This is a genomic window from Promicromonospora sp. AC04 (assembly GCF_003058225.1).
Classification (GTDB): Bacteria; Actinomycetota; Actinomycetes; order Actinomycetales; family Cellulomonadaceae; genus Promicromonospora.
The window spans coordinates 169388-227058 of record NZ_QBUG01000010.1; the positions used below are offsets into that span (position 1 = coordinate 169388).

Here is a 57671-nt window from a genome sequence, read left to right on the forward strand (position 1 = left end):
GCGCTTTCGCCGTCGGGCGACGTTGCGCTCGACGTGCGTGACCTACGGATGCGGTACGGGACGAAGGACGTGCTCACGGGGGTGTCGTTCGCGGCGCTCCGGGGTGAGGTTCTCGCCCTGCTCGGCCCCAACGGCGCGGGCAAGACCACCACCATCGAGATCCTCGAGGGCTTCCGCATGCGGTCGGCAGGTGAGGTCTCGGTGCTCGGGGAAGACCCGGCGCACGGCGGTGAGGCATGGCGCGCGCGGCTGGGCGTCGTGCTCCAGTCCTGGCGGGACCACGGCCGGTGGCGGGTGCGGGACCTGCTCGGGTACCTCGCGCGGTTCTACCGCCCGTACGCGACCGCGGAGGTCTCGCGGCCGTGGGACGTGGACGAGCTGATCAAGGTCGTGGGCCTAGCGGAGCTCGCGAACGCCAAGGTGATGACGCTGTCGGGCGGTCAGCGGCGGCGCCTGGACGTGGCGATCGGCATCGTCGGGCGGCCGGAGCTCGTGTTCCTCGACGAGCCGACGGCGGGTTTCGACCCGCATGCCCGGCGGGAGTTCCACGACCTGGTGCACCGCCTGGCGGACTTCGAGAACACGACGGTCCTGCTCACGACGCACGACCTGGACGAGGCCGAGAAGCTGGCCGACCGGATCCTGGTGCTCGACGAGGGCACGATCATCGCCAACGGTTCCGCGGACCAGCTGGCGCGCGAGCTGACCACCCAGGCGGAGGTGCGCTGGACGTCCGAGGGGCGCCGGCACGTGCACGCCGTGACGGAGGGTGACCCCACCGGGTTCGTCCGTCAGCTGCTGACCGGCGACCTCGGCGTCACCGAGCTGGAGGTCAAGCGGGCCAGCCTCGAGGACACCTACATGTCGCTCGTCCACCGGGCCGAGACGGACCAAGCACAGCAGACCGATCGGACCGAGCAGACAGAGGAGGTGCAGTCATGACCACGACCACGCAGCCGGAGGCACGCTGGGCGGCCGTGCGGGCCGGGCTCACCCGGGGCTGGCTCGAGACCAAGTACTCGATCAAGGAGCCGGGCGACCTCGTCTGGATCCTGGCGTTCCCCGTCATCTACGCCGTGGTTCTGCTGTTCATGCGGGGCAGCACGGTGCCGGGCACCGACTTCGCGCTGGGGGCCATGGTGCTGCCGAGCCTCGTCGGCATGGGGATCGCGTTCGGCGGGCTGACCGGGCCCGCCAGCACGATCGCCGTGGACCGGGAGGACGGGACACTGCTCCGGGCGAAGGCGACGCCCAACGGGATGATCGGCTACCTGGTCGGCAAGATCCTGATGTTCGCGCTGACCACGCTGGTGAGCCTGATCGTGATGGTCATCCCCGGGGTCATGGTCGCCGGCGACCTGCGGCTGGACGCCCGTACCTGGCTCCTGCTGACACTGATCTTCCTGGTCGGCATGGTTGCCACCGTCCCGATCAGCGTCGCGCTCGGGTCGCTGCTCAAGACCTCTTCGCAGACGGGGCTGCTGTTCCTGGGGTCGATGCTCCTGATCGTCCCGTCCGGCATCTTCTACCCGATCACCGCACTTCCCGAGTGGCTCCAGTGGGTGGGTCAGGCGTTCCCGTACTACTGGCTCGGGCTCGGCGCCCGGTCGGCGATGCTCCCGGAGAGCATGGCCGCCGCGGAGATCGGCGGGTCGTGGCGCACTCTCGAGATGTTCGGGGTGCTCGGCGTCTGGGCAGTCGTGGGTATGGTGCTCGCGCCGATCGTGCTTCGCAGGATGGCCCGCAGGGAGTCGGGTTCCACAGTGGCGGCGGCGCGGGAGCGCTACATGACCAAGGGGTACTGAGTTGGTGGGGGAGCAGCCCGACGTCGTCCACAACCGCATTGCGATGCTGCGTGCCGAACGGGGCATCTCGCGGCGTGAGCTGTCGGAGGCACTCGGGGTGCACTACCAGACCGTCGGGTACCTCGAGCGCGGCGAGTACAGCCCGTCGCTGTACCTCGCGCTGCGGATAGCGGAGTACTTCGGCGTCGCCGTCGAGGTCGTGTTCTCGACGAGCCCGTTCAAACGCCTGGGCGAGTAGATCTCGGTTGTGGGCGCGACCGTTGCGACTGTATGTCCGACTTAGGCGCCATGGTCGCGCCCACAACCAAGACCTAGCCGCGCGCTCCGCCGTCGGGCGTGCCCTGGGGGACGTGGGACAGCACCGCGTCCAGGAGCCGTACGGCCGCGGCCTTGTCGAGCGGCGCGTTGTACGAGCCGCACTTCGGGGACTGCACGCATGCCGGGCACCCGTCGGCACAGGGGCAGGCCTCGATCGCGTCTCGGGTGGCCCGGAGCCACGTCGCGCCCAGGTCGTAGGCCCGCTCCGCGAAGCCCGCTCCGCCGGGGTAGGCGTCGTAGACGAACACCGTGGCCTCGCCGGTGTCGGGGTGCAGCTCGGTCGACACCCCGCCGAGGTCCCAGCGGTCGCACGTCGCCAGCAGGGGCAGCAGCCCGATCGACGCGTGCTCCGCGGCGTGCAGCGCACCCGGCGCCTGCTCGGGGGAGATGTCCGCGGCGCGCAGCACGAACTCCGGTACCGACCACCACACCGCGACGGTGCCGAGCGTGTGCTCGGGCAGCTCGAGCTGCTCCGTCCCCAGCACCTGCATGTCCGGCACACGACGCCGCTGGAAGCTCACCACCTGCGACGTCACCTCGACCGACCCGAGGCCCCACGTCACGGGCCCCCACTCCCGGGTGACCAGGTCGTGGCCCGGGCCGTCCTCGCCCCCGTCGGGCCCTTCGGAGTCGTCCCAGCCCTCGATCGCCACCGACATGACCGAGCGAGACCACGTCCCGTAGTCGAGCTTTCGCCGCTGCACGACGGCGGTGTGGTCGGTCAGGTCGAGATACGTCACCACGTAGGTGGTGCCCTGGTGTACGTAGACGGCACCGTCGTGCACCTGGCCGTCCGCGGACGCCGCGTCGACCGTCCCGAGCATCCGGCCCGTCCCCTGCTCCACGACGCGCACCGGCGACCCACCCGCGCCGCGCAGGTCCGTGAGGCCAGCGGCGGCCTGGTGGTGGGTCCAGTACCACCCGGATGTCCGACGCCGGAGCGCACCCCGGGCGACCAGCACGTCCAGGATCCCGCGCACGTGGACAGGATCGCCGAACGCCGCGAGGTCCTCGGTCCGCAGCGGCGCCTCCTGGGCCGCCGCGCACAGGTGCGGCGCCAGCACGTGGGGGTTCGCGGGGTCGAACACCGTGGCCTCGAGCGGGGCGTCGAACACCGCCTCGGGGTGGGTCACGAGGTAGGTGTCGAGCGGGTCCTCGCGCGCGACGAACGCGACCAGGCCGTCCGCGCCCGCGCGCCCGGCGCGGCCTGCCTGCTGCCACAGCGACATGCGCGTGCCCGGCCACCCGGCGATGAGCACCGCGTCCAGGCCGGAGATGTCCACACCGAGCTCGAGCGCGTTGGTCGTCGCCAGGCCGAGCAGGCCGCCCGTGCGGAGGGCCTGCTCCAGCTCGCGGCGCTCCTCCGGGAGATAGCCGCCGCGGTAGGCCGCGATCCGGCGGGCGGCGTCGGGGGCGTGGCGCAGATGGTCGCGGGCCTGCTGCGCCACGGACTCCGCGCCTCGGCGGGACCGGGTGAACGCGAGGCTGCGGGCGCCGGCCGCGGCGAGGTCGGCGAGCAGGTCGGCGACCTCGGCGGTCGCCGACCTGCGGGGGTGCTCCGGCGGGGCCTCGGTGGCGACGGCCTCGGTCTCCGGCTCCGGCTCGGCAGCGGCTAGGGCCCAGGGATCCGGTCCGGCGAGATCGGCTCGTTGCATCGAGTTCGGCTCATCGCTGGACCGATCTCGATGCGAACTGCCGACCTCGGCGGAGTCACCGTCAGCACGCGGTCGCCAGCCCATGATCTCGGGCGGCTGCCACAGCACCACGGTGCGGCGTCCGGAGGGGGAGGCGTCCTCCGTGACGGCGGCGACGTCGTCGGGCGGGATGCCGATGAGGCGGGCCGCGCTGACGGCGGGCTCGGCCGTCGTCGCCGAGGCGACGACGAAGGTGGGCGAACCCTCCCCGTACCGCGCCGCGAGGCGCGCCAGCCGGCGCAGCACCAGGGAGACGTGCGCGCCGAAGACGCCGCGGTAGGCGTGCCCCTCGTCGACGACGACGTACCGCAGCCCCTTCAGCAGCCGTGACCAGCGGCGATGGTTCGGCAGCAGGGCGTAGTGGAGAAAGTCGGGGTTGGTGAGGACGACGTCGGCGTGGTCCTGCACCCAGGAGCGTTCCTCGCGGGAGGTGTCGCCGTCGCACGTGGCGACGCGGACATCCCGCGTGCCGGCCGCGTCGAGAAGGCGTTCGAGCCCGCTGAGCTGGTCCGCGGCCAGGGCCTTGGTGGGGCTGAGATAGATGGTCGTGGGGCGGACATGCGCCGACTGGATGTTCCCCGGGTCGAGCGTGGCGGCGGCAGCGGCGGTCCGGACCGCGGACAGCGCGGGCAGCCAGAACGCGAGCGACTTGCCCGAACCCGTCGACGTGGCCAGGGCGGTGTGCCGGCCCTGGTGGACGAGGTCGGCGGCCACTGCCTGGTGGGTCCAAGGCCGCTCGACGCCGAGCTTCCGGTACCCCTGCACCACCGTCGCGTCGGCCCAGGCGGGCCAGTCCGCGTGCTCGGCCTTGCGCTCCGGGAAGACGCGCGACGCCGTCAGCCGCTCGGCGCGCGCGCCACCGGCGAGGAGCACGTCGAGGAGGGGGTGGGTGGAGACGTCGGGCACGCAGGACAGTGTCGCACTCGGGGTGTCTCTCAAGGCGTGGTCAGGCTGCTCAGGGTGATCGGTATCGACTTGCTCAAGTCCGGAGAGTTCACCCGCGAAATGGCTGAGTGGCGCGCCACGGCGCAGGTAGGTTCACGCCGTCACACCAGTTCAAGCGGTTGCCGCAGGAGGACTTGATGAAACGCTCCCTGATTGCCGGAGCCACAGTGGCAGGGATGTTGTTCGGGGCGTTTGTCGCGCCTGCCACGGTGGCGGCGTCCGCGGAGACGACGCCATCGCCCGAGGTCGACTGCGGCATCACGGTCTGGGGCGAGGCGGAGGCGGTGTCGCTCGCCGAGGCGTGCGACAAGGACGTCGAGGTGATGGGCGCCACCGGGGACGGTGCGCGGCTCTTCGCCGAGCCCGACGGGGAGATGCGGATCGAGGCCTCTGGCCTTGACCCCTACGTCACGACAGGGGCAGCGGCGCGCACCGCTCTCAACCGAGCATCCGGGGGCGACTACGGCTGGACGGGCACCCGGTGGGTCGGCTACTGCGACCCCGCCGAGTACGCCGAGGGGTGCGACGCCGCAGGCGTCCAACGGCTTGCCTGGCAGTTCGACGGCATCGGGATCCTCGAAGATCTTGCGCCGGGGGACATCACGTCGGCCGAGCTCATCCTGAACTCCAACGTGGCATGGCTCGACAACGTGGACTGCACGCCGAGCACCCTTGACCTCTATGACATCCCGCGGATCTCGGCCAGCACGGGCTGGTCGAGCACGTCGGCCTGGACGGCGGACCGTCGTGCCGGCGACATCACGTTCTACGCACCGGCGTGCGAGCAGTCCCCCGGCTACACCGGCTACTTCGACTTCGACGCGACGCAGCTCGCGGTCAATGCGGTGCGGGACGACCGGTCATCGGTGACGGTCGGCGTCCGGGCAGCGGACGAGACGTGCATGGCGTGCGGCTGGACCTCCTTCAAGCCGAGCGCGACCCTGATCATCCGTTTCAACAGGGCGCCGCTGACGCCGACCGACCTGATGATCGGCAGTGCCGACCTGGGCTGGGGGCAGGCATGTTCTGCCGAGCGAGTCATGCGTACCACGACGCCTCGTCTGTCGGCAGACATCACTGACCCTGATCCGGCAAGTAATCCTGACGAGAGCGCTCCAGTCACCGCCACATTCCGGGTTGCTCGAGCGGATGCGCCCGACGACGTGCTCTGGGAGGGGTCGGAGTCGTCCTCGCACGCGGACCGACACAGTCTTTCGGTGTCGTCGGGGATTCTGGAGAACGGCGCTCGCTACGTGTGGTCTGTGTTCGGAACGGACGACGGCGGCCTGGCTGGCCCGATCGCATCGTGCACGTTCGCCGTCGACATCAGCGCTCCCGCCGCCCCGATCATCATGCCCTTGGTGGGTGGCCAGGCGGTTTACCTCGAAAGAACCGTGCGGGGCGGCCTCGGAGTGCCAGGTTCGTTCCTGTTGACGAGCTCGTCGGACGACGTCACGAGGTACCGGTACGGCGTCAATACACAGATCCCGTCGAACGAGATCGTTGCGACCGAGAACACGGTCCTGAACATCGCGCCCACCAGAACGGGCCTGAACTACCTGTCGATCGACGCGATCGACAAGGCGGGCAATGTCAGCGCGCAGGTCATCTTCGAGTTCTACGTCTCGTTCAATGCCCCAGTTCCGCCGCCCCCGGCGATCACCGTGACCGGTCCGACGTCGTACACGTTCGGGGACGTCGTCACCGCCTCGGTGACGCTCAGCGATGACGCGGCCACCCCGTACGGGACCGTGACGGTCAGGTCCGGCTCCACCGTGGTCGGCAGTGCGGCTTTTGACGAACGCACGGAGGAGCTGGAGCTCGACGGTCAGGCGCTGGGCGCGGGAACCAAGGCGCTGACATTCACGTACCAGGCGTTCTCGAATGCCCCGGCATGGAGCACGCAGCGGACCGTGACGGTCACGCCGCTGGTGTTCTCCATCTCGCGGCTCCCGTCGATCTCCGGCACCGCCCAGGTCGGTCAGACCCTCACCGCGATGCGGTGGACCTGGACCCCGACGCCCACGACGGTCAAGTACCAGTGGCGCCTCGACGGCCAAGCTGTTTCGGGTGCGACGTCGCGGACCTGGACGGTCCCGGCGTCGGCCAAGGGCAAGCGGGTCACGGTCGCGATCACCGGTTCGAAGACCGGGTACACGACCAAGACCGCAGTGAGCCCGTCGACGACAACGGTGAAGGCTGGGGCGTTCGTCGCGCCGCGCCCGACGATCACGGGGACCGCGAAGGTGGGTTCTACGCTCAAGGCGGTGCGCGGCACGTGGACGCCGCAGCCGTCCACGGTGAAGTACCAGTGGAAGGTCGGCGGCGTCGCAGTCACGGGCGCGACGGACTACTGGTTCAAGGTGCCGGCTTCCGCGAAGGGCAAGCGGATCGCCGTCGTGGTCACCGGTTCAAAGCCGGGCTACGTGACCAAGACCGTTACCAGCCCGCTGACCAGCGTGATCCGCTGAACGAACCTGGGGCAGCTCACAGGTCCGACGACCGTGAGCTGCCCCAGACAGATCGAGCGTCCGGCGCGCCATCGGCGCACCGAACGCTCGATCAGGTCAATGCCCCGTCATCGGGATCAGGTCACTCTCCCGTAGGCCACACCACGCGGGCCGACCCGCCGCCGAGCCGAGTCGGCTCCGCTACGGCGGTGAGCAGGCCACCGGGACCGATCTCGATGGCGGTAGCCGCCCCGAGCGCCGCGCTGTACGGCCTGAACGCCTGCCCGTACCCGGCAAGCGCCGTGCCGTACCTGTCGACGAAGGCCTGCTCCGCCAGCGTGCTCGTCGAGGTCTGCGGCGTCGCCCGCGGTGCGGCGATCGCCTCCTCGATGGTCATGCCCAGGTCGATCCGGTGGATCAGCATCTGCAGGACCGTCGTGATGATGAACGACCCGCCCGGCGACCCGAGCGCGAGCACCGGACGCCCGTCCTCCAGCACGATCGTCGGCGACATGGACGAGCGCGGGCGCTTGCCCGCCTCGATCCGGTTCGGGTCGGCGGCGTCGTACACGAGGCTGAAGTCCGTGAGCTCGTTGTTCAGCAGGAATCCGCGTCCGGGCACCACGATCCCCGACCCGCCGATCTGCTCGATCGTCAGCGTGTACTCGACTACGTTGCCCCACCGGTCCACCGCCGTGAGGTTCGTGGTCGACGTGCTCTCCGTGTCCTCGGGCTCGGTGCCGGGCGCGGCGGGTTCGCCGCACACGCCGTCGTACGACCTGGCGTCACCTGCCGCCACCGGCCTGGGGGCCGCTGCCGACGGGTTGATCAGGCACGCCCGCTCCTTTGCGTAGGTGTCGTCCAGGAGCCCGGCCAGCGGCACGTCCACGAAGTCGCTGTCGCCCAGGTAGGCGGCCCGGTCCGCATACGCCAGGGCACTCGCCTCGATGTAGTGGTGCATCACGGCCGGCTCGTCCAGAGACTCCAGGTCGAACTGCTCCAGGATGTTCAGCGCCTCGCCCACGGTGGCCCCGCCCGACGCCGGCGGCGCCATCCCGTAGACGTCGTACCCGCGGTACGAGACGACCGCCGGATCCCGGTCCACGACCTCGTACGACGCGAGGTCCTCGGTGGTCATCGAGCCGACCGGCACCGGGAGCTCCGTGCCGGTCGCGACCGGCGGCGCCTGCACCACGTCCGCGATCTCCTGGGCGAGCGCCCCCTCGTAGAACGCGTCCATGCCCCCGTCAGCGAGCATCCGGTACGTCGCCGCGAGCTCAGGGTTGCGGAACACCGACCCGACCGCCGGCGCCTCGCCACCGGGCAGGAACAGCTCGCTCGTGGAGGTGATCGCCTCGAAGCGCTCCTGGTTGATCACGGTCTGGTCGTGGAAGAGCTGGTCGACGACGAAGCCCTCCTCCGCGACGGTCGTCGCCGGGCGCAGCGCCTGGCTCAGCGACGTCGTGCCCCACAGCTCCAGCGCGCGCTCCCACGTGGCAGGCGTTCCCGGGACGCCGACGCTGACGCCGCCGGTGACCAGGTCCGGGGTGAACGGGTACGGCTTTCCGGTCGCCGGGTCGATGAACGCGTCGTGCTCCATCGCCGCGGGCGCCGTCTCGCGCCCGTCGATGGTCTCGACCTCGCCGGTCGCGGCGTCGTAGTGCACGAAGAACCCGCCGCCGCCGATTCCTGCGCTGTACGGGTCGGTCACCCCGATCGCCGCCGCCATCGCGACCGCGGCGTCGGTGGCGTTGCCACCCTTCTTCAGCACGTTCAGGCCCACCTCGGAGACGACCGGGTCGAGCGAGCTGACCGCGCCGCCGTACCCGACTGACGTCGGCACCTTCGGCGGAACCTGCTTCGAGTCCGGGGTCGAGGCGTCGGCCGGGCTTGCCGCGATGGCACCGGCCAGCGCCAGGGCCAGTGCGCCCGTGACCGCTGACGAACGAACGACGAATCTCCTGCGCATGCTGATATTTGCTCCTCAGATGTGTTCGACCCGCTATGGGTCGGCAAGTCATAGACGCGCGGGATCACCATAAAGTTGTGGATGGGATGAAATTCGCCGCGCCGCGCCGGTCGTGCACGGTCCGCTGACCAGCGCGATCCGTTGAGCGGTCCGCGAGGGCTCAGAGGTCGAAGAGCGTGGGCTGCTCCAGGTAGACGCCCTCTGTCTCCAGCATGCGGAGCTTGGTGCGCGGGCCCCCGCGAGCGGAGAATCCGCCGATGCGGCGGCCCGCGGCCAGCACCCGGTGGCATGGCACGATCGGCGGGAACGGGTTGCGGCCCATCGCCTGACCCACGGCCTGCGCCGCTCCGGGCGTACCCAGCTCGGCAGCGACCTCGCCGTAGGTGCGGGTCTCGCCGGGCGGGATGGCGCGAACCACCTCGTACACGCGGCGGTCGAAGTCGGGGAGGGCGCTCATGTTCAAGGGAATCTCCCCGAGGTCCCCGACGCCGTCGGCGAGCAGCCGCGTCAGCGCGGCGACCGCCGGCGCCACCGGGGCGGGCGAGGCCTCGACGGCGCCCGGGTACCAGCCGCGCACCGCGCCCCGCACCTGGTCGGCGCTGCCGTGGGGGAGTGCGGATCCGACGATCTCCGCGTCCTCGTTCCAGACGAGCGCGCACTCGCCGATCGCCGTGGGGATCACCGCGAACTGAAGGCTGTTCTGGGCCATGCGCCACACGATAGGCGGCACCACCGACAGTCGATCCAGCGCCGCTCGCTCAGCGCCAGATGGTGGCGATCGTGGCGCCCGTCCGAGTCTCTGAGACGGAAGACGTCTATACGGGGATGGCTCAGGCGGCCAGTGCGCCGAGCGCGCGGCGCACTCGTGCCGGCGTCGTGCCGAGCGTCGCCTGGACGGCACGGGTCAGGTGCGCCTGGTCGGCGAAACCCAGGTCTCCGGCGATCGCGGCCAGATCGGCGTCGCCCGCCTCGAGCCTGGCCAGTACCCGGCTCAGCCTTACCCGGTTGCGGAACCGGGTCAGGCTGCTGCCGGTCTCCGCATGGAACACCCGGCTGAGGTGGGCGGGCGAGACCCCCAGGGCGCGGGCCAGGCTCACCAGGTCGCGTGACGAGGGGACGTCGTCCAGGACCGCCTCGCGCGCGTGCGCGGCCAGTCGCGCCCGTGCAGCGCGGGCGGACGGCGTCCGGGCTGTCGCGCGGGGGACGTCCGACGCCGAGGTATGGGCAGCGGTCGCCACCGTACGGACCAGGCGTTCGGCGGGGTCCGCCGCGTCGAGCGCCGTCCGGAGCAGGAGCCGGTGGGCCAGCTCCGTGGCGCCGTCGACCCGCACGGTGGTGGGCGCGGGCCGGTCTCCGACTATCTCCCGCCAGAGCGTGGCACCCACCGAGACGAACGTGCACACGTCGCCGCCGGACGGATGCGCGAAGCGCTGGTCCAGGCCGGGAATCTGGGCGTAGCCCTGCGTCACGTCCACGGACTGCTCGACGCCGCCGTTCACCAGCCGAAAGTGCCCTCGGCGGGGCAGGACGAGCCCGAACGTGTCGGGCGGCTCGGCCGCGGACCACCCCCGGTGGTCGTCCGAGCACGCCACCACCCGCACCGAGTACTCGGGCGTAGTGAGGACGGGTGTTGAGCGGCGCACGACCCCACCGTAGGCCGGGTCACCGACACTCCAGCCCACCTGGCCCAAGCCGGACGCCGAGCAAGGATGTTCAAGACCGGCGCGCGCCGCCGTCGGATCCTTGTGGCCATGCGAAAACCCTTGCTCCTGACGGTGCTCCTCACCGCCCAGACCATGGCATCGATGGACGGCTCCATCGCGAACGTCGCACTGCCGGCGATCCAGCGGGACCTCGGCGCGACGGGCGCGATGCAGCAGCTCGTGCTCTCGGTGTACCTGCTGGTGCTCGCGAGCCTCATTGTCACCGGGGCGCGGGTCGGTGACCTGTTCGGGCACCGCCGGGCGTTCCAGTGGGGGCTCGGGTTCTTCACCGTCGCGTCGCTCGCCTGCGGTCTTGCGCCGACGGCGGTCGTCCTGGTCGCGGCCCGTGCGCTCCAAGGGGCCGGGGCGGCGCTGCTGATCCCGCAGGTGTTCTCCCTGATCCAGCACCACTTCCAGGGCGCCGAGCGACGCCGCGCCGTCGGCGTCTACTCCATGGTGCTGGCCCTGGGCGTTGCGCTGGGCCAGCTTCTCGGAGGGCTCCTGGTGTCGGCGGACCTGTTCGGGCTGTCGTGGCGGCCGGTGTTCCTCGTCAACGTGCCGGTGGGCGTGCTGCTGCTCGCAGCGGTGGGCCGGGTGCCGGCGCCGACCGCCGCCGGGGAGCGGACCGGTCGGGTTCGGGTCCGCCAGTTCGACCCGTTCGGGATCGTCGTCCTTGCGCTCGGCATGGCTGCCTTGACGACGCCACTGACGCTGGGCCGGGAGGCCGGCTGGCCGTGGTGGACGTGGCTCGCCCTGGGCGCATCGGTCGTCCTCCTCGTGTGGTTCGTGCGGCACCAGGCGCGGGCAGGGTCTCCCCTGCTCGATCTGGAGGTCCTGCGTCCGCGGGGAATGAAGCCGGGCCTGCTCGCGTGCGCCGTGGTGATGGGCTGCTACGCGGCCTTCCTGTTCACGTTCACACTGCACACCCAGGACGGCCTGGGCTGGACGCCGCTCGCTGCGGGGCTCGCCTTTCTCCCGTACACGATCGGGTTCGGGACCATCAGCCTGGCTTGGGCGCGGATGCCGGAACGCGTCGTGCGCGTGCTGCCATTGGTCGGGCCGATCGTGCTGGCTGTCGTCCTGGCCGTGGTCGCGACCGGGGCGTCACCGTGGAGTCTCACTCCGCTCCTCGTGCTGGCGGGGGCGGGGCACGCGGCCGGGTACAGCCCGTTGATCGCGGGACTGTCCGACCTGGTGCCGCCCAGGATGGCGTCCGCGTTCTCGGCGCTCAACACCACAGGTCCGCTCGTTGCGCAGACGGTGGCGATCGCCGCGATCGGTGGCATCTACCTGGCATCTGGCCTGGCCTGGGCGCTGGGTACGACCGCGGCGGTGCTCGTTGTCGGGGCGAGTTGCGCGACGATCGCGCAGCGTTCGGCTCGGTCGGCGAGCACCCTGGCCGACGGCGACGCCGCGCCGGTCAGTCAGTGACCCAGCGAGCCGCGAGGGCGGTCGCCTTGTCCACGGCATCCTCCGCGGCGCCCGGCGCATCGCCCGCCGGCGCATCGCCCGCCGTCGCGGCGACCCCCGCCGCAGCAAGGCCGGCCGCGTACCCGACGGCGTAGGTGGTGACCGGCGCGGCCGGGCGGGCGACGGCGTGCGCGGCGTCGCGAGCGAGGTCGAGGACCGCTCCGACGTCGACCGTCCCCGGGGGAAGGCCGAGCTCGGCCTCCAGGGCCTGCACCCAGCTGTCGAGGTCTGCCATCTCGCGTCCTTTCGGGGTTCTCGCCGTCAGCGGTCTCGGTCAGAATTCCCCGCCGACGACGCGCGCGCCGAGGCGCGCCGCGTCGGCGGGGGTGTCGATGTCGTCGCTCCAGCCTGCCGGGTCCGGGACCTCGGCGCAGCGGAGCGCGCCGACCAGGCGCTTCATCGGCGCCCCGTCCGTCTCGATCCCGTCGAGAGCGGCGTCGAGGGCCGCGCGGCGGTACAGCCCGACCAGCCACTGAGCACGCCGGTCGCGCACCAGGTAGGCGCCGTCCACCGGTTCACGTGAAACTGCCCGCTCCAGGAGCGTGACCGCCCTGGCCGCGCGCGGCACGTCCACGGCGAGGAGCAGCACCCACGGTGCGCCCGGGTCCGGCAGGGCGCGCAGCCCGGCGGCGAGGCCCGCGACCGGCCCGCCGAACGGCGGGTCCTCCCTGGTGAGGCCGGGTGTGGGCCCGGCATAGCCCGACGTCGGGCCGGGGACCGGGAGCGCGTCAGCCAGCTCCGGCGGGCCCACCACCACGGCTCGGCGGGCCCGCGCGCTCGCCGCGAGGGCGCGGTCGAGCAGCCGCGTGCCGTCGACGACAAGACCCGCCTTGGACGTGCCGTCCAGCCGGGCGGACCGGCCGCCGGCCAGCACGACGGCGTCGTAAGCGATCTCGGGCTTCCGCGCGGTCATCGCAGCATCAGCACCTGGACCAGGTCGCCGGCGCGCACCTTCTCGACGTCGGGTGGGACGAGGGCCAGGCCGTCGGCGGCGGCGAGCGCGGACAGGGCGTGGTGCGAGCCTGTGGGCGCAACGCCGACGCGGCCGGCGGCGCTGTTGTCCGCCGGGCTCTCGTCGGGCAGGGGGACCAGGCGGACCGGGACGATGAGCAGGCGTCCGGGCGAGCAGGACCAGCCGGCCGCGGCAGCCAGTGTTACCGAGCGGAGTGTGTTGCTCTGCGTAGACGATGTCGACGCAGAGCAACACAGTCCGGAGAGATGGTCTTTCCCCGAGAGGGTCGCGCCCCGGAGCCGGCCGATCGCGGGGCGGCCGAACAGCTCGAACGACGCGTACGCGCCCACCGGGTTGCCCGGCAGCGCGAGCCACGGCACACCGCGCCAGCGCGCCAGCGCCTGCGGCTTGCCGGGGGACATGGCGACGGTGGCGACGTCGACGTCCGTCGCGGCAGCATCGCGGCCGGCCGACGGCGCCGCAAGGACCTCCCGCACCACGTCCGCCGCGCCTGCCGACACGCCGCCCGCGGTCACGATCAGGTCGACACCGGCTCCGCCGCCCACCCCCGGGGCACCACGCACTTCGGTCTCGCGCACTTCGGTCTTGCGCATTTCGGTGTCACGCACAGCGGCGTCGGGCGTTGCAGTGTCGCGCACCGCGGCGTCGAGCGCCGCGCGCAGGGCCGCCGGATCGTCGGAGACCGGCCCGAGCCGGACGACGTCGGCCCCGGCCGCGCGCACCGCCGCAGCGAGCATCGGCCCGTTGGAGTCCGTGATCTGCCCCGGCCCGAGGGCGCCGCCGACCGGCACCAGCTCGGAGCCGGTGGAGATGACGGCTACCAGCGGCCGGCGTCGGACGGGAACGCGTACCGTGCCCGAGGCGGCCAGCGCGCCCACCATGGCCGCCGTCACCTCGGTCCCGGCGCGTGCGAGGAGCTCGCCCCGGCGGACGTCCTCGCCCGCGGCCCGGACATGCGGCCGCGGCCGGCGGGCGAGCGTGACCGAGCCTTCCGCACGGGGTGCGCCGGCGACGAACCGGCGGGTCGAGGTGTGCTCCACGGGGACCACGGCGTCCGCTCCGGGCGGGAGCGGGGCGCCGGTCATGATCCGGACGGCCTGCCCCGGCCCGATACCGGTCACCTGACTCGGACCGGCGGCGACGTCGCCCGTCACCTGGAGCGTCACCGGCCCGCCACCGGACGGGAGGTCCGCCAGCCGCACGGCGTACCCGTCCATCGCGGCACTGTCGAAGGGCGGCACGGAGACCAGGGCGTGCAGGTCCTCGGCGAGGATCGAGCCGTCGGCGTCCGCGAGATCCAGCGAGACCACGGGCAGCGGCGAGACGAGCGCGATCACGCGCTCGACGTGCTCGGTGACGCTCCGCAACCTGGACTCCATGGGACGACGCTAGGCGAGCCGCGTTCGAACGGGATTTCCGCTGCCTCACAGTAAGGCGTCGATCCCTGTGAGCGCGGGATCTCTTGACATCAAGATATCTGCTGGGGAGGGTGTGCGCCATGAGGCTTCACCATGTGCAGGTCGCCTGCCCCCGCGGCGGGGAGGACGCCGCCCGCCGCTTCTATGCCGACGGTCTTGGCCTCACCGAGGTCGCGAAGCCCGAGGCCCTCGCGGCGCGAGGCGGCTGCTGGTTCCGCGACTTCGACGCGGACGGACGCACGGTCGCCGAGATCCACGTCGGCGTCGAGGACCCGTTCGCTCCCGCCCGCAAGGCGCACCCCGCCTTCGTGGCCGACGACGTCGTGCACCTCGAGTCCATCGGCGCCCGCCTCGAAGAGCTCGGATTCCAGGTCACCTGGAAGGACCGTTACACCTTCGACGGCTACGAACGCTTCCACGCGTTCGACGGCGCGGGCAACCGCGTGGAGGTCCTGACCCCTGTGGTGTGACGGCGTCGAATGTTGGGACGTCCTGGCCGAACGGAGCCAGAGGTTCAGGGGTTCTCGGAGATGGTCTCGTCGAACATCTTGAACAGAGGGTCGAAGTCGCGCTCCTCGGCGGCGCGGCAGGCGGCGTCGTTCACCTCCCCCTGGACGGGGCGCCAGTCGAGGAAAAACCCGGCGTCCCGCACCACGCGGCTCCAGAAGATGCGCTGTGTGCGCCCGTTCCCCTCGCGGAACGGGTGCAGGTAGTTGAACTGGTCGTAGTGGAAGGCGAGCCTCTGGATGAGCCGATCACGAGACATCCCGCGGAGGAGCCCGTCCTCGCGTAGCGCCTCCGCGGCATATCCGGCAGACCGCTCGATCATCGCCGCGGGCACGAAGAACTCAGCGCCGTCCGCGGTCTTGCGGATATCGACGGTGCGGACCTGTCCTGCCCAGTCGTAAACGTCCTGGAACAGGTGGTGATGGATCGCGCAGAGTTCTGCGAGGTCGTTGGTGGCTTGGATCTGGCGCGTATGGATCTGTGTCGCACGCGCCCAGGTGAGGTCGGCCTCGGCCTCGTCCAACGCACTTTGGGAGGAGGAGCCAACGAGATTGCGCAGGATGCCGGTGCCGGAGTCGACGTACGGATCGCGGAACTCACTCAAGGCCGTACCGTGCCCGCGTGATCCGGACGAGCTCGTCCTCGTCGATCTTGCCGCTCACATAGGCGACCGCATCTGCGCGCGCCGCGTCGCTGACCGGAAGGTCTTCCATCTCGTTGTTGTGCATTGCCTCCTCGACGATCCGCTGCCGCTCAGCCCGCTGTGCAGCGCGATACGCGATCACATCGACCATCGCCACGCGGCGGTACGTGTTCACCTTCGTGAACGGCATCGCCCCGGTCTCCAGCAGCTTGACCAGCGTGGGCCGTGAGACGCCGAGAATATCGGCGGCCTCTTGAGTGGTGAGCATCCGCGCACGGTCCACGATCGTGACGGAGCTGCCCGTGCGTAGGGACCGGGTCGCGGAGTCGAGCAGGCGGCGGAGCTGCTCGGGGAGGTCCACGGCATCGCCGCTCTCGGTGTGGAGCGACAGGTGGCCAGAACCGGCAAGGAGCTCGCTGACCTGGGTCAGTGCCTCCAGGTCCGCCACGGACGGCGTGATCGTGTTCTCGTCGATCGTCGACATGGCTCTACCCTAAGTCGAAAAAGTCGAAACGGCCATCGTGTGGCCAAGGGCGAGCGCGCGCGACCGGACCGCGGCCCAGATGCCGCGAGCAACCCCTCACACCCGGGACCGGCCCCCTGTGCGTTCTTCCTTACGGTCGATTAACTGCTCTTGGCCGGGCGATGAAACACCGTCTCCCTAGGTTCCTACTTGTCGGTCCGACGTCGGGCCGGCCCCGGATTCGGCATCTGTCGGTCCGGGCGCGCCCGGCGTCGTCGGGCATACGCCCACGCAGGGAGGACAACGTGTCCACTCCGACAACGCACGACGACCAGACCCCCACCACGAGCGAGCCCGCCGGCTCGACCACCACCGGCACCGCGCCGGAGGCCGCCGCGACCACGTCGTTCGTGCAGCGCCACACCGGACGCTGGATCGAGCACTGGGACCCCGAGGACAAGACCCTCTGGGAGGACGGCGGACGCCGGACCGCCCGGCGCAACCTCGTGCTCTCGATCTTCGCCGAGTTCCTCGGCTTCGGCGCCTGGGCCCTGTGGTCGATCGTCGTGCCGCAGCTGCCCGCCGCCGGCTTCGACCTGACCGTCGACCAGATGTTCTGGCTCATCTCGGTCCCGAGCCTCGTCGGCGCGACCCTCCGCATCCCCTACACGTTCGCGGTCCCCGTGTTCGGCGGACGCAACTGGACCATCGCGTCCGCGCTGCTCCTGCTCCTGCCCACGGGCGCGCTGATCCTCGTGGTCGGCGACCCGACCACGCCGTTCCCCGTCCTGCTCGTCGCCGCGGCGCTCGCGGGCCTGGGCGGCGGCAACTTCGCCTCGTCGATGGCGAACATCTCCTTCTTCTTCCCCGAGAAGGAGAAGGGCGCGGCCCTGGGCTGGAACGCCGCCGGCGGCAACATCGGCACGGCGGCCGTGCAGCTCGCGGTGCCGCTCGTCATCGTGACCGGGGCGGGCGTGGCGCTCGACCGGGCCGGCCTGATCTTCATCCCGTTCATCCTGCTCGCCGCGTTCCTCGCGTGGCGCTGGATGGACAACCTCACCGAGGCCAAGGCGGACCCGCGCTCGTTCGGTGTCGCGGTCCACGACAAGCACACGTGGATCATCAGCTTCATCTACATCGGAACGTTCGGGTCGTTCATCGGCTACGCGGGTGCCTTCCCGACTCTGCTCAAGGGCGAGTTCCCGGAGGTCGCCCTGCCGCTCGCGTTCATGGGCGCGCTCGTGGGGTCGATCGCTCGGCCGGTCGGCGGCATCCTCGCCGACCGCGTCGGCGGCGTGGCGGTGACCCTCGGGTCCTTCGCCGTCATGGCGCTCGGCGCCATGGGCGCGATCTACGCTCTCGGGACGGGCAGCTTCGCGATGTTCTTCGGCTCGTTCCTCGTCCTGTTCGTCGCGACGGGCATGGGCAACGGGTCCGTGTACCGGATGATCCCGGCGGTCTTCCGGGCGAGCGGCGGGACGGTGAAGGCCGCCGCCGGGTGCATCGGCATCGCCGGCGCGATCGGCGCGTTCGGCGGGTTCCTCATCCCGCGCGGGTTCGCCCTCTCCACGACCCTGGCCGGGTCGCTCGTGCCCGCGCTGTGGCTGTTCATCGGGGTGTACGCCGTGATGGCCTTCGTGACCTGGTTCGTCTACGGCCGCGGCGCCATGGCCGAGGCACGGGTCTGAACATGCCCGCCTCCCCCGGAACCCTGGTCGACTCGCACTGTCCCTACTGCGCGCTGCAGTGCGGGATGTCGCTGACGCCCGGTCCCACGACAGGACCGCGCGAGGGCGCAGCTGTGCCGAGCACGCCAGAGGTGCAGCCCCGCGACTTCCCCACCAACCGGGGCGGGCTGTGCCAGAAGGGGTGGACGTCCGCAGCGGTGCTCGGGGCGTCCGACCGGATAGTCACCCCGCTGGTCCGGGGCGACTCCGGGGAGCTCGAGCCGACGAGCTGGGACGCGGCCCTCGACCTGGTCGCGTCCCGGCTCGGCGCCCTCGCCGCGGAGCACGGGCCGGAGGCGGTCGCGGTATTCGGCGGCGGCGGGCTGACCAACGAGAAGGCGTACGCGCTCGGCAAGTTCGCGCGCACCGTGCTGCGCACGCCGAACATCGACTACAACGGACGGTTCTGCATGGCGTCCGCGGCGGCCGGGATGAACCGGTCGTTCGGCGTCGACCGCGGCCTGCCCTTCCCGCTGGCCGACCTCGGCGGCGCCCAGGCCGTGCTGCTCCTCGGCTCGAACATCGCCGAGACCATGCCGCCGGCCGTGCAGCACCTCGCCGGGGCACGGGCGGCGGGCGGGCTCGTCGTCGTCGACCCGCGGCGGTCCGCGACGGCCCGGCTCGCCGAGGACCCGGGCTCGGGGCAGCCCGCCGAGGGCGTGCACCTCGCCCCCGTGCCCGGCACGGACCTCGCGGTCCTGCTCGGGCTGCTGCACGTGGTGCTCGCGGAAGGGCTCGCCGACAGGGTGTACCTCGAGGAGCGCACCGCCGGGTTCGACGACGTCGCCCGGTCGGTCGCCGCCTGGTGGCCGGAGCGGGTCGAGTCCGTCTCGGGCGTGCCCGCCGCCGACCTGCGGCGCGTGGCCCGGCTGCTGGCCGCCGCCGCTCCCGTGCACGGCGGCGCCGGCGCGTACGTGCTGACCGGCCGCGGCGTCGAGCAGTCCACGCAGGGCACCGCCACCGTGACCGCGTCGATCAACCTGGCGCTCGCGCTCGGCCTGCCGGGCCGGGTCGGGTCGGGGTACGGCGCGATCACCGGACAGGGCAACGGGCAGGGCGGCCGCGAGCACGGGCAGAAGGCCGACCAGCTCCCGGGCTACCGCAAGATCGACGACCCGGCGGCGCGTGCGCACGTCGCCGCCGTGTGGGGCGTCGCCCCCGAGACGCTGCCGGGCCCGGGGCTGCCCGCGGTGCAGCTCCTCAGGTCGCTCGGCGCCCCCACCGGGCCGCGAGCCCTGCTGGTGCACGGCTCCAACCTCGTGGTCAGTGCGCCCAACGCGAGCACGGTGATCGACCGGTTGAAAAGCCTCGACCTCCTGGTGGTCTGCGACTTCGTCCCGAGCGAGACGGCGCTCCTGGCCGACGTCGTGCTCCCCGTGACCCAGTGGGCCGAGGAGGAGGGCACGATGACGTCGCTCGAGGGGCGCGTCATCCGCCGTCGGGCCGCCGTCGCGGCGCCGGGCGAGGCGCGCTCCGAGCTGTGGATCCTCGCCGAGCTGGCGCGCCGCCTCGGCGCGCCCGAGTCGCTCGCCTTCCCGACCGACCCCGCAGTGGTGTTCGACGAGCTCGCCCGCGCCTCCGCGGGCGGCCCCGCCGACTACTCCGGGCTGTCCCACGCCCGGCTCGACGCCGACGAGGCGTCCGGGGGTCCGGGCCTGTTCTGGCCGGTCCCGGCCGCCTCCGCGGACGTGTCGGCCCCTGCCGACGGGGCAGACCCCGCCGATGTGTCAGACCCACAGGTCACCCCAGTGACCTCAGCGTCTGACATGCTCGCGCACCCCGGCACGCCGCGGCTGTTCCTCGACCGCTTCGCGACCCCGGACGGGCGGGCGCGCATGGTCGCCGTCGACCACGTGGGGCCGAGCGACGAGGTGCGGCCCGGCGCCCCGTTCTACCTGGTCACGGGACGGGTGCTGCAGCACTACCAGTCGGGCGCGCAGACGCACCGTGTCGCGGAGCTGGAGCGCCTCGTGTCCGAGCCCTACGTCGAGCTGCACCCGGTGCTCGGCTACCGCATCGGGGTGCCCGACGGCGCCCGCGTGCGCCTCACCAGCTCCCGCGGCCGGGTCGAGGCGACGGCCCGCTGGACCGACGCCGTCCGCCCCGACACCGTCTTCATGCCGTTCCACTGGAGCGGCATCGGGTCGGTCAACCAGGTGACGACCGACGCCACCGACCCGATCTCCGGGATGCCGGAGTTCAAGGTGTGCGCGGTGGACGTCTCGGTGGTCCCGCTCGATGCCGATTCGGTCTCGGCCGAGGACGAGCCTGTTTCCGCGCGGGTCGGGCCTGTCGAGACCCACCCGCGTCCCGCACAGAAGGAGCTCTCGACATGAACCTACGTGTTCCCGTGAAGGTAGTGGTGGTGGGCTTCGGGATGGTCGGCTCGCGGCTCGTCGACGAGCTGCTGCGCCGCGAGCCCGAGGCGTTCGACATCACCGTGCTCGGCAGCGAGCCGTACGAGCCGTACAACCGGGTCCTGCTCAGCGACGTGGTGGCCGGCCGCACCGACGTCGCCGCCATCACGATGCCCCTGCCCGACGGCGCCCGCGTCAACGTGCGCCGGGGCGTCGCCGCGGCGTCGATCGACCGGGCGTCGCGGGTGGTGATCGCCGACGACGGCAGCTCGCACCCGTACGACCACGTGGTCCTCGCGACCGGCGCGGCGGCCCGCATCCCGCCGATCCCCGGCCTGCGCACGCCCGACGGCGGCCTGCCGGCCGGCGTGCACGCGCTGCGCTCCCTCGACGACGCCCGCGAGATCGTGGCCGCCACCGTGAACTCCCCGCGCGCCGTGGTGGTGGGCGGGGGCGTCCTGGGGCTGGAGGCCGCCGTCGGGCTCGCGGGCCGCGGCCTGAACGTGACGCTGATCCACAACGTGCAGTCCCTCATGGAGCGCCAGCTCGACCCCGATGCCGCCGACGTCGTCCGGGCCGGCCTGGAGGGACAGGGCGTCACCGTGCGGCCGAACAGCCTGTCCAGCGAGGTCCTCGTGGCGGGCGGCCGCGCCGTGGGCATCCGCGTCCGGGACAACGCGGGCGAGGCCCGCGACGAGGTGGTCGCCGCCCGCCTGATCGTCTTCTCCGTCGGCACCATCCCGGAGACCGGGCTCGCCGCGGCGGCGGGACTGGCGACGGACCGCGGCATCGTCGTCGGGTACGACCTCGCGAGCCCCGACGATCCCCGCGTGTACGCGATCGGCGACTGCGCGCAGCCGCCGAACGGCTCGCGCGGGCTGGTCGCTGAAGGCTGGGACCAGGCGCGACGCCTGGCAGAACACCTGGTCTCGCTGGTCGAGCCCGTCGCCTTGCTGGTCGAGGTCGTCGAGGCCAAGTCCGTCGCGGCCGGGCCTGCCGACGTCCATCTGCGCCTGCCGCAGGACGGCGCCCAGCCCAGCATGGCCGTGCGCCTGGGCGCCCTGCTGACGAGCGGCGCCACGAGTCGCGCGCAGTCGGACCGGGGGATCGACACGCGAGGCACCGACGTCGTGAAGGTCAAGGGCGGGGCGCTCAGCGTCACCACGATGGGGGTCTGCGGGCCGTCGCGCCCGGACGGCGTGGCGCAGCGTGCGGTCCGCCTGGCCGATCCCAGGGCTGGCCGGTACATCGAGGTGGTGGTCTCCGACGGCATCCTCGTCGGGGCGACGTGTGTGGGTGACCCGCGAGTTGCCGCCGACCTCACCGCCGCCTACACCCGGCGCACGCCCGTCCCGCTGGACCCCGCGTTCCTGCTGCTTACGCCGGTGATGCCGGCGGCGGCTCCGGCGTCGTCCCCCGAGCACATGCCGGAGGACGCGGTCGTGTGCCGCTGCAACGGTGTGACCAAGGGCGACATCGCGGGTTCGTGCGCGGCGGGTACGCACTCGGTCGACGAGGTGGTGCGCGAGACCCGGGCGACGACGGGCTGCGGCTCGTGCAAGGACGCGGTGTGCGGGCTCGTGGACTGGCTCAAGGAGAGCGCGGAGGCGGTCCCGGAGCCGGCGTGAGCGGGTCGGGGAGTGCGACGTGCGCGGCTGAACCTTCATGACAGTGTCATCAATGACACCGTCATGGATGACGGCAAGTTGGAGTGCGAATGCCTCCAGGGCCGGTGTCGACGAGCGAGTCCGTGCGTCAGGAGCCGTGATGCTCGGCCCGGACGAACTGCTCGCCCAATGGTCGTAGCCGGGCGGCGCGGCACCCATCACCACGGTCGCTATCCTCGGCCCATGACGAGTCGCCTGGTGCTCATGTGCGGCCCCGCGGGGTCGGGGAAGTCGACCTTCGCTCGCCGGCTCGAGGACGCAGGCCATGTTCTGCTGTCCATCGACGAGCTCGCATGGGCGTCCGGCATCACGCAGGACCATCCGCTGCCCGACGGCGTTGCGGCCCGTCTCGACGCGGACCTCCGCGCACAGCTCGAGCAGCTGCTGCGAGATGGGCGTGACGTCGTCGTCGACAACTCCTTCTGGTCCCGCGCGGCGCGCGACGAGTACCGGGCGATCGGCGCAGCGCACGGGGTGATCGCCGAGACCGTCTTCGTGCGCGTGCCGCGCGAGGTCGCGCTCGCCCGGGTCGCGGCGCGCGGGGGAACAGGGCCTGGCGACGTCCGGCTTACGCCTGAAGTAGCGGCCGCCTACTACGACGGTCTTGAGACTCCGACGCCGGACGAGGGTCCGCTGCGGATCGTCGACGGAGCCTGACCGCTCGCATCCGTCAGGCCGGGTGCGTCCACTCCAGCGTGTAGCGGAAGAACAGCCGACGCCGGAGCCGCGCGCCCGGCAGCACGTCGCGCGCGATCCGGGAGATCTCCGCGAACGTCTCGGCGGGGTCGCGCACCGGCATCGCGGGGCCGACGTCGTCCACAGGCACCGTGACGGGCTGTGGATGCTTGATCATCCCGACCAGCGGGTTGAGCACCGACGACGGGATGTCCCAGGCGAGGTCGGCCAGGCTGTTGGCCCGGGCCAGGCCGACGACAAGCAGCCGGCCGCCGGGCTCGAGCAGCTCGGAGGCGTGCCGCAGCGCGGACCCGAGCGGCAGGTGATGCAGCACCGCGATCATGGTGATCGCGTCGAACGTGCCGTCGACCTCCTCGAACCGGGCGTGGTGCACGGTGACCGCCGGGTCGTCGGCGAACCGCTCCTTCGAGACGGCGGCCATGGCGGCGTCGGCGTCCACACCCAGCACCTCGTCGAAGCTTCCGCGCTGCCGGTCCAGCAGAGCCCCGGCGCCGCAGCCGACGTCGAGCGCCCGCCGCCGTCGGGCGGGGAGCCGCCGCAGGATCCAGCCGTGGAAGTGGTCGTTGTGGCTCCACGGGTGCCGCTGGTTGATCCGGTGGAGCCAGGATCCGGCCGCGCGGACCAGCGGACTGGGCACGGTCCGGATGTCCATGCGGCCACCGTAGCGGCGCGAAACCTGGAGTAAGCCGTCTCGTTAATCCAAGTTTCGCCGAAACTTGGATTAAGGACGCCGCACTCACCGGCCCGCGACCAGCCCTGTGAGGAAGATGTTCGGCCCGGGTAACCACCGGCGCACCAGCGCGAAAAACCAGCGACATACGGTCAAGACATGGTCAACTCCGGCGATTCTCAGCACCTTGTCGTGATCGGCGGCGGCATGGTCGCGCAGCGGCTCGTCGAGGCGCTGCGCGCCCGGGACGACGCCGGCCGCTACCACGTCACCGTCTTCGCGGAAGAGCCCCGCGCGCCCTACGACCGCGTGGGCCTGACCCGCTGGTTCGCGGAGGGTCCCGAGGGCATTGCCCTGGGCGACGCGTCCCTGTGGGCCGACCCGCACGTCACTCTGCACACCGACCGCAAGATCGAGTCGATCGACCGCGAGGCGAAGACCGTCACGGACCGCCTCGGCAACGTGCACCCGTACGACGAGCTGGTGCTCGCCACCGGCTCCAGCGCCGCGATGCCGCCCATCCCGGGCAACGACCTGCCGGGCGTCTTCGTCTACCGCACCATCGACGACGTCGCGGCGCTGCGCGGCTGGGTCGAGGAGAAGCGCAGGAGCTACCCGGCGGGCAAGCCGGTGCGCGGCGCCGTGATCGGCGGCGGCCTGCTCGGCCTGGAGGCCGCGGGCGCGCTCACCGCGCTCGACGCACAGGCCACCGTCATCGAGTTCGGCACGCACCTCATGGGCGTGCAGGTCGACCTCGGCGGCGGCCAGGCGCTGAAGCGCCTCATCAACGGCAAGGGCATCGGCGTCCGCGCCGAGACCGCGACCAGCCAGATGCGGCCGCACAAGCGCACCGGCCACGTGGGCCGGCTGGACTTCGCCGACGGCGGGCGGCTCGACGTCGACGTCGTCGTGGTGGCCACCGGCGTGCGTCCCCGCGACGAGCTCGCCCGTGCGGCCGGACTGCCGATCGGGGAGCGCGGCGGCGCCGTCGTCGACCTGTCGTGCCGTACCGAGGACCCGAACATCTGGGCCGTGGGCGAGGTGGCCTGCATCGAGGGCCGCTGCATCGGCCTGGTCGCACCGGGCAACACGATGGCCGAGGTGGTCGTGGACCGCCTGCTGGGCGGCCTCGCGGAGTTCCCCGGAGCGGACACCGCGACCAAGCTCAAGCTCTCCGGGGTCGACGTCGCGTCGTTCGGCGACGCGCACGCCCGCACCGAGGACGCCGTCGAGGTCGTCTGGGCCGACCCGGTGGCCGGCGTCTACAAGAAGCTCGTCCTGTCCGACGACGCCCGCACCCTGCTCGGCGGCGTGTTCGTGGGCGACGCCGGACCCTACGCGAGCCTGCGTCCGATGCTCGGCGCCGAGCTGCCGGGCGACGACCCGAGCGCCTTCCTGCTCCCCGAGGGCGGCGGTGGCGCCCCGAACCTGGAGCTGCCCGACGACGCCAACGTCTGCTCCTGCAACAGTGTCTCGGCCGGGACGATCCGCGGTGCCGTCACCGAGCACGAGTGCACCGACGTCCCGGGAGTGAAGGCCTGCACCCGCGCCGGCACCACCTGCGGTGCCTGCCTGCCGCTGGTGAAGAAGCTCGTCGACACCGAGCTGGAGCGGGCCGGCATCGAGGTCAGCACCGCCCTGTGCGAGCACTTCGACATGTCCCGCGCCCAGCTGTTCGACGCCGTCCGGGTCGCCGACCTGCACTCGTTCAGCGACATCGTGGGCAGGTTCGGGCGGGAGACCGTGGCCGCCGACGGCGGCGGCGTCGCGAAGGGCCGCGGCTGCGACATCTGCAAGCCGGTGGTGGCCTCGATCCTGGCGTCGCTGGGCAACGGGCACATCCTGGCCGGCGAGCAGTCCACGCTGCAGGACACCAACGACCACATGCTCGCCAACCTGCAGAAGGACGGCACCTACTCGGTGGTGCCCCGGATGCCCGGCGGTGAGGTCACCCCGGAGCGGCTGATCGTCGTCGGGCAGGTCGCCAAGGACTTCGGGCTGTACACGAAGATCACGGGCGGCCAGCGGATCGACATGTTCGGGGCCCGCGTGGAGCAGCTGCCGGAGATCTGGCGCCGGCTGGTCGACGCGGGATTCGAGTCCGGGCACGCGTACGGCAAGTCGCTGCGCACCGTGAAGTCGTGCGTCGGGTCCACGTGGTGCCGGTACGGCGTGCAGGATTCGGTGGGCATGGCCGTCGAGCTGGAGCTGCGCTACCGCGGCCTGCGCTCGCCCCACAAGCTCAAGATGGGTGTGTCCGGCTGCGCCCGCGAGTGCGCCGAGGCGCGCGGCAAGGACGTGGGCGTCATCGCCACGGACAAGGGCTGGAACATCTACGTGGGCGGCAACGGCGGTCAGACGCCGCGGCACGCGAAGCTGCTCGCCGAGGACCTGACGTCCGAGGAGCTCCTGCGCACCATCGACCGGTTCCTCATGTACTACGTCCGCACGGCCGACCGGCTGCAGCGCACCGCGCCGTGGATCGAGGAGGTCGACGGCGGCCTGGACGGCGTGCGCGAGGTGATCATGGAGGACTCGCTCGGCATCTGCGCCGACCTGGACGCCGCCATGGCCCGCCACGTCGAGAACTACGAGGACGAGTGGAAGGCCGTGCTGGAGGACCCGGAGAAGCTGCGCCGGTTCTCGTCGTTCGTCAACGCCCCGAAGGACGCCGACCCGTCGCTCGCCTACGTCGAGGAGCGCGGCCAGCGCCGTCCTGCGACGACGGAGGAGCGCGCGTCCGGCGTCGTCATCGCGGGCCCGAAGCTGGAGGTGCGAGCATGACGGTCAACGACGTGTCAGAAGCACAGGTCATCGAAGTGACCACTGCGTCCGACAACTCGGAGGTGGGCCGCTGGGAGCGCGCCTGCCTGCTCACGGACCTGTTCCCCGAGCGCGGCGCCGCGGCGCTCTTCGGGGACGTCCAGGTGGCCCTCTTCCGGCTTCCCGACGATCCCGCCTACGCCGCTCACGGCGGGCAGGTGTACGCCGTCCAGAACCTCGACCCGTTCTCCGCGGCGAACGTCATGTCGCGGGGGATCGTCGGCACGCGCGGCGGCGAGCCCACGGTTGCCGCGCCGGTCTACAAGCAGGTGTTCTCCCTGGTCACGGGCAAGTGCCTGGCTACAGCGGACAAGGCCCCCAAGGACGACCTGCCACCGGACCTGACCACCTACCCGGTGAAGATCCGCGACGGCGTGATCCACGTAAACCTCCCATGACCTCCGAACCTGTTGAGTGCGGGATCCTCGCTCCGTCCGGGGGCTCGGAGGGGGCGAAGATCCAGCACTCAACGAACGGACGGGTGACGCTCGTCGGGGGTGGGCCCGGGGCCGTTGATCTGCTGACCGTGCGGGGTTGGCGGGCGCTGCAGGCCGCCGACGTCGTTGTTGCCGACCGGCTGGGTCCCGTCGAGATCCTCGCCGAGCTCCCGCCGCACGTCCGCGTGGTCGACGTCGGCAAGGAGCCCGGCCGTCACCCCGTCCCACAGGAGCGGATCAACGAGCTGCTCGTGGAGCACGCGCGGGCCGGCGCGAACGTGGTGCGGCTCAAGGGCGGCGACCCGTTCGTGCTCGGCCGGGGCGGCGAGGAGGTCGTCGCGTGCGTGGCGGCAGGCGTGCCGGTCGAGGTAGTGCCGGGCGTGACGTCCGCCGTCGCCGTGCCCGGGCTGGCCGGTATCCCGCTCACCCACCGCGGGGTCACCACGGGCTTCCACGTGGTCTCGGGCCACTGCGCCCCGGAGGTGTCAGACCCCCAGGTCAACGGGATCACCAGTACGTCTGACACATCGGGGCCGCTTGATTCCGCTGCCCTCTCCTGCGTGCGGGATGCCACGGCTACCCTTGTAGTACTGATGGGGGTGCGGTCCCTCGGCGCGATCGTGGCGCAGTCCCTGGCCGCAGGTGCCGATCCCGGAACTCCCGTGGCGATCGTGGAGAACGGTTCCACGCCGGAGCAGCGCGTCACGCGGGCTCGTCTCGAAGAGGCGGCCGATGTGGCAGCGGCCCGTGGTGTGCAGTCGCCCGCGGTCGTCGTCATCGGCCGCGTGGCAGCTGTTGGGCTTCTGGAGGGTACAAGTGAACGACGTCTGGCAGGTGCCGGTGTCTGACGTTGCAGCGCCCGCCCACGCCCAGGCGACCCACCCGACGCTGGGCCAGGTCATGGCCGGCGCGACCGTGCTTGTCACGGCTGAGCGCCGGGCCTCCGAGCTCGCCGCCGCCCTGGAGCGCCGCGGCGCCACGATCCGGCACGCGCCGGCGCTCAGCATGATTCCGCACGTCGACGACGAGACCCTGATCGCCGCCACACGCGCCATCGTCTCCGCCCCGCCCGACGTCGTGGTGGTCACCACCGGGATCGGCTTCCGCGCCTGGATCGAGGCCGCCGACGCGCACGGGCTCGCCGAGCCGCTCATCGAGCTGCTCGCGGGCACCCGGCTGGTCGCGCGCGGGCCCAAGGCCCGTGGCGCGATCCAGGCCGCCGGCCTGCAGGCCGACTGGGTCGCCGAGTCCGAGACGTCCGCCGAGGTGGCGGAAGCCCTGCTCAGCGAGGGTGTGGAGGGACTGCGCATAGCGATCCAGCACCACGGCGCGGGCGCCGACGGGCTGGACGAGGTGTTCGAGAAGGCGGGCGCGCAGGTCGCGAGCCTCGTCGTCTACCGGTGGGGTCCGGCGCCGGACTCGCAGGCGGTCCGCGAGTCCGTGTACGCCGTGGCCGACGGCGAGATCGACGCCGTCGTCTTCACGTCCGCCCCGGGCGCCGAGGCCTGGGTGCAGGCCGTCGAGGCGGAGGGCCTGATGGACCGGGTCCGCGCCCGGTTCGTCGACGGCGGGACGGTCGCGGCCGCCGTCGGGCCGATCACCGCCAAGCCCTTGGAACACCGGGGGATCGTGCCCCTGCAGCCGGAGCGCGGCAGGCTCGGGGCGCTCGTCCGCGCGTTGGTGGGGCACTACGAGCGCATCGAGTCCGTCGCGCTGAGCACGGTCGCCGGGTCGCTGGTGATCCGCGCGCGCGTGGCGGTGCTGGACGGGCAGGTGCTGCCGCTGTCGCCGACCGGCGTGGCGGTGCTGCGACTGCTCGCCGCCGCCAAGGGCGACGTCGTGCCGCGCGACCAGGTGCTCGCCGCGCTGCCGGGCGACTCGCAGGACACGCACGCCGCGGAGGTCGCGATCGCGCGGCTGCGCGAGGCGGCCGGGCGCCGCGACCTGATCCGCACGGTGGTGAAGCGGGGCTACCGCATCGAGCTGGCCTAGGTTGTGTCCGGCGGCCGGCCGGATCGCGCCCCTCGGGGGGATACCGGATCGCGCCCCTCCGGGCGAATACTCCGCGGGCGGGTTGTGTTGCTGTGAGTGGACTTCGTCTACTGTCAGCAACACAACTTATTGGGCCACCGCCACTCCATTGCCATGGGAGACTCACCCATGCCCGCGATTGACGCCGCCGACCACGTCACCGGCACGGTCGACACGGTCGACGAAGACGGCGCCACCAGCGTGCTGCCGGCCGTTCCGCACGGGATCTGCGTGAACTGCGGATATGACGTCACGCTCCGGGTGGTGGCTACCGAGGGCACTCGCCGTACCTACCAGTGGGTGCCGTTCGATGAGCCCGCCCGGCCTGGCCGGCGGTGCTACGAAGCCGCGATACCCGCCTACCACTGGGCCGACGGCGCCACCGCTGCCGTCTATCACGTCTCGACCTGACCCGGATCAGTCGGCCAGCTTGAAGGCGAGCTCCGTGTCCCACTCGGCCATGTCGGGCTGCTCGGCCGGGTCCGAGAAGTAGTGCTCGAACCGGCCGGCCCACGCGTCGCCGGCGTCGGTGTCGTGCCGGTCGAACGTGAGCCCCTCGGCGTCCGCCCACTCCAGGAGCGCGGCGGTGGCGCCCATCAGGCCGTCGGGGTGCCCGTGGAAGACCGTCGTCACGTAGCGCCCGGCCGGGATCGTGCTCACCGTGACGTCTCCGGCGGAGGCGAGCACGGCGTCGTCGGGCACGGGGAAGCCGCACTCCACGACGAGGTGGGTCGCCATGTCGATCACGTGATAGCGGAAGAACGGCGGGCCGGCGGGGTGCGTGCCGCGCTCGGCGAGCCAGCCGACGATCTCGGGGACGCGGTCGATGACCTTCCCGAACTCCGTCATGGTGATGGTTTCGGTGATGCCTGCGGTGGGGGTCTCGGGGCGCGCCTCGATGCGGTAGGTGCTCATGCGGTGTGGACTGCCCGTGGTGGTAGGACTCATCGGTGATCTGTCGGCGGCTCGTCCGGCGCAGGGGAGCATGAGAGCGCCGATCAGCGCGACGCAAGACCACCTGGGGTCGCAACAGATAACTGATATCAACGCCAGCTACCAGGAGCGGCAGTGTCGAGACGCAGAGCACGGCAGATGCGAAGAGCCCTGGTTGTTGCTGCCACGGGAGGGCTCCTCCTCGGTACTGCAGGGTGCACCGGCGATGAACCTGTGATCGCCGATGGCCCTGTGATCGCCCAAGGTTCTGACCGATACCCGAACACCACGGCCGAGGACTGGGTCACCTACGCCGACCATGTTGTGGTCGCCACCGCAGTGGCCGATGAGGCTCTGCCACTCGATGAGGATGCTGCGGCCAACGGAGAGGGTGGCGTGGACCGCATGGTGACCATTCAGGTCGATGACGTGGTGTGGACTTCGGCGGAGCCGCGTCACGAGGCGCCTGCGACGTTCGAGTGGAGCGGCTGGGGCTGGGCCCTCCAGAACGGCGAGCGGATCGAGATGGCGGGTGAGGACGAACCACGCGTCGAGGTCGACCACACCTACGTGATGGCGCTGGTGCACGAGCCCGAGTTCACCGACGGTGGGACGGACTATCCGGCGAAGTGGGTCAGCCTTGGTTCGGATTCCATCATCCCGTACGACGGTACGGAGCTCGGTGTCGGGGAGGTCCAGGGCGCGGTCCAGAGTGAACCGAAGGCCCACGACCAGGACGCGGTCGACTTCTCACTTGAGGATGAGATGGCCGGCAAGGGCGTCGACGAACTGGTCGCGGCGCTGAACGATGCGACGCCGGGCACCCGGGGTGACTTCGGCCCGGTGTGGCGAACGGACGACTGAACGCGACGGCTGCCGGCGAGGCCTGGTGGCGTGAGATCCGTTCGCCGCCCGGTTCCGCGGTCGCTCTGTGCGATATGGCTTCGTGGTCCGCACTCAACGTTCTGCACCCTCCATGCGTTACAGGCGGTGGGGCGAGAGGAGCGTCGGATGGGGCACTGGGAGGCGGAGCTCACCGAGCTCGTGATGCGGCGCAGCGGTGCGCTGGTCGGCTATGCGTACTCGCTGACGCGGGACAAGTCGCAGGCCGAGGACCTGGTGCAGGACGCGCTGGTCAAGGTCTACTCCCGCCTGCGCCGTCCGCCGTCGGCCGGGTCGTCGCAGTTCGACCTGGACAGGCAGGAGGCCGCCAACGCCGAGGGGTACGTTCGCCGGGCGATCCTGACGATCTACCTGGACGGGTACCGGCGGCGGAACCACTGGTCCGGTCTCAAGCATCTCCTGGCCGACGAGGACCGCTCGCCCGGGGCGGACCGGGTGGCCACCGCCCGCGTCGACGTGGGCGTCGCGCTGAAGCGGCTTGCGCCCCGGCAGCGGGAGGCCGTGGTGCTGCGGTTCTTCGAGGACATGACCGTGCCGCAGATCGCGGCGGCCCTCGGGACGAGCCAGGGCACGATCAAACGGCACCTGTTCGACGCGAGCGTTGTGCTGCGCCAGGCCCTCGCAGAGGCCTCGGCGCCCGCCATGGACACGGACCTGGACGAGCGGATGGACACGATGGCGGGCGCGGTGCGCCGCCGTCGTGCGGTGAAGGTCGGCGCCGTGGCAGGCGTGTCGATGGTCCTGGCAGTGGCGCTCGCGTGGGGCGCGTTCGCGGTCAAGCCGTGGATCCGGTCGGAGCCGCTGCCGGCGGACGACAAGGTGGAGTACACGGCGGGGTACGTGCCCGCGAGCTGGGACCCTGCCATCGGGTTGTACTGCGGAATGCCGGTCGAGGAGCTCGACGCCATGGACGCCGGGACCTATGACGTGGAGATCACCGGGGATCTCGCGCCGGTTGCCGAGGGAACTGACGCCTTCTGGCAGCTCCCGGTCGCGATCTCCGGGACAGTGCCGGACGACGTGCCCGATGACGAGCGGTCCTACTTCATGACCTCGCCGGTGATCGTCTGGGCGTACGAGGGGCGGGTGGTCGACCTGGGCTCCGGGTGGCGTGAAAACAGCCCGGACGTCTCGGTGGCGTTGTCCGACGACGGTGCCTGGAGCGGGACGGCAACCGCGGGGAGCTCGACGTCGTGCTGGGAGGAGACGCTCATACCCGACAGCTTCGGCCAGTACGACAACGAGCGGCCCGGAGCGCGCTACGAGCTGCGCGCGGTCATGGCCGACGGCTCTGTGGCCGGGCGGGCCGATGGGAGGGAGGACCTCCTGGTCAGCGCTCCGATCACGGTCGACCTCGACAGCGGTGTGGCCCCGCTGCCGACCTTCGCCGCGCCGTCGGACGACTGCAGCGGGGCCGCGTACCGGGGCCGGCCCCTGCGGGCGCAGGACCTGCCGGACGACGTACGGGCCGCGGCCGCGGAGCTCCTGGAGGCAGTGACCACCTGCGACGAGGGCAGGATCGCCGATCTCGGCGCGTGGTTGGACACGGCGCCCAGCTCGGAGCCGAAGACCCGCACGGTCAACGATGTCTTCGCGCTCCCCGAGACCGGCGGCCGAACGCCGTACGCGACGGTCGCCCGGCTCCTGACCGAGACCGGACCGGTCACCGGGCGGTCGGAGACGTGGTGGACCTGGCCGCGGGTATCTAAGTGGGTCAACGATGACGCCTCCTGGCAGGAGGCGATAGACGCCGGCGCTGTCACTGAGGAACAGGCCGTGGCGGACCGCGCGGCCGGCCGGTACACGGGGTGGCAGCTGAAGATCGAGGACCGGCCCGACTCTCCTCGGAAGATCTGGAGCGCCTTCCACGAGGGCGACGACAGCTGGTGCTCCCGTCCGACCGCCCAGGCCGATCCAGAATGCACCTGACCCGTGGCGCAGCCACCGCGGATCCGACACGCATTCTCGTCACCACCACTATCGTTCTTCCCTCCCACCCGGCAGGGACCATGAGTGGGGAGAGGGGACATCTTCGATGGCGCTGTGGGAGGCCGAGCTCACGGAGCTCGCGACAAGCCGTGGCGGGGCGCTGGTCGGGTACGCGTACTCGCTGACGCGGGACAAGTCGCAGGCCGAGGATCTGGTGCAGGACGCGCTGGTCAAGGTCTACTCCCGCCTGCGCCGCCCGCCGTCGGTGGGCGAGCAGTCCCAGCACGACCTGGACCGGCCGGAGCCGAACAACAACGCAGAGGGTTACGTCCGCCGCGCCATCCTGACGATCTACCTGGACGGGTATCGACGGCGGAACCACTGGGCGGGCCTCAAGCACCTCCTCGCCGATGACGCCGACTCCCCCGGGGCGGACCGGGTAGCCACCGCCCGCGTCGACGTCGGTGTCGCGCTGAAGCAGCTCTCGCCCCGGCAGCGCGAGGCGGTGATGCTGCGGTTCTTCGACGACCTGACGGTGCCGCAGATCGCGGCCGCTCTGGGAACCAGTCAGGGGAACATCAAGCGGCACCTGTTCGACGCGACGGCCGTGCTGCGCCAGGCCCTGGCCGAGGTCTCGGTGCCCGCCATGGAGACCGACCTGGACGAGCGGCTGGACACGATGTCCGGTGCGGTGCGCCGCCGTCGGACCGCGAAGGTGGCCGCTGTCAGCGGCGCCTCCCTGGTGCTGGCGGGCCTGCTGGCGTTCGCTGTCTGGGGCCCCGGACGGCTCCTGTCGGAGCCGGTGCCGCCGGCCACCCCGAGCCCGGACGCAGCGGTCGGCGCCGCCTGGGCGCCCGAGGCCTGGCGCTCGCAAGGCCCGCAGTACCACTGCGGCATGGAGGTGACGGAGCTCGTGTCGTCCTCCGACACCGTGCGCCTGGAGCTCACGGGCGACGTCGGGCCGGCGGACACTCCGTCCGCGGACGGCGGGCTCGCCGCGCCCGTCCGGATCACCCGGACAGACGCCGAAGGCCCAGCGCTCGACGGCGGGCAGCCCAGGCTGGTCTTCGCGCGGGACGGCCAGGTGGTCGACCTCGGCCGAGGCTGGCACGAGAACGGTTACACCCTGCCCGGAGCCGGCCAGTCCGCCGACGACGTCGCTGATGCCACCGCCGCTACCGCGTGCGGGAGATGGACGACGTACGCCGGGGTCAGGGAGGACTGGGAACAGTACGTGGATCCGCGCCCGGCCGGTACCTACGACGTGTACGCGGTGATGCCGTGGGAAGACGACGCGGGCACGAGCCGCATCGCCGTCAGCGAGCCGGTCACCATGGAGGTCCCTGCGGTCGAGATGTCGGCGGCGGATCCGCTGACCGTCGACATCCGCGACGGCTACCAGCCGCCGTGGCTCGAGGGCACGAGCCTCGCCTGCGGGGCCTACGCGTCCGACATCCCTGGTGGTCCGCAGCTGGCTTCGGAACGGTCCGGTCTGAGGTTGTCGGCCGAGGCCACCGGCGAGTCCGGCGATCTCGCCGACAAGGTGACCGTCACGTTCACCGAGACCGAGGGGGAGGCGGTCGACGCGACCCGCACGCCGGTCACGCTGGTCTGGCTCAGCAACGGCAAAGTGGTGGCGGTCGGCAGCGACGTCTGGTCCGACCCCGCGGAGGACCTGCGGGTCGAAGCGAACGGCACGGCGTCCGTCGAACTGCCGATCGAGCCCGACCGGACCTGCCTCCAGGACCCGGACGCCGGGATGCCGAGGGGGAACCACGAGAACTACGACGTGTATGCCCTCACGGAGCTCGACCCCGGCTCGGGCGGCGAGCGGCAGTTCGTCTCCGTGGGTGCATCGTCCACCTATGTCATCTGGGGGTGACCCGGAGCGGGCGGCGAACATTCCTGCCGTCCGCTGCATCGTTTTCGCGTTCCCGCCCGTCAGGGAGCGATGAAACAGGGAGAAGGGACGACTTCGGTGGCGCAGTGGGAGGCCGAGCTCACGGAGCTCGCGACGAGACGTGGCGGGGCTCTGGTGGGGTACGCGTACTCGTTGTGCCGGGACCGGGGGCAGGCCGAGGACCTGGTGCAGGACGCGCTGGTGAAGGTGTTCTCGCGCCTGCGCCGTCCGCCCGGTATGTCCGACGGCGGACAGCAGGCCGTAGATCTGGACCGGCCGCACCTGACGAACGCGGAGGCGTACGTCCGGCGCGCGATCCTGACGATCTACCTGGACGGCTACCGGCGGCAGAGCCACTGGACCGGCCTCAAGCACCTCCTGGCCGACGACGACCGGTCGCCCGGCGCGGACCGGGTCGCCACCGCGCGGGTCGACGTCGGCGTGGCCCTGGCCAAGCTGTCCCCGCGGCAGCGCGAGGCGGTGGTGCTGCGGTTCTTCGAGGACATGACGGTGCCGCAGATCGCGCAGACCCTGGGGACGAGGCCGGGCACGATCACGCGGTACCTCTCGGACGCGATGGTGCTGCTGCGCGGGTCGCTCGCGGAGATCGTGGCGCCCGCCATGGAGACGGACCTGGACGAGCGGCTGGGCACGGTGGCTGGTGCGGTGCGCCGCCGTCGGGCCGCGAAGGTGGGTGCGGTCGCCGGTGTGTCGATGGTGCTGGCGGTCCTGCTGGCGCTCGCGGCGCTGTGGGGGCCCGCACGGCTCCTTTCGGAGCCGGTGCCGCCGGCCACCCCGAGCCCCGACGCCGCGGTCGGCGGAGGCTCGTCGCCCACCTCCTGGCACTCGTTGGGCGAGCAGTATCACTGCGACATGGAGGTGACGGACCTGGTGTCGTCCTCTGACACCGTGCGCCTGGAGATCACTGGCGACATCGCGCCAACGGACACTGGGCCAGTTCCCGGCCTCACCGCGCCCGTACGGATCACCCGAACCGATGTCGAGGGTCCGGCCCTCGACGGCGGGCAACCGCTGCTGGTCTTCGCGCGGGACGGGCGGGTGGTCGACATCGGCCGGGGCTGGTACGACGGTGGGTATCAACTGCCTGGCGCCGGCCAGTCCGCGGACGATGTTGCCGAGGCGACCGCCGCCACCTCGTGCGGGTCGTGGACGACGCGCGGGGGACCCTGGGAGGTGTTCCTGGATCAGCGCCCGGCCGGTACCTATGACGTGTACGCGGTGATTTCGTGGGGCGACGGGTCGGGCATAAGCGATGTGGCTGTCAGCAAGCCGGTCACCATGGAGGTCCCGGCTGTCGAGATGCCCGACGAGGTGCCGCTGACCGTCGACATCCGCGAGGGTTACCAGCCGCCGTGGCTTGAGGGCACAACCCTCGCCTGCGGGGTCTACGCGTCCGACATCCCGGGCGGCCCGCGGGTGCAATCGGAGCGGTCGGGTTTGGGACTGGAGAGCGATGCCGCGCAGTCGGGCATGGGTCTGGACGGCGATTCCGCGGGAGACGATGTGACGATCACGTTCAACGAGACCGAGGGTGATGCCGTCGACATGACTCGCACGCCGATCACGCTGGTCTGGCTCAGCGATGGGTACGTGGTCGGGGTCGGCCGCGACGTCTGGTCCGATCCCGTGGAGGACCTCCAGGTCGACGCAGAGGGCGAGACGTCCGTCGTAGTGCCGGTCGAAGCCGACCGGACGTGCCTCGAGAATCCGGACGCAGGGATGCCTGCTGGGGACTATGACCTGCATGCGCTCATGGAGCTCGATCCGGGATCGGCCCGCGAGCGGCAGTTCCTGTCCCTGCACGCCGTGCTCGGATACCGCGTCGGAGGCTGAATTCCTCACTGCGGCACATCGTTTTCCCTTCCCCATCCGTCATCGAGCAGGCCGGTCCGCGGACGGCGTCGCCGAGTCGGACGGTGAGCGGCAGTTCATCTCCGCGAGCACGTTGCACGTTGTACGAGTACGGCGTCGAAAACTGACGATGACCACCGCGGCACGGACCGTTGGCCGCGGTCCCTGTGAATTTCTCGCTGGCAGCCTCATCGTTCTTCCCTTCTCACCCGTCAGGGAGGATGACAGCGAGAGGGGAAGTCTTCGATGGCGCAGTGGGAGAACGAGCTCGAGGAGCTCATGGCGCGGCGCAGCCGCGCACTGGTGGGGTACGCGTACACGCTGACGCGGGACAGGGTGCAGGCCGAGGACCTGGTGCAGGACGCGCTGGTCAAGGTCTTCTCGCGCCTGCGGCGCCCGCGGGGGATGGACGACGACGGCGGGCACGTCATGGACCTGGACCGCGACCAACCCGTGCTGACGAACGCGGAGGCCTACGTGCGCCGGACGATGCTGACCATCTACCTGGACCGCTTTCGGCGGCAGAGGAACTGGACGGGGATCAAGCACCTGCTGGCCGATGAGGACCGGGTCCCCGCGGCGGAGGGCGTCGCGACGGCCCGGGTCGACGTCGGCGTGGCGCTGGCCCAGCTGTCCCCGCGGCAGCGCGAGGCGGTGGTGCTCCGGTTCTTCGAGGACATGACGGTGCCGCAGATCGCGCAGACCCTCGGCACGAGCCCCGGCACCATCAAGCGGCACCTGTTCAACGCGATGGAGCTGCTGCGCGGTTCGCTCGCGGAGATCGCGGCCCCCGAGATGGACACCTCGTTCGAGGAGCGGCTCGGCGCGGTGTCCGGTTCGGTGCGCCGCCGCCGGGCGGTGAAGGTCGGCGCCCTCAGCGGCGCCTCGCTGGTGCTGGCGGGCCTGCTGGCGATGGCGGCCCTGTGGGGGCCCGCGCGGCTCCTGTCGGAGCCGGTCGTACCGGCCACGCAGAGCCCCGATGCCGCGGTCGGCGGCGGCTGGGTGCCCAGCGCCTGGGAGGAACAGGGCCCGCAGTACGAGTGCGGCATGGAGGTGACGGAGCTGACGTCCACCTCCGACAGGGTGCGCCTCGAGCTCACCGGCGACGTCAGGCCGTCGGGCTACGGCCTGGAGGCGCACGTCCGGGTCACGCGGACCGACAAGGCCGGGCTTGCCCTCGACGGCGGCGCGCCCCTGCTGGTCTTCGCGCAGAACGGCCAGGTGGTCGACCTGGGCCAGGGCTGGCACGAGGGCGGTTACGTGATCCCCGAGGCCGGCGACACCAAGGCCGACGTCGCGACAGCGTCCGCGGCGACGGCGTGCGGGGACTGGACGAGCGGCGCGATCAGCGAGGAGTACCTGGACGCGCGCCCGGCCGGCACCTACGAGGTGTACGCGGTGATGCCGTGGTTCGAACCGGCGTCCGACGACGGTGCCGGCCAGATGGCCGTCAGCGAGCCGGTCACCATGGAGGTTCCCGAGGTCGAGCTACCGGGCGAGGCGCCCCTGACTGTCGACATCCGCGACGGCTACCAGCCGGAGTGGCTCGAGGGCACCGATCTGACCTGCGGCGCGCACGCGTCCGACATCCCGGCCGGGCCGCAGGTGCCGAGGATCCGGTCGGGCCTGGAGCTGACGGCGCAGCCCGCCGGCAGCGCCGACGCCCCCGACGAGAAGGTGAGGATCACGTTCACGGAGACGAAGGGCGAGGCCGTCGACACGACCCGTACTCCGTTCGCGCTGGTCTGGCTGAGAGAGGGGCGCGTGGTCGGCTTCGGACACGACATCTGGTCCGAACCGGCGGAGAGGCTGCACGTCGACGCGAAGGGCGAGGCGTCCGTCGTCGTCCCGGTCGAGCCCGACACGACCTGCCTGACGCACCCCGAGGCGGGGCTCCCGGACGGCAGCTACGACGTCTACGCCTTCACCGAGCTCGACCCCGGCTCGGACGATGAGCCGCAGTACGTAGCCGTCGAGGCAGCGCTGGGGTACTTCATCGGCGACTGACCAACGAAACCCTCACCCGGCGCGTCATGGTGGTTGTGGAGACGATGACAGCACATACGCACCGGGGAGGTGGCCATGGCGGTATGGGAGAGCGAGCTCGATGAGCTCATGAGGACGCGCGGAAGCGCCCTCGTCCGCTATGCCTACATGCTCTCCGGCGATCGCGCGCTCGCCGAGGACCTGGTCCAGGACGCACTGGTCAAGGTCTACTCGCGGCTACGCGGCGTCCCGGGCCGGGGCAGATCGGTGGCCGTGGCCCAGGGCAGCCAGGCGCACGACCTCGAGTCCCCGTTCACGAACGCGGAGGGCTACGTGCGACGCGCCGTTCTCACCATCTACCTGGACGGCTACCGCAAGCGGCAGCGCTGGACCGGGGTCAAGCACCTCCTGGCCGACGACGACAGCACCCGCGGCGCCGACCAGGCGGCGTCGGCGCGCGTCGACGTGATGGCGGCGCTCGCCAAGCTCGGCGCGCGCGAACGGGCCTGCGTGGTCCTGCGCTACTTCGAGGACATGACGGTGCCGCAGATCGCCGACGCGCTCGGCACCGCCCAGGGCACGGTCAAGCGCTACCTGTCCGACGCCACCGCGAACCTGCAGGAGATCCTGCGCCCCGACGATTTCCGACCGGCCGAAGGGAGGGCCGCCCGATGAGCCATGAGAACTGGACCGACGACAACGACTTCCTGAGCGGCGCGCTCCACGGCGCCGCCGACGAGATGCCCGGTGGGGAGGTGGACGACCTGCACATCTCATTCGGAGTGATCCGTGATCGTGTGCGGCGCCGTCGCGCCGCCAAGATCGGCAGCCTCGCGGGCGGCAGCCTCGTGGTGGCGGGTGTGCTCGCCTTCGGCGTCGTGCAGACGCCGCTGTGGGACAGCGCCGATCCGGTCGTCCCGGGAGCGCAGTCGCCTGACGCGTACGCGAGCCCGGACGACGCCCCGAGCCGGGGGCTGGACCCGACGGCGGAACCGACCACTGCGCCCGCCACGGGCGTCATCCAGGACGGGTACCAGCCCTCCTGGCTCGAGTGGAGCGACCTGACGTGCGGCATGCCGGTGGACGACCTGCAGTCCACGGCGCCGGGTTGGTCGGTTGCCGCGGCCGGTGACATCTACGCCCGGACGTCGGACTTCGACGGTGAGCCCTCGACGTCGTGGGGCATGGCGGCGACGGTAGCGGAGGGGGAGGGCACGCTCGACGTCGCCCCCGTTCTGGTGTGGAGCCAGGGTGGCGTGGTCGTGGACCTGGGGTCGAACGTCCTCGAGGCGCCGGGCCCGCAGAGCGAGCCGCTGCTCGGTGCAGGCCAGGGAGCGATCGCGGCCACGGGCAACGGGTTGACGACCTGCGCGCCGAGCGAGACCGGCACGACCGACCTCTTCGAGACGCAGCTCCCCGAGGGCGACTACGAGGTGCGGGTGGTTGCCTACCCGCAGATCGCCTCGGGCCAATGGGCGACGGCGGTGAGCGAGCCGGTCTCGGTCCGCATCGACGCCGACGGTGCGCACACCGCGACGGGGACGCGCGGCGGCGCCGCGACTGTCGAACCGTCGGCCCCAAGCCCCGGCGAGCAGTCGCGGTTCGTGCTCGACCGGACCACGGAATGGGTCACGGCGGAGCTGACCCAACGCGGCTACTCGACGGACGGCGTCGTGTCGGTCACTGCCCAGTGCGAGAGCCCGAACCCGGCGGACAGCGTGTCGTTCGACGTGGTGCTGCCCTCCACCGGCGACGTGCTCGGCTCCGGCGAGATCGCCTGCGGCGGCGCTCGGTCCGTGACTCCCCTCGGGGTCCTCGCGGGCGGCGGGGAGGTGCTGGACATCCGTCTGGGTACCGTGCCTGACGGCGTCGCGCGGCTCTGGGCGGTCCTCGGCCCGGCCGTATCGGCCGATGGCGAGGACACGACGAGCGACTGCTCGGCGAGCACCTTCGACCCCGACCTGGTCTACGACCCGGAGAGCTCGCCGACCGCGGCCGCCGGTACGACCGCCCAGCTCATCGTGGCGGCGGCCGTGTCCTGCGACTCCGATTCGATGATCCAGCTGGCGACCGAGCACGGCACGGAGCTCATGTTCAGTACCGAGACCCCGGAGCAGGTCTTCGGCCTGCCCGAGACCGACGCATTGCCGTACGAGACGCTGGTCCGCCTGCTGACCGGCACCAGCGGCGTCGTGAACGGCGGGGACGCCGGGAACGAGACGATCACGTGGCCGCGGGTCTCTACCGAGGAGTTCCGCGACTCGGACGAGGCCTGGGCGGAGGTCGTCGAGTCCGGCCTGCTCACCCAGGCTGAGGCCGACGCCCAGCGCGCGGACGAGACCTTCGGCTACACAGGAATGGTGATCGGCATCGCCGAGGACGGAACCTGGCGGTACTACTCCCCCACCGACTGATCCGAGGAGGCCGGCCCACGCCCCAACGGTTCCTGTGCCCCGCTCGTAAGACAGTTTGAGCGGGGCACAGGGCCCGCCGGCGAGGAGACGGACAAGGTGGCTGGAGAACAGCTGGACAGGGGTGCGTGGTGAGCACCCGCTGGGACGACGAGCTCACGGAGCTCGTGACACGCAGGGGGCGTGCCCTCGTGGGGTACGGGTACGCGCTGACGGGTGACGTGCGCCGGGCGGAGGACCTGGTGCAGGACGCCCTGGTCCGCGTCTTCCGGCGGTTCCGCCGCCCCGAGGCCGCGGGCACGGAGGGCCACACCGAGTTCCCCCTGAACGACGGCGGGAGCCACGCGGGCATCGAGGCGTACGTGCGCCGGACGATGCTCAACCTCTACCTCGATGAGACGCGCCGGTTCGCGCTCTGGCGCAAGGCGGAGCCCAAGGTGGCGGTGGAGGACCGGGTGAAGGCCCCGGCGTCGGACATCACCGCCCGCGCCGACGTGACGGCCGCGCTGCGCGGCCTGAGCCCGCGCCAGCGTGCGTGCGTGGTGCTCCGCTTCTACGACGATCTGACCGTGCCCCAGATCGCCGACACGCTCGGCATCGCGCAGGGCACCATCAAGCGACACCTGGCCGACGGGATCCACGCCCTGCGTGGGGTGCTGGTGCCGGAAGGAGGCCTCCTATGAACGGGCACGACGACCTCGGGTTCGACGCCGATCTCGGCCCCGGCCGCGACGTCCTGAAGCAGACCATCGACGCGCTGGTCGACGGCGCAACGCCCGCCGGCGTGCCCAGCACACCGGAGCAGAACCTCGGGCTCCTGCGGCGCAGGGTGCGCACCTGGCGCCTCGCCAAGGCCGGGGCGGTCGGGCTGAGCACGGCGGTGGTGATCAGCGCGCTCGCCTTCAGCGCGGCGCAGGCCAGCACGTGGAGCCGGTCCGAGCCGCTGCCCGGCCGGCCCACGGTGCAGAGCACCGAGACGGGGCCGGTGCCGTCGGAGGTCCCGACGTCGCGCGTCTCGCCGAGCCCGACGGTGTCCGCGAGCCCGACGCCGTCCGCGACGCCGTCGAGCACCCCGGAGGCGACGCCGTCGGGGGCCGCGTCCGTCGAACCGACCCCGGAGGTGAGCGCGTCGTCCGTCGCGACGAACACGGACCTGATCACCGCGCCGTTCGACGACGGGTACCAGCCATGGGGGGACAGCTTCCCGTTGTGGTGCGGCATGTCGGACGAGGACCTCGTGTCGACGAGCCCGTCGGTGTCGATCGAGATCACCGGCGACCTGAGCTACCAGCGCGGTGAGGGCGGATCGATCCCGGTCCGGCTCACCGGGGAGATGCCGGGGTTCGTCCAGGGCGCGGGGAGCGGCGTCTACACGGAGAACATCGGGGACACCGCGCTGCTGATCTGGTCGCAGGGCGGTCGGGTGGTCGAGATGGGGAGGTCGTGGGCGGAGGCCAACTACGACATCCCGCCCGCGCTCAACGAGACGGGGGAGTGGAACGGCGAGGCCAGGACGGGCTCGGAGAACTCCTGCATCGAGGCGGACAAGGTCGATGTCGACGAGGGACTCGGCTACGACAACGTCCGCTCGGCAGGGACGTACCAGGTCCGGGCCGTGCAGGCGCACAACATCGGTGACCCCGGGTCCGGTGACACCGAGGAGTACCTGCTCTTCAGCGACCCCGTCACGGTCACCATCCCCTGACCCGCGGGTCGGGCGTCCAGGTCACTGGGGTGACCTGGACGCCCGACCCGTCAGGGAAGTTCTGGCCGGTAGCTCGCGAGGGTCGTGTCGTTACGGCGTCGTGCCCAGCGTTCGAGACACTCCCGTCCCCAGCGGGAGCGCCCGAGCAGGTGGTAACGCCACACGTTGAGCGGCAGCACATATGCGTGCGCCCACGGCGGGCGCAGCGGCAGGCCGAGCTCGCGCATGCTGCGCACCCCGAGGAACACAGTGAGCATCGACAGCAGCCGCTCGCGCTCGAACCGCGCCCGCCACGGCTGCCACCAGGCCGGCCCGGGGTACACCCGCTCGGCCTGCGCGGCGATCACCGCCTGGGCAAGGCGCGGCCCCGCGTCGGAGATCCCGGCCTGCGCGCGCAGCACGTGGTAGTTGATGCGGTGCCGCGCCCACTCGTCGTCGACGAGGAAGTCGGGATGCACGCCCATCAGGTGCCCCACCCACTTCCACAGGTGCACCACGGCCCGGCTGTCCGACGGCGGGATGCGCACCCCGAGCGACCGGCACCCGACGATCAGGGCGCCGTCGAACAGCCCGAGCGTCGCCGCCTGGTCGGCCTGGTTGATCGGCAGACCCCACCGGCCGGTATCCCACGAGCCGGCGTCCCGCCGGCCGGAGCGCGACGAGTTGGCGCGCGATGCGCCGGTGCCGGATGGGCTGGTGCTGGATGAGTTGGCGCGCGATGCGCTGGTGCCGGATGGGCTGGTGCTGGATGAGGTAGCGCCCAATGACCTGGCGCGCGACGAGCTCGTGAACGACGCGCTGACCAGCGCGTGCATCGCCCGGACGTGCACGGTGGTGCGCCACGCCGGGCCGTACGGTCGCAGGGCTCCGGGCTCGTACAGCCCGACCGTCCACTCCTGCGTCTCCACGAGCCGCCGCAGCGTCCCGCCCGTCAGCGCGCCGGTCGCTGCGAGCAGGTCCGCCGGCCCGCCGAACCGGTACCCGCCCACGAGCGACAGCTGCAGCAACACGTCGCCCGCGTTCTGCCCGAGCCGGCGCTGCACGGCGGCACCCGCCTCGACAAGATCCCAGTCCACCCAGCTGGGCACGGCGGTGACCTCGTCGAGGAACCGGCGCAACGGCTCTGGGGTGCCCGCGCCGAAATCGGTCCTTTGCTGGCCTCCCCCGTCGAGATCGGTCCTTTGCTGACTTCTCGTGCCGAGATCGGTCTCTTGCACCGAGATCGGTCCATTAATTGACCGATCTCGGTGCAACGGACCGACCTCGCGGTCATCCCCGTGCAACCGACCGATCTCGTGATCAGCGGACCCTTGCGGAGGAGCGGTCAGCGCTTCACGGAGTTGCGCATGCGTCACTCGTCCCGGGTCCCCGGCCGGGAGTCGCATCGCGGTGGCGAGCGCCGCCCCGGCGTCGTCCTCCTCGAAGAAGGCGCGGCCGATCCGGTCCAGGAGCGCCTCGTCAACCCCGCGCACGCGTCCGAGCAGACGCAGCGGCCGGCCGATCCGCGCTCCGCGTGCCTCGGCGGCGCGAAACCGTGCCGGATACGGCGACCGGGCGGATCGCCCGACGTCGTCCACAGGGTTGTCCACCGTCTCGACCATGTCCCTATCCTTACCCGCCCACCGCCCACCGCCCACCGCCCACCGCCCACCGCCCACCGCCAGGACACAGCCCCGCCCGGACAGAGAACTGATGCGGCCCCTACCCCAACCTCCTGGCCGGTTGGTTCGTCGATACGTTCAAGTTGGCAGGAAGGAGCCGGCAATGGGCTGGCACGAAGACTTGGAGACGCTTGTCGCGCAGCGCGGCTCGGTGCTCGTCGGGTACGCCTACACGCTGTGCGGCGACGTCCGGCAGGCCGAGGACCTGGTGCAGGAGGCGCTCGTCAAGTACTGCTCGCGCCTGGTGCGGCCGGGCGGACGCCGCGATCGGACGACGCCGGGCATGCACACGGTGCCGCTGGACGGCGGCGCGCGGGGCAAGCACGCACCCGTGGAGTTCGCCGAGGCGTACGTGCGCCGCATGGTGCTGAACCTGTACCTGGACGGATGGCGCCGCAGGAAGCGCTGGGCCGATATCGAGCCCAGGGTCGCGACGGACGACCGGGTGCGGTTCCCCGACTCGGGCATCACGGCCCGGGCGGACGTGGTGCAGGCGCTCACCCGGCTCTCGCCCCGGCAGCGGGCGTGCGTGGTGCTGCGCTACTTCGAGGACATGACGATCGAGCAGGTGGCGGAGACGCTCGGGAACGCCCCGGGGACCGTCAAGCGGCACCTGCATGACGCGCTGCACGCCCTGCGGGACGTGCTGGAACCGGCCGGAGCGGCCGCGGCGGAAGGAGCACTGCGATGAACCAGCACGACGACGGCCCGGGCCAGGACCACGGCTGGGTGGACCCGGCCGAGAGCGGCCTGTTGAAGCAGACCTTCAGCGCGATGGCATCCGGGGTGGACCCGGCATCGCCCACGGGGCCAGCCGCGGCCATGCCGATCATGAACAGGCGCGTGCGGCGGCGTCGGACGGCGAAGCTGGGCGGGCTCGGCGGCGGGGCGCTCGCCCTGGCGGGTGCGCTGGTGCTCGGGGCGGGGCAGCTTGCGCCGCCGGACCAGGCAGAGCTGTTGCCGGGGACGTCCGCGCCGACGCCGGAGTTCAAGCTCCAGGACGGCTACCAGCCGCCCTGGCTCGACTGGAGCGACCTGACCTGCGGCATGCCGGTGGCCGACCTGAAGTCCACGGCGCCGGGCTGGTCGGTGGCCTCGGCAGGTGACATCTACGCAAGGACGGCGGCCCTCGAGGGCGACCCCACGATGTCGTGGGGCATGGCGTCGAGGCTCATGGGCGGGCCAGGCACGCTCGACGCTTCTCTGGCACTGGTGTGGAGCCGGGACGGCGTAGTTGTGGACCTCGGTCCCGACGTGTTCGGTGGCTCGGACGAGCGCCAGCCACTGCTCCGGACCGACCCGGACGGCACGGTCGAGGCCCAGGGTGGTGCGGCGACCTCGTGCGCACCGACGGAGACCGGGACCGATCCGGTCTTCGAGACGCCACTGCCCGAGGGTGACTACGAGGTACGGGTGGTCGGCTTTCCGCAGGTTGCCTCAGGCCAGCGGACCGCGGCCGTGAGCCAGCCGGTGACGGTTCACATCGACACCGACGGTGCCCACAGCCCGGGGACGCGTGGCGGTGAGTCGACCATCGAGTTCCCGGAGCCGGCCGAAGGCGAGGTCTCGCGGTTCGAGCTGGACCGCACCACGGACTGGGTCACGGCCGAGATGACCCAGCGCACCTACCCGTATGACACCGCGATGAGGGTCATCGGCCAGTGTGAGGGCTCCGACCCGGAGGCAGTGCTCTCGATCGAGCTGGTGCTGCCATCCACCGGCAAGGTGCTCGGGACGAGCCAGATCTCCTGCGACGGAGACGAGGCCGGGTCGGAAGTCGGGGTCCTGCCATACCCGGAAAGCGGTTGGGAGGCCGTCGACGTCCGGCTGCCGAGCGTGCCCGACGGTGTAGCGCGGGCCTGGGTGTCTCTCGAGCCGGCGACGCCCGTTGGCGAAGACACCGGGCCCGACTGCTCGGCGACCGACTTCGACCCGCCGTTCGTCCCGGGGAACTCGCCGAGGGAGGGTGCGGCGGCAACTTCTGGGGCCATCGTGATCGCGGCGATGGACTGCGACTCCGACGCGCTGATCGCTCTGGCGGAGGACTCGGAGACGGAGCTCATGTCCGGCGCCGAGACCCCGGAGCAGACCTTCGCCCTGCCCGAGTCCGACGCGGAGCACTACCGGACGCTCGCCGCCCTGCTGACCGGTACCCGCGGTGGCCAGGTCAGCGGCGAGGAGCCGGGTAGCGAGACGGTCGTCTGGCCCGGGGTCGCCACCCCGGAGTTCGCCGACTCGGACGAGGCGTGGCAGGAGGTGGTGGACGCGGGCCTGCTCACGGCCGAGGAGGCCGAGGCCCAGCGGACGGATGGCTACCAGGGCATGCGGATCGCCATCTCTGCCACCGACGGCACCTGGCAGTACTACTCCGCCGGCGACTGACCCACGACGTGTCCGCGATGCAGAGCGCCTGCCCGAGTCTCTCCGTGCACCTGGGAACACGGGCAGGCGCTCTCAGTCGCGGGTAGGCCGCGGCGACATAATGGGCAGGTGACCGTCCAGACATCCCCAGCCCAGACCGCAGCCTCCGCCGTCCCTGAGGAGGCCCGCCTCCACGCCGAGGACCTGGGCGCGCTCGTCGCGGCGTCGCCGTCGTCCTTCCACGCTGCCGCGGAGGTGGCCCGGCGCGCACAGGCGGCGGGCTTCACCCTCCTCGCGGAGGACGCCGCCTGGGGCGTGACCCCGGGCGGGCGCTATGCAGTGGTCCGCGACGGCTCGGTCATCGTCTTCACCGTGCCCGACGCCGCGGGCCCCACCACCCGCTTCACCATCGTCGGCGCCCACACCGACACCACGGGCTTCAAGCTCAAGCCCAAGCCGACCACGCACGGCGCGGGCGGCTGGTGGCAGGCCGGCGTTGAGGTGTACGGCGGGCCGCTGCTCAACTCCTGGCTCGACCGTGAGCTGGAGCTGGCCGGCCGGATCGTCACGCACGACGGCACCGAGCACCTGGTGCGCACCGGACCGATGCTGCGCATCCCCCAGCTCGCGATCCACCTGGACCGGGGCGTCAACGACAAAGGTCTGGCCCTGGACAAGCAGCGCCACACGCAGCCCGTCTGGGGCCTGGGGGACGCGGAGAGCGCGGACATCCTGGCGGCGCTCGCGGCGGACGCCGGCGTCGACCCCGCGGCGATCGGCGGCTACGACATAGTGCTGGCCGACACGCAGCCTGCCCGCGCCTTCGGCGCCGGCCAGGCGCTGTTCGCCTCGGCGCGGCTGGACAACCTGCTCTCCACGCACGCGGGGCTGACGGCGATCCTGGGCCGGAGCGCATCCGGAGCCGGCTCGACCAGCGTCGAGGTGTTCGCCGCCTTCGACCACGAGGAGATCGGCAGCGCGTCCCGCTCGGGCGCTGCGGGGCCGTTCCTGGAGGAGGTGCTCGTCCGCATCTCGACCGCCCTGGGCGCCACCGCGGAGGAGCGGGCCCGCGCGTTCTCGGCGTCGCTGCACGTGTCGTCCGACGTCGGGCACGCGGTGCACCCGAACTACGCCGAGCGCCACGACCCGGCCAACCACCCCGTCGCCGGCGGCGGCCCGATCCTCAAGATCAACGCGAACCAGCGCTACGCCACGGACGCGCACGGCGCGGCGGCCTGGAACGCGGCCTGCCGAGACGCGGGCGTGCCCACCCAGGAGTTCGTCTCCAACAACGTGATGCCGTGCGGCTCCACGATCGGCCCGATCTCCGCGACGCGTCTGGGCATCCGCACCGTGGACGTCGGAGTGCCAATTTTGTCGATGCACTCGGCGCGCGAGCTCACCGCCGTCGTCGACCCGTGGTACCTCTCGCGGGCGATGACGGCCGTTCTCGGTCGCTGAATCGTCGAAACCTCCCGGATCGGGGCGGAACCGGGGTTCTTCGGAGCGACCTGCGGTTTTGCATGTTTTTGTTTGATCCGTCCCGGTCTACAATTGACGCAATTCGGGCACAAGTTGGACGTTCGTCCAAGTAAGGCCGCGGCTGACCTGCGAAAACGTACGATCCAGGTTGTCCGTTGGTCTGGAGAAAAATACCTAGTACCGTCCGGATGCATGGACCTCGTGGGGGTGATACCACTGTGGTCATCCAGAGCCGTGAACTCGGCAAAAGAGAAATGCCGGACCCTCAGGAGCCCCCTGTGCCTCGTGCAACCGTTCGCACCTGCGCCCGATGTGGCTGTGTCCTCAGCCGCTACAACTCCGAAGCCCGCTGCGCCGCGTGCCGGCGCACCGAGTCAGTCCCCGTGGTGTCGCTGCCCAGCGTGCCGTCACGGGTCTGGCAGGACGAAGCAGTCCGATCGGCGCTCGCCGACTGGGACTTCGGCCAGGTCAGCCGCATGGTGCGGCAGCTCGTCCCACTGCGCCAGGAGGACGTGGCGGCCCTGACCGGGCTGAGCCAGTCCTACCTGTCGATGCTCGAGTGCGGCGACCGCCGCCTCACCGACGTCTCACGCGTGGTCCAGTTCCTCACGGGGCTGGGCACGCCGCCGGACCTGGTGCGCCTCCCGCTCCCGGGCATCAGCCCCCTGCCCGACGCCGCCGCGCCCGCGCGCACCGCGACGTCCGGCCAGGCCGTCGCCGTACAGGAGCCCGTGACGCCCACCGCGCCCGACCCCACGCTGCCGTGGACGGCTGACCGCATGCTCACCGCGCTCCGCCTGGCGCACGTCGCCGACAACACCGCGGACTGGCTGCCCACCGACGCGAACGGCCCGGTGACGGCCACCGCGATGAGCGACGCGGCCGGGACCGACTCGCCACGGCCGGCGTCGGGCATCGCGCTGAACTCGATGATCCAGCGGTGGGACGCCGAGCAGGCCGAGCCCCTGCGCCGCGCCACGGCCGGCACCCGGGTGTCGCTCGAGCTGTGCGGGCACCTGCAGGGCACGCTCGACGAGCTGCGGGTCATGGACAAGGGCTCGGGCAGCGGGGCGGTGGCCGACCTGGCCCGCGCCCACCTCGCCCTGGTGGTCCGGGTCCTGGAGCGCAGCACGTACGACGAGGTCACTGGCCGCAAGCTCGCCGCCGTCGCCGCGGACACCGCCACCCAGGCGGGCTGGTTCGCCTTCGACGCCGGACGGCCGGACGCGGCACGCGCCTACATGCTCGCCGGGCTGCGGGCCGCGCACGCGGCGGCCGACGACCGGCTCGGCGCGGGCGCGCTGTCCTACCTCGCGATCCACGGCTACTCCAGCGGCGACCCGCGGGACGCGGTCCGTGCCGCTGAGGCGGGCCGACGTCGGATCGCCCGCCTGGACGCGCCGCACCTCTCCGCGACGCTCCTGACCCGGCAGGCGCGCGGCCACGCCGCCGCCGGCGAGGGCGAGGCGGCCCGCCGGGCCCTCGGCGAGGCCTCGGAGCTGTGCGCGCGCGGCCGCGGCGAGGACGACCCGCACTGGCTGTACTGGATGAACGAGGGCGAGATCCACGGGCAGTCCGGATCCGCGCACCTGGCGCTCGGGAACACGGCGCGCGCCGTGGAGAGCTTCGGGCACGCGATCCACGCGGAGCGCGCGGGCGAGCGCCGCACCCACGGGCTGTTCCTCAGCCGGGCGGCCCAGGCGCATGCCCGGGCCGGCGACCTCGACGCGGCCTGCGCGACCGGCGAGGAAGCGGTGAGCATCGCGGAGACCGTGCAGTCGGCTCGGCTGCGGGAGCACCTGCGCGACCTGTCGGCCGACCTCCGCCGAGGCGGGTCGACGAGACGTTCCGGCGTGGGAGCGCGGGTGCTGACCGAGCGGATAGCGGCATTGACGTCGTGACCACGCCGGTCACCTCCCGCGGAGATGCCCGGGCCCTCGTGCTCTGGGACATCGACCGGACGCTCGTCTATGTCGGGGAGGTGGACCGGACCGCATACCGGGAGGCGTTCGCCGAGGTCGTGGGACGGCCCGCCGAACGCCTCCCGGCGAGGGGCACCGGCGTGACCATGCCGCTGGCGATCCGTGGCCTCCTGGAGGACAACGGGGTCACCGAGCGCGAGGTGGACGACCTGCTGCCGCACATGCTCGAGGTGGTGCCGCTGCGGTTCGCGGCGCACGCCGCGGACGTGCGGCGCCTCGGCTCCGTGCTGCCCGGCGCCATGCACGCGCTCATGACCGTCGCGGCGGAGCCTGACCTGGTGTCCACCGTCCTGACGGGCAACCTAGAGGCGAACGCCCTGATCAAGCTGCGCGTCTTCGGCATGGACCGGTACGTCGACGCGGCGGTGGGTGGCTTCTCGTCCGACGACGCGCACCGGCCGGCCCTCGTGGCCGTCGCCCAGCGTCGCGCGGGCTACACCTACGACAGCACCTTCCACCTCGGCAACACGGTGATCGTCGGGGACTCCCTCGAGGACGTGCGCACGGGGTTGGAGGGCGGCGCGCGCGTGGTCGCCGTGGCCTCGGGCACGACACCGGCGGACCAGCTCGCCGAGGCGGGCGCCGACGTGGTGCTGCCCGACCTCACGGACGCGGACCGGCTGCTCCAGGAGATCCGCGAGCTCACCGACACAGCGGAACCTCAGTAAACGCACCGGATCCGGGCGTGGTACCTGCCAGTTTCGACATAGTGACTGCCGTCACATGTGGGTAGACTCTGCTTCTTCCCCACCATCGACGGTGCTGGCGGGGCGCATCGGCCCTGTGCAGGTAAAGCAGGTACAGGGCAATACATATCTGGGGGAACAGCCCCGGAGCTCGTCGAGGAGGACGAATGCTCGAAGACGGCATTGTTTTCGGCGCAGGCAGCTACACCACGGTGGCGGTGATCGCCCTCATCGCGGTTGCCGCACTCGGGTGTGCGTTCGTGCTGCGTCGCCAGGTGCTAGCCGCGCCTGATGGGACCGCCAAGATGCAGGACATCGGCCAGGCCGTGCAGGAGGGCGCCTCCGCATACCTGAAGCGGCAGTTCCGCACCCTCGTGCTGTTCGCCGCGGTCGTGTTCGGACTGCTCTTCCTGCTGCCGGGCGACAGCGGCATCCGGGTCGGGCGCTCCATCGCGTTCGTGTTCGGCGCCGGGTTCTCCGCCGCGATCGGCTACCTGGGCATGTGGCTCGCGGTCCGGGCGAACGTCCGCGTCGCGTCGGCCGCTACCCGCCCCGGCGGCCGTGCCGAGGGCGCCCGGATCGCCTTCCGCACCGGCGGCGTCGTCGGCATGTCCGTGGTGGGCCTGGGCCTGCTCGGTGCCGCGCTCGTCGTGCTCGTGTACGACGTCGACGCGCCCGCCGTGCTCGAGGGCTTCGGGTTCGGCGCCGCGCTGCTCGCCATGTTCATGCGCGTGGGCGGCGGCATTTTCACCAAGGCGGCCGACGTCGGCGCCGACCTGGTCGGCAAGGTCGAGCAGGGCATCCCCGAGGACGACCCCCGGAACGCGGCCACCATCGCCGACAACGTGGGCGACAACGTCGGCGACTGCGCCGGCATGGCGGCCGACCTCTTCGAGTCCTACGCCGTGACCCTCGTGGCCGCCCTGATCCTGGGCAAGGCAGCGATGGGCGAGCAGGGCCTCGTGTTCCCGCTGATCGTCACCGCGATCGGCGCGTTCGTCGCGCTGCTGGGCGTCTTCATCACCCGTGTGCGCGGGAGCGAGAGCGGGCTCGCCGCGATCAACCGCGGGTTCTACATCTCCGCAGTCGTCGGCGCCGTGCTGGCCGGGATCGCGGCCTTCGCCTACCTGCCGTCGTCGTTCGACCAGATGACCGGCACCGCCGACCTCTCCGACGTGACCGCCGACCCGCGAATCGTCTCCGCGCTCGCCGTGCTCATCGGCGTCGTGCTCGCCGGCGTCATCCTCTGGGTGACCGGCTACTTCACCGGCACCGACAAGAAGCCGACGCTGCACGTGGCGGCGACCTCCCGGACGGGCGCCGCGACAGTTGTGCTCTCCGGCATCGGCGTGGGCTTCGAGTCCGCCGTCTACACGGCTGGCATCATCGCCGCCGCGATCTGCGGCGTGTTCCTGCTGGCCGGCGGCTCCGTCTCGCTGGCCCTGTTCCTCGTGGCCCTCGCGGGCTGCGGCCTGCTCACCACGGTCGGCGTCATCGTCGCCATGGACACGTTCGGCCCGGTCAGCGACAACGCGCAGGGCATCGCCGAGATGTCCGGCGACGTCGACGAGGAGGGCGCGCAGATCCTCACCGACCTGGACGCCGTCGGCAACACCACCAAGGCCATCACCAAGGGCATCGCGATCGCCACGGCCGTGCTCGCCGCGACCGCGCTGTTCGGCTCGTACGCCGACGCCGTGTCGCACGCGCTCGCCCAGGTCGGGACCGTCGGCACCGGGCTCGTCACCTCGATGCTCAGCTACGAGATCATCTCGCCCGTCACCCTGGTGGGCGTGATCCTCGGCGGGGCCACCGTGTTCCTGTTCTCCGGCCTCGCGATCGACGCCGTGACGCGCGCCGCGGGCGCCATCGTGTTCGAGGTGCGCCGCCAGTTCCGCGAGCACCCGGGCATCATGACCTACGACGAGCGCCCCGAGTACGGCAAGGTCGTCGACATCTGCACCCGGGACTCGCTGCGCGAGCTCATCACCCCTGGCCTGCTGGCCGCGTTCGCACCCATCGCGGTGGGCTTCGGGCTCGGCGTCGGGCCGCTGGCCGGGTTCCTGGCCGGCGCCATCGGATCCGGCGTCCTCATGGCGATCTTCCTGGCCAACTCGGGTGGCTCCTGGGACAACGCGAAGAAGATCGTCGAGGACGGCAAGTACGGCGGCAAGGGCTCCGACGCCCACGCCGCGACCGTCATCGGTGACACCGTGGGCGACCCGTTCAAGGACACCGCCGGCCCGGCGATCAACCCGCTGATCAAGGTGATGAACCTGGTGGCGCTGCTGATCGCCCCGGCAGTGGTGGCGATCAGCGTGCCCGCGGACGCCAACCACGCGCTCCGCATCGGCATCGCGCTCGCGGCGGCGGCGGTGGCGTTCGGCGCGGTGATCTGGTCCCGGGTTCGGGCGTCCCGCGTCGACGCGGAGCAGCAGGCCGAGCAGGACCGGGCCACGGCCTCGGTGTGACACCGGGTTAGCCGCGGAGTCTGCCTCCGGAATGACCTCAGGTACCGATCCGAGCCGGATCCGGTACCTGAGGTCATTCCTGAAGCGGACTTCCGGGTGCAGCAGCGAACCTGCTCGCGCTACTGGCCCACGCGGCCGTCCACGCACTCGCGGAGCAGGTCGGCGTGGCCCAGGTGGCGGGCGTACTCCTCGACCATGTGGACCAGGACGTCGCGGATCGGGATCTCTTCGCCGTTGCGGCTGACCGTTCGGCCGAGCCCGTCCTCGGGGAGCGCCTCCATCCAGTCGTCGGCGGCCTTGACCTCGCGCCGCCAGGTGGTCCACGCCTCGTCGACGACGGCGGGGTCGGCCACTGCGCCGTCGAAGTCGGCGTCCGGGTTCTCCTCCGACTTGCCGAAGTGCCTGGGCAGGTCCGGCTGCCCCTGCAGCACGCGCTGGAACCAGCTCTGCTCGACGTGCGCGAGGTGCCGCACCAGCCCGAGCAGCGACATGGTCGACGGCGGCACCGACCGTCGCGCCAGCTGCTCGGCGTCGAGCCCGTCACACTTCATCTCCAGCGTGATGCGGTAGTGCTTGAGATAGTTCCAGAGGGTTTCCTTCTCGCCGACGGGATTTGCCAGCGCCTCGCGCGGGTCGTCGTCGGGGTCTGCCCACATGTCGGGGTAGACGGTGGCGGTGGTCCAGCGCTCGGTGGTCATGCGAACAGTGCACCCCCGGGTTCGGGTCCGGTCAACGGGATTGTCCGGCTGGATGGGTGAGAATTGGCTGACCTGCCGCTGGGGAGGCACCGTTGCTCGTTCGCACCTGCTCGCTCGCCGCGCTGCTGGGCGTGGTGCTCGCCGCCGGCTCGCTCGCGGCGCCCGCCGTCGCGGCGCCCGACGTCGCATCGCCCGTCAACGCCGCACCCGCCGTCGCCTTGCCCGACCCGCCCTACCCGGTCCAGCGCGGCGGTGCCGAGCTGCGCATGCCGACGTCGTACCCGTACCAGCCGGACCTCCGGGTCTTCCCGCCGAACGAGCGGGACGCCACGGAGCGGAACCGGACCGTCAGCCACGCGGACCTCGCGCCGCGCCTGACGGAGCTGATGGAGCGGAGCGACCGGGTGTCGACGCAGGTCGTGGGGCAGTCGTCCGAGGGCCGCGACCTGTACCTGGTCACCGTGACGGCGCCGGAGCGCTGGCAGGAGACCTCCCGGCAGGCCGCGTGGCGCGACGAGATCCGGGAGCGTCCCGCCCGCGCCGCGCGCGACCCGGCGCTGATGGCGGGCTACAAGACCCCGATCTGGATCAGCGCGAACATCCACGGTGACGAGTGGGAGGGGACCGACGCGGCGCTGCGCGTCGTCGAGGACCTCGCGACGTCGAACGACCCGGCGACGAGGGAGAACCTGGAGCGCCACCGGCTGGTGTTCAGCCTCACGCTCAACCCCGACGGCCGCACCCACGCGACCCGGTCGACCTCCCTCGGCCTGGACGCGAACCGCGACATGATCACGCTCGCCACGCCGGAGGCGCGCTCGTTCGTACGCACTGCGCAGGCCGTGCAGCCGCTGTTCGCGGCGGACTTCCACGGCTACACGGACGTGCTCCAGGTGGAGCCGGCCGGCCCGCCGCACGGCGAGAACTACGAGTACGACCTGCTCATCCCGCACGGCTACGCGATAGCGCGCCAGGTGGAGGACGACGTCGTCGCGGCGGGGATCGACGGCAACACCTACTACGACCCGGGCACGGGCGACGCGGTCGAGGACAACACGGGGTTCGTCAAGATCCCGTACCGGGACACACCGTCGGGCTGGGACGACTACCCGCCGGTCTTCACCGCGCAGTACACGGCGCTCCACGGCGCGGTGACCAGCACGGTCGAGCTGCCGCTCGGCCCGACGGGCAGCACCACGTCGCCCGCGGACTCGGCGGTGGACACCGAGGTCGCGATCGCGGCCATGACGTCGATGATCGACTACGTCCACACCCACTCGGACGCCATGCTGGCGAACCAGGTCGAGATGTTCCGGCGCGGTGCGGCGGGCGCGCCCAAGGTCCGGCTCAGCACGGAGAACCTCGACGGCGTCCCCGGCCCGGACGAGTGGAAGCCGCTCTGGGACGTCACTGACGACCAGGACCCGGTGCGCCTGCCGCGCGCGTACGTGATCCCGGTGGGTCCCGGGCAGCGGTCGGCGAGCGACGCCGAGGACCTGGTGGACGCGCTGCTGTTCCACGGCGTCGAGGTGGAGCGGCTGGTCGCCCCCGCGCGCGTCGCCGGCGCCACCTACCCCGCGGGCTCGTACGTCGTGGACCTGCACCAGCCCCTGCGCGGGCTGGCGAACTCGCTGCTCGGCCTCGGCTCCGACATCTCCGCCAAGGTCCCCGGGATGTACGACGTCTCCGCATGGTCGCTCGGCTCCCTCTGGGGCGCGACGGTGGACCCGGTGGGCGCCACGACGGACGGCCCGGTCGGGCGGACCACCCCGGTCCGCGCAACCGCCGAGCCCGGCACCGTTCCGCGCGGGGCGCGGTACGTCGGGTTCCCTCTGGCAGGTGTCGCGGACCATCGCGCCCTGAACCACCTCCTCGGACAGGGCGTGACGGTGCGGCTGACGGCGGACGGGAGCGCCGTCGTCGGTCCGCACGGGCGGCAGGCGGCACGCGACGTCGCCGACCGGTACGGCATCGACTTCGTGGCCGCCACGCGCGCCGACTACGTGGCGGGGGAGCCGGCCGAGGACCTGACCATCGCGTACGCGGGCGACCAGGACGACAGGCTGTCGCTCACGGCGCTCGGGTTCGACGACCTGATCCCGGTCTCGGCGAGGGGGATCCAGGCGGACGCGTCCGCCGGAATCACCACCGGCCTCGAGGACGCCGACGTGCTGTGGGTGGGTTCGTCCCTGAACCTCCCGGCAGGCTCGGCCGGCCACGCCTACGTCCGCTCCTGGCTGCACGACGGCAGCGCCATCGTCGGGCGCGGGGCAGGCGCGTTCGCGGCCGCGGAGGCGTACGGGCTGGTCAGCGGCACTGTGGAGACGGGAGACCTGGCCGGCAACGGCATCATCGAGACCGAGGCTCCCGGCGACGTGCTGGACGACCACGCCCAGGACCGAGGGTTCGTCTACCCGGCCGTCTGGTTCACGCACCTGGGCGTGGGCACCGCGGCGGAGCTGACCTACGGCGACTTCCTGGCCGGCCACTGGGCCGGGCGCGTGGGCGAGGCGAGTGGGGTGGGTGAGGCGAGCGGGGAGGGCGACGCGGCCGGGTCGGGCGCACCCAACGGGCCGAAAGCCGCCGACGGGCAGGTTGCCGCCGTATCCGGCAAAATAGGACAGGCGCGGGCGTTTGTGTTCGGCACCTCGATCTTCTTCCGTACCCACCCCCGGGGTGGCCTGAGCCAGGCGGCGACGGCGATCCACTGGGCGGCCGGGTGACCTCCTGGACGTCGGAACCTTGCGGCGTCCAGGATCACCGGGGGATCTGTGGAAAACCGGGTGCGACCGCTATCGTCTGCGGTGTTGCGCTCCCGAATGCCATGTGGTTCTCGGGTGTGGACGAGAGCCCCGACGCAGGAGCCCCCATCGTGGGAGACCCGGAGCAGGAGAAGGTCCCGTGAGTGCCGACATCGACCCGACCGAGGCCATCCCTCAGGTCACGGCCGAAATGATCGCGAAGACGTCAGCCCAGCGGGCGCCGTCGCCCGCCGTCGAGCCGACACCTGAGGCGCGCCCGCAAGCAGCGTCGACGCCGGCGGCGTCGACGCTGCTCTCGGCGACGCGCCCGGACACGTCGCTCGCGCGCTCCGTGCGAGCCGCGTCCAGGACGCCGGACGCGCGCGAGGCGCCCTCCGCCGCGCCGGAGAAGGACGCGCCGGACAAGAAGGGACAGCCGGTCGCCGAGCAGCCCGCGGCGCCGGACGCCGTGCTGTCCGAGCAGCCGGGCTCGTCCTCCTTCGTCCCGGCGGAGCCGTACGGCGAGGGGCACGCCTCGGCGGGCCTCATCGCGGCCGGGCACCTGTCCTCGCTCGTCCAGATCCCGACGGTGTCCGCGTGGGACCCGCAGTACGTCGACCACGACGCGTTCGCCCGGCACCGGGCCGCGCTGGCGACGTTCTACCCGCGCGTGCACGCCCTGCAGAGCGAGCCGGCGGGCAACCACGGCCTGCTCTACCGCTGGCCGGGCCGGGGCCGCCGGGACGTGCTGCACCCCTACCCCGTGGTGCTCGTGGCGCACCAGGACGTGGCGCCGGTCGACGGCATGGACTGGGCCGACAACCCGTTCTCGGGCCAGATCCGCGACGGCGTGGTGCACGGCCGCGGCACGCTCGACGACAAGGGTTCGCTCGTCGCGGTGCTCGACGCCGTGGAGACGCTGCTCGGTGAGTCCTTCGTGCCCGAGCGCGACATCTGGCTGTTCTTCGGCGCGGACGAGGAGACCACGGGGGAGTCGGCCCAGATCGCCGTCCGCCGCCTGTACGAGCTCGGCGTGCGCCCATGGCTCGTGATCGACGGGGGCGGGTCCGTCGTGACCGACGTCTTCCCCGGGCTCGACCGGCAGACGGCGCTGGTCGGCGTCGCGGAGAAGGGCCTGGTCGGGGTCAACCTGTACACCACCGACGTCGGCGGCCATGCCGCCA

45 protein-coding genes (2 of these 45 running past the window's edge) are annotated in these 57671 nt (G+C 71.9%); 32 read left to right on the top strand and 13 right to left on the bottom strand.

All coding sequences use genetic code 11. The features are described from left to right. The 3 genes in view from C8K30_RS23865 to C8K30_RS23875 are tightly spaced (at most 4 nt apart) and all read left to right on the top strand, a layout consistent with a single transcriptional unit that may run on beyond the window. Positions 1–942, top strand: partial view of an ABC transporter ATP-binding protein gene (locus C8K30_RS23865; protein WP_199230665.1) — the 3' portion only. 15 nt of this gene lie to the left of the window's left edge; only the last 942 of its 957 coding nucleotides appear in the window; its start codon lies off the left edge, out of view; the stop codon is at positions 940–942. Further along, positions 939–1805: an ABC transporter permease gene (locus C8K30_RS23870; protein WP_108495391.1), complete on the top strand. Its 867-nt coding sequence runs from the start codon at positions 939–941 to the stop codon at positions 1803–1805. The genes C8K30_RS23865 and C8K30_RS23870 overlap by 4 nt, the downstream gene beginning before the upstream one ends. 4 nt (positions 1806–1809) lie before the next feature. Continuing rightward, complete coding sequence (locus tag C8K30_RS23875) at positions 1810–2043, top strand: helix-turn-helix transcriptional regulator (RefSeq protein WP_233257398.1); 234 nt, start codon at positions 1810–1812, stop codon at positions 2041–2043. 73 nt (positions 2044–2116) lie between these two features. Here the strand turns inward: C8K30_RS23875 and C8K30_RS23880 are convergent, their stop codons facing one another. Then, positions 2117–4723, bottom strand: coding sequence for a DEAD/DEAH box helicase (locus C8K30_RS23880; RefSeq protein ID WP_233257399.1), 2607 nt, complete (start codon positions 4721–4723; stop codon positions 2117–2119). A 176-nt stretch (positions 4724–4899) separates the two neighbouring features. On the opposite strand from C8K30_RS23880, the gene C8K30_RS23885 reads away from it, so the two are divergent. Next, the gene (locus C8K30_RS23885) at positions 4900–7233 is read left to right on the top strand and encodes an Ig-like domain repeat protein (RefSeq protein ID WP_146197584.1); all 2334 of its coding nucleotides are present in this window, start codon (positions 4900–4902) and stop codon (positions 7231–7233) included. 121 nt (positions 7234–7354) lie between these two features. On the opposite strand, the gene ggt is transcribed toward C8K30_RS23885, so the two are convergent. The 3 genes from ggt to C8K30_RS23900 all read right to left on the bottom strand — a co-directional run bounded on the left by ggt (position 7355) and on the right by C8K30_RS23900 (position 10824). Then, positions 7355–9181 (bottom strand): gamma-glutamyltransferase, encoded by a 1827-nt coding sequence (gene ggt / locus C8K30_RS23890; protein WP_108495393.1) that lies wholly within the window; start codon positions 9179–9181, stop codon positions 7355–7357. A 160-nt stretch (positions 9182–9341) separates the two neighbouring features. Then, positions 9342–9890, bottom strand: coding sequence for a methylated-DNA--[protein]-cysteine S-methyltransferase (locus C8K30_RS23895; RefSeq protein WP_108495394.1), 549 nt, complete (start codon positions 9888–9890; stop codon positions 9342–9344). 121 nt (positions 9891–10011) lie between these two features. After that, positions 10012–10824: an AraC family transcriptional regulator gene (locus tag C8K30_RS23900; protein ID WP_108495497.1), complete on the bottom strand. Its 813-nt coding sequence runs from the start codon at positions 10822–10824 to the stop codon at positions 10012–10014. 108 nt (positions 10825–10932) lie between these two features. On the opposite strand from C8K30_RS23900, the gene C8K30_RS23905 reads away from it, so the two are divergent. Then, complete coding sequence (locus C8K30_RS23905) at positions 10933–12315, top strand: MFS transporter (RefSeq protein WP_199230666.1); 1383 nt, start codon at positions 10933–10935, stop codon at positions 12313–12315. Here C8K30_RS23905 and C8K30_RS31395 read toward each other — a convergent pair. The 3 genes from C8K30_RS31395 to C8K30_RS23920 are packed head-to-tail and all read right to left on the bottom strand — an operon-like array spanning position 12305 to position 14706. After that, a complete protein-coding gene (locus C8K30_RS31395; RefSeq protein ID WP_233257400.1) occupies positions 12305–12589 on the bottom strand; it encodes a DUF6457 domain-containing protein in 285 nt (94 codons plus the stop codon). The genes C8K30_RS23905 and C8K30_RS31395 overlap by 11 nt on opposite strands. Positions 12590–12628: 39 nt before the next feature. Then, positions 12629–13267 (bottom strand): molybdenum cofactor guanylyltransferase, encoded by a 639-nt coding sequence (locus C8K30_RS23915; RefSeq protein WP_108495396.1) that lies wholly within the window; start codon positions 13265–13267, stop codon positions 12629–12631. Continuing rightward, positions 13264–14706 carry a molybdopterin molybdotransferase MoeA gene (locus C8K30_RS23920; RefSeq protein WP_108495397.1) on the bottom strand — a complete coding sequence of 481 codons (1443 nt, stop codon included), beginning with the start codon at positions 14704–14706 and terminating at the stop codon, positions 13264–13266. Before C8K30_RS23920 ends, C8K30_RS23915 begins: the two co-directional genes overlap by 4 nt. 119 nt (positions 14707–14825) lie before the next feature. Here C8K30_RS23920 and C8K30_RS23925 point away from each other — a divergent pair, with 119 nt between their 5' ends. Then, a complete protein-coding gene (locus C8K30_RS23925) occupies positions 14826–15215 on the top strand; it encodes a VOC family protein (RefSeq protein ID WP_108495398.1) in 390 nt (129 codons plus the stop codon). A 44-nt stretch (positions 15216–15259) separates the two neighbouring features. On the opposite strand, the gene C8K30_RS23930 is transcribed toward C8K30_RS23925, so the two are convergent. Together C8K30_RS23930 and C8K30_RS23935 are read right to left on the bottom strand one after the other, a co-directional pair. Beyond that, a complete protein-coding gene (locus tag C8K30_RS23930) occupies positions 15260–15856 on the bottom strand; it encodes a Fic family protein (RefSeq protein WP_108495399.1) in 597 nt (198 codons plus the stop codon). Beyond that, on the bottom strand, positions 15849–16379 hold the full coding sequence (locus C8K30_RS23935) for a helix-turn-helix domain-containing protein (RefSeq protein WP_108495400.1): 531 nt from the start codon (positions 16377–16379) through the stop codon (positions 15849–15851). The genes C8K30_RS23930 and C8K30_RS23935 overlap by 8 nt, the downstream gene beginning before the upstream one ends. 284 nt (positions 16380–16663) lie before the next feature. Between C8K30_RS23935 and C8K30_RS23940 the strand changes: the two genes are divergently transcribed. The 4 genes from C8K30_RS23940 (at position 16664) to C8K30_RS23955 (ending at position 22766) form a co-directional block, all read left to right on the top strand. Beyond that, the gene (locus tag C8K30_RS23940) at positions 16664–18046 is read left to right on the top strand and encodes an MFS transporter (protein WP_108495401.1); all 1383 of its coding nucleotides are present in this window, start codon (positions 16664–16666) and stop codon (positions 18044–18046) included. A 2-nt stretch (positions 18047–18048) separates the two neighbouring features. Further along, complete coding sequence (locus C8K30_RS23945) at positions 18049–20421, top strand: molybdopterin oxidoreductase family protein (RefSeq protein WP_108495402.1); 2373 nt, start codon at positions 18049–18051, stop codon at positions 20419–20421. After that, positions 20418–22070, top strand: coding sequence for an FAD-dependent oxidoreductase (locus C8K30_RS23950; protein ID WP_199230667.1), 1653 nt, complete (start codon positions 20418–20420; stop codon positions 22068–22070). The genes C8K30_RS23945 and C8K30_RS23950 overlap by 4 nt, the downstream gene beginning before the upstream one ends. A gap of 222 nt (positions 22071–22292) precedes the next feature. Continuing rightward, positions 22293–22766, top strand: a complete 474-nt coding sequence (locus C8K30_RS23955; protein ID WP_199230668.1) for an ATP-binding protein — start codon at positions 22293–22295, stop codon at positions 22764–22766. Between the two features lie 13 nt (positions 22767–22779). Here the strand turns inward: C8K30_RS23955 and C8K30_RS23960 are convergent, their stop codons facing one another. After that, positions 22780–23457, bottom strand: a complete 678-nt coding sequence (locus C8K30_RS23960) for a bifunctional 2-polyprenyl-6-hydroxyphenol methylase/3-demethylubiquinol 3-O-methyltransferase UbiG (RefSeq protein ID WP_108495404.1) — start codon at positions 23455–23457, stop codon at positions 22780–22782. A 177-nt stretch (positions 23458–23634) separates the two neighbouring features. Between C8K30_RS23960 and nirB the strand changes: the two genes are divergently transcribed. From nirB to C8K30_RS23985, 5 genes are all read left to right on the top strand, one after another. Continuing rightward, positions 23635–26259: a nitrite reductase large subunit NirB gene (nirB, locus tag C8K30_RS23965; protein ID WP_108495405.1), complete on the top strand. Its 2625-nt coding sequence runs from the start codon at positions 23635–23637 to the stop codon at positions 26257–26259. Further along, positions 26256–26696, top strand: coding sequence for a nitrite reductase small subunit NirD (gene nirD / locus C8K30_RS23970; RefSeq protein WP_108495406.1), 441 nt, complete (start codon positions 26256–26258; stop codon positions 26694–26696). The genes nirB and nirD overlap by 4 nt, the downstream gene beginning before the upstream one ends. Positions 26697–26779: 83 nt before the next feature. After that, positions 26780–27583: a uroporphyrinogen-III C-methyltransferase gene (cobA, locus tag C8K30_RS23975; protein ID WP_199230669.1), complete on the top strand. Its 804-nt coding sequence runs from the start codon at positions 26780–26782 to the stop codon at positions 27581–27583. A gap of 52 nt (positions 27584–27635) precedes the next feature. Next, entirely contained in the window at positions 27636–28727 is a 1092-nt protein-coding gene (locus tag C8K30_RS23980) for a uroporphyrinogen-III synthase (protein ID WP_199230682.1), read from the top strand. A 168-nt stretch (positions 28728–28895) separates the two neighbouring features. Continuing rightward, on the top strand, positions 28896–29177 hold the full coding sequence (locus tag C8K30_RS23985) for a hypothetical protein (protein WP_108495408.1): 282 nt from the start codon (positions 28896–28898) through the stop codon (positions 29175–29177). Between the two features lie 6 nt (positions 29178–29183). Here C8K30_RS23985 and C8K30_RS23990 read toward each other — a convergent pair whose 3' ends face one another. Beyond that, the gene (locus C8K30_RS23990; RefSeq protein WP_108495409.1) at positions 29184–29681 is read right to left on the bottom strand and encodes a GyrI-like domain-containing protein; all 498 of its coding nucleotides are present in this window, start codon (positions 29679–29681) and stop codon (positions 29184–29186) included. 252 nt (positions 29682–29933) lie between these two features. Here C8K30_RS23990 and C8K30_RS23995 point away from each other — a divergent pair, with 252 nt between their 5' ends. The 9 genes from C8K30_RS23995 (at position 29934) to C8K30_RS24035 (ending at position 42405) form a co-directional block, all read left to right on the top strand. Next, positions 29934–30563: a hypothetical protein gene (locus tag C8K30_RS23995; RefSeq protein ID WP_108495410.1), complete on the top strand. Its 630-nt coding sequence runs from the start codon at positions 29934–29936 to the stop codon at positions 30561–30563. A 147-nt stretch (positions 30564–30710) separates the two neighbouring features. Continuing rightward, positions 30711–32531, top strand: a complete 1821-nt coding sequence (locus tag C8K30_RS31040; RefSeq protein WP_199230670.1) for an RNA polymerase sigma factor — start codon at positions 30711–30713, stop codon at positions 32529–32531. A gap of 106 nt (positions 32532–32637) precedes the next feature. Then, entirely contained in the window at positions 32638–34413 is a 1776-nt protein-coding gene (locus tag C8K30_RS24005) for an RNA polymerase sigma factor (protein ID WP_108495411.1), read from the top strand. Between the two features lie 96 nt (positions 34414–34509). After that, positions 34510–36285, top strand: coding sequence for an RNA polymerase sigma factor (locus C8K30_RS24010; protein WP_108495412.1), 1776 nt, complete (start codon positions 34510–34512; stop codon positions 36283–36285). Between the two features lie 264 nt (positions 36286–36549). After that, positions 36550–38310 carry an RNA polymerase sigma factor gene (locus C8K30_RS24015; protein WP_108495413.1) on the top strand — a complete coding sequence of 587 codons (1761 nt, stop codon included), beginning with the start codon at positions 36550–36552 and terminating at the stop codon, positions 38308–38310. A gap of 75 nt (positions 38311–38385) precedes the next feature. Continuing rightward, entirely contained in the window at positions 38386–38964 is a 579-nt protein-coding gene (locus tag C8K30_RS24020; protein WP_108495414.1) for a sigma-70 family RNA polymerase sigma factor, read from the top strand. Further along, on the top strand, positions 38961–40703 hold the full coding sequence (locus tag C8K30_RS24025; protein ID WP_108495415.1) for a hypothetical protein: 1743 nt from the start codon (positions 38961–38963) through the stop codon (positions 40701–40703). Before C8K30_RS24020 ends, C8K30_RS24025 begins: the two co-directional genes overlap by 4 nt. 128 nt (positions 40704–40831) lie before the next feature. Then, positions 40832–41383 carry a sigma-70 family RNA polymerase sigma factor gene (locus C8K30_RS24030; RefSeq protein WP_108495416.1) on the top strand — a complete coding sequence of 184 codons (552 nt, stop codon included), beginning with the start codon at positions 40832–40834 and terminating at the stop codon, positions 41381–41383. Continuing rightward, a complete protein-coding gene (locus C8K30_RS24035; protein WP_108495417.1) occupies positions 41380–42405 on the top strand; it encodes a hypothetical protein in 1026 nt (341 codons plus the stop codon). The genes C8K30_RS24030 and C8K30_RS24035 overlap by 4 nt, the downstream gene beginning before the upstream one ends. A gap of 50 nt (positions 42406–42455) precedes the next feature. On the opposite strand, the gene C8K30_RS24040 is transcribed toward C8K30_RS24035, so the two are convergent. Continuing rightward, entirely contained in the window at positions 42456–44006 is a 1551-nt protein-coding gene (locus C8K30_RS24040; protein ID WP_108495418.1) for an oxygenase MpaB family protein, read from the bottom strand. 163 nt (positions 44007–44169) lie between these two features. Here C8K30_RS24040 and C8K30_RS24045 point away from each other — a divergent pair, with 163 nt between their 5' ends. The 6 genes from C8K30_RS24045 to C8K30_RS24070 all read left to right on the top strand — a co-directional run bounded on the left by C8K30_RS24045 (position 44170) and on the right by C8K30_RS24070 (position 53048). Beyond that, positions 44170–44757 carry a SigE family RNA polymerase sigma factor gene (locus tag C8K30_RS24045; RefSeq protein ID WP_108495419.1) on the top strand — a complete coding sequence of 196 codons (588 nt, stop codon included), beginning with the start codon at positions 44170–44172 and terminating at the stop codon, positions 44755–44757. Then, a complete protein-coding gene (locus tag C8K30_RS24050) occupies positions 44754–46448 on the top strand; it encodes a hypothetical protein (protein ID WP_108495420.1) in 1695 nt (564 codons plus the stop codon). Before C8K30_RS24045 ends, C8K30_RS24050 begins: the two co-directional genes overlap by 4 nt. A gap of 108 nt (positions 46449–46556) precedes the next feature. Further along, positions 46557–47888 (top strand): M18 family aminopeptidase, encoded by a 1332-nt coding sequence (locus C8K30_RS24055; RefSeq protein WP_108495421.1) that lies wholly within the window; start codon positions 46557–46559, stop codon positions 47886–47888. 407 nt (positions 47889–48295) lie between these two features. Further along, positions 48296–49810, top strand: a complete 1515-nt coding sequence (locus tag C8K30_RS24060) for a helix-turn-helix transcriptional regulator (RefSeq protein WP_233257401.1) — start codon at positions 48296–48298, stop codon at positions 49808–49810. Further along, complete coding sequence (locus tag C8K30_RS24065; protein WP_108495423.1) at positions 49807–50559, top strand: HAD family hydrolase; 753 nt, start codon at positions 49807–49809, stop codon at positions 50557–50559. The genes C8K30_RS24060 and C8K30_RS24065 overlap by 4 nt, the downstream gene beginning before the upstream one ends. 185 nt (positions 50560–50744) lie before the next feature. Continuing rightward, positions 50745–53048, top strand: coding sequence for a sodium-translocating pyrophosphatase (locus C8K30_RS24070; RefSeq protein ID WP_108495424.1), 2304 nt, complete (start codon positions 50745–50747; stop codon positions 53046–53048). A 119-nt stretch (positions 53049–53167) separates the two neighbouring features. Here the strand turns inward: C8K30_RS24070 and C8K30_RS24075 are convergent, their stop codons facing one another. After that, positions 53168–53746 (bottom strand): DinB family protein, encoded by a 579-nt coding sequence (locus C8K30_RS24075; RefSeq protein WP_108495425.1) that lies wholly within the window; start codon positions 53744–53746, stop codon positions 53168–53170. A gap of 92 nt (positions 53747–53838) precedes the next feature. Here C8K30_RS24075 and C8K30_RS24080 point away from each other — a divergent pair, with 92 nt between their 5' ends. Together C8K30_RS24080 and C8K30_RS24085 are read left to right on the top strand one after the other, a co-directional pair. After that, positions 53839–56469 carry a M14 family zinc carboxypeptidase gene (locus tag C8K30_RS24080; RefSeq protein WP_108495426.1) on the top strand — a complete coding sequence of 877 codons (2631 nt, stop codon included), beginning with the start codon at positions 53839–53841 and terminating at the stop codon, positions 56467–56469. 178 nt (positions 56470–56647) lie between these two features. Continuing rightward, positions 56648–57671, top strand: partial view of a M20/M25/M40 family metallo-hydrolase gene (locus C8K30_RS24085; protein WP_199230671.1) — the 5' portion only. Its footprint extends 704 nt past the window's final position; the window shows 1024 of its 1728 coding nt (coding positions 1–1024); it begins with the start codon at positions 56648–56650; its stop codon lies beyond the right edge, outside the window.

Bases quoted from the DNA above. Each gene is read 5' to 3' on its own strand.
- C8K30_RS23870 (WP_108495391.1), top strand. From the start codon at position 939: ATGACCACGACCACGCAGCCGGAGGCACGCTGGGCGGCCGTGCGGGCC.
- C8K30_RS23885 (WP_146197584.1), top strand. From the start codon at position 4,900: ATGAAACGCTCCCTGATTGCCGGAGCCACAGTGGCAGGGATGTTGTTC.
- ggt (WP_108495393.1), bottom strand. From the start codon at position 9,181: ATGCGCAGGAGATTCGTCGTTCGTTCGTCAGCGGTCACGGGCGCACTG.
- C8K30_RS23895 (WP_108495394.1), bottom strand. From the start codon at position 9,890: ATGGCCCAGAACAGCCTTCAGTTCGCGGTGATCCCCACGGCGATCGGC.
- C8K30_RS23905 (WP_199230666.1), top strand. From the start codon at position 10,933: ATGCGAAAACCCTTGCTCCTGACGGTGCTCCTCACCGCCCAGACCATG.
- C8K30_RS31395 (WP_233257400.1), bottom strand. From the start codon at position 12,589: ATGGCAGACCTCGACAGCTGGGTGCAGGCCCTGGAGGCCGAGCTCGGC.
- C8K30_RS23915 (WP_108495396.1), bottom strand. From the start codon at position 13,267: ATGACCGCGCGGAAGCCCGAGATCGCTTACGACGCCGTCGTGCTGGCC.
- C8K30_RS23920 (WP_108495397.1), bottom strand. From the start codon at position 14,706: ATGGAGTCCAGGTTGCGGAGCGTCACCGAGCACGTCGAGCGCGTGATC.
- C8K30_RS23925 (WP_108495398.1), top strand. From the start codon at position 14,826: ATGAGGCTTCACCATGTGCAGGTCGCCTGCCCCCGCGGCGGGGAGGAC.
- C8K30_RS23935 (WP_108495400.1), bottom strand. From the start codon at position 16,379: ATGTCGACGATCGACGAGAACACGATCACGCCGTCCGTGGCGGACCTG.
- C8K30_RS23945 (WP_108495402.1), top strand. From the start codon at position 18,049: ATGCCCGCCTCCCCCGGAACCCTGGTCGACTCGCACTGTCCCTACTGC.
- C8K30_RS23950 (WP_199230667.1), top strand. From the start codon at position 20,418: ATGAACCTACGTGTTCCCGTGAAGGTAGTGGTGGTGGGCTTCGGGATG.
- C8K30_RS23955 (WP_199230668.1), top strand. From the start codon at position 22,293: ATGACGAGTCGCCTGGTGCTCATGTGCGGCCCCGCGGGGTCGGGGAAG.
- C8K30_RS23960 (WP_108495404.1), bottom strand. From the start codon at position 23,457: ATGGACATCCGGACCGTGCCCAGTCCGCTGGTCCGCGCGGCCGGATCC.
- nirB (WP_108495405.1), top strand. From the start codon at position 23,635: ATGGTCAACTCCGGCGATTCTCAGCACCTTGTCGTGATCGGCGGCGGC.
- nirD (WP_108495406.1), top strand. From the start codon at position 26,256: ATGACGGTCAACGACGTGTCAGAAGCACAGGTCATCGAAGTGACCACT.
- C8K30_RS23980 (WP_199230682.1), top strand. From the start codon at position 27,636: ATGGCCGGCGCGACCGTGCTTGTCACGGCTGAGCGCCGGGCCTCCGAG.
- C8K30_RS23985 (WP_108495408.1), top strand. From the start codon at position 28,896: ATGCCCGCGATTGACGCCGCCGACCACGTCACCGGCACGGTCGACACG.
- C8K30_RS23990 (WP_108495409.1), bottom strand. From the start codon at position 29,681: ATGAGCACCTACCGCATCGAGGCGCGCCCCGAGACCCCCACCGCAGGC.
- C8K30_RS31040 (WP_199230670.1), top strand. From the start codon at position 30,711: ATGGGGCACTGGGAGGCGGAGCTCACCGAGCTCGTGATGCGGCGCAGC.
- C8K30_RS24005 (WP_108495411.1), top strand. From the start codon at position 32,638: ATGGCGCTGTGGGAGGCCGAGCTCACGGAGCTCGCGACAAGCCGTGGC.
- C8K30_RS24015 (WP_108495413.1), top strand. From the start codon at position 36,550: ATGGCGCAGTGGGAGAACGAGCTCGAGGAGCTCATGGCGCGGCGCAGC.
- C8K30_RS24020 (WP_108495414.1), top strand. From the start codon at position 38,386: ATGGCGGTATGGGAGAGCGAGCTCGATGAGCTCATGAGGACGCGCGGA.
- C8K30_RS24025 (WP_108495415.1), top strand. From the start codon at position 38,961: ATGAGCCATGAGAACTGGACCGACGACAACGACTTCCTGAGCGGCGCG.
- C8K30_RS24035 (WP_108495417.1), top strand. From the start codon at position 41,380: ATGAACGGGCACGACGACCTCGGGTTCGACGCCGATCTCGGCCCCGGC.
- C8K30_RS24040 (WP_108495418.1), bottom strand. From the start codon at position 44,006: ATGGTCGAGACGGTGGACAACCCTGTGGACGACGTCGGGCGATCCGCC.
- C8K30_RS24045 (WP_108495419.1), top strand. From the start codon at position 44,170: ATGGGCTGGCACGAAGACTTGGAGACGCTTGTCGCGCAGCGCGGCTCG.
- C8K30_RS24050 (WP_108495420.1), top strand. From the start codon at position 44,754: ATGAACCAGCACGACGACGGCCCGGGCCAGGACCACGGCTGGGTGGAC.
- C8K30_RS24070 (WP_108495424.1), top strand. From the start codon at position 50,745: ATGCTCGAAGACGGCATTGTTTTCGGCGCAGGCAGCTACACCACGGTG.
- C8K30_RS24075 (WP_108495425.1), bottom strand. From the start codon at position 53,746: ATGACCACCGAGCGCTGGACCACCGCCACCGTCTACCCCGACATGTGG.